Below are 56,035 nucleotides of genomic sequence, written 5' to 3'. Positions count from 1 at the left end.
GCCAGGCGGACAGGATGTCGGTGGTGACGGCCATCTCAATGCTCGTGCCGGTGCAGCCAGCTTTCCAGCCGCAGGCGGATTTCCTCGGCCAGGTCCTCGCTTTCGATCTCGGCGATGGATTCGGCCAGGAAGGCCAGCACCAGCAGCGACTGCGCCACCCGCTTCGGCACCCCGCGCGATTGCAGGTAGAAGAGCGCGGTGTCGTCGATCGCGCCCGAGGTCGAGCCATGCGAGCATTTCACGTCGTCGGCATAGATCTCCAGCTCGGGCTTGGCGAGGAACTGGCTGTCCTCGTCCAGGAGCAGCGACTGCGACAGCTGATAGCCGTCGGTCTTCTGCGCGCCGGGCTGCACCAGGATCTTGCCCTGGAACACGCCGGTGGCGCCGTTCATCAGCACCTTCTTGAACACCTGCCGGCTTTCGCAGCGCTCGGCGCCATGGGTGATGAACACAGTGTCATCGTGATGGAAATCGCCATCCCCCACCGCCGCGCAGGCGACATGGGCGACGGCATCGTCGCCGGTCAGCTCGATCACGCATTCGTTGCGGGTCAGCCGGCCGTTCGCCGTCAGCGTGAAGGACTTGAACAGCGATTCCCTGCCGAGACGGGCGAAGATATGGGTCACCGCCTGACGTTGATGGTCGCGGCCCTGGCCGCGGATGTGGTGGAAGCGGGCGCCGTCGGCGACCTCGACCTCCATCACCTTGTTGAAACGCGCCGCCGCCGGGCCGTTCTCCAAGAGCGTCAGTTCCGCCCCCGGCTCCAGCTTGATGCAATGGTGGAGGATCGCGTCGGAACCCTCTGATGTGCGCTGATAAATCAGAGAGACCGGCTTCTTCGCCCTGCCGGTCACCCGGATCAGCACGCCCTCGGTGGCGAAGGCCGAGTTCAGCGCGGCATGGGGCCGGGCCACCGGCTGCTGCCCCTGCGCCTCCAGCACGCCGTAAAGCCCGCGCGCCCAATGAGCATCGCGGCCGCCGGCCTCGGTCAGCCGCTCGATCTCCACCCCGGCCAGCCGCGGATCGTCCGAGGCGCGCGGGTCGAAGACGCCGTCGACGAAGACCAGCTTCACCCGGTCCATGTGGTCGAACAGCTGCGGCTCGGCGCCCGGGTCGAACAGCGCCGCCGGAGCCGGCTCGGCCGCGTTCAGCCCGGCCGGATCGGTGTAGCGCCAGTATTCGTCGCGCCGCCCGGGCAGACCCATGGCCGCCAGCCGGTCCAGCGCCGCCTTGCGCGCCGCGCCCAGCCAGCCCTTGTCGGCAAAGGACAGCGCCGCGATCCGCGCCGCCAGCGCATCCTGTTTCGCCTGCAGCACAGCCATCACTTCACCTCGGCCAGGATGTCGGCATAGCCGTTGTGCTCCACCTCCAGCGCCAGTTCCGGCCCGCCGGTCTTCACGATGCGGCCTGCGGCCATGATATGCACCACGTCGGGTTTGATATGGTCCAGAAGCCGTTGATAATGCGTGATGACCAGGAAGGCCCGGCCCGCGTCGCGCAGCGCGTTGACGCCTTCGGAGACCAGCTTCATCGCATCCACGTCGAGGCCGGAGTCGGTCTCGTCCAGGATGCACATCTTCGGTTCCAGCATCGCCATCTGCAGGATCTCGTTGCGCTTCTTCTCGCCGCCCGAGAAGCCGACGTTGACCGGGCGCTTCAGCATCTCGGCGTCGATCTTCAGCTTCTTGGCCTTTTCCCGGATCAGCTTCAGGAAGTCGCCGGCGCTGACCTCCTCCTCGCCGCGGGCCTTGCGCTGCGCGTTCACCGCGGTGCGCAGGAAGGTCATGTTGCCGACGCCGGGGATCTCCACCGGATACTGGAAGGCCAGGAACAGGCCGGCGGCGGCGCGTTCCTCGGGCTCCATCTCCAGGAGTTCCTGCCCGTCCAGCGTGGCGGTGCCCTCGGTGACCTCATAGCCCTCGCGCCCGGCCAGAACATAGGACAGCGTCGACTTGCCCGAGCCGTTGGGCCCCATGATCGCATGGACCTCGCCCGCCTTGACCGACAGGTCGACGCCGCGGAGGATCACCTTGTCCTCTTCCTCAAGCTTGACGTGCAGGTTGTTGATTTCCAGCATGATTTCCTCGGATGTTCAGACCGGCTGATGCAGCGCCCTGACATAGGCGCGAAGGCGGTCGGGGGTCAGGATTTGCGGTGTCAGATCGAAGCGCGCCATGCGGCCGATGAGTGCGGCGGGCGCCACCAGCTCCGCCGCCTTGTGATAGGCGGGGCGCGGCGCGTAATCGTCGAAGAAGAGCGTGACCGGGCGGGCGATGCGATAGGCCACGGTCAGGAAGCAGGCCAGCCGGAAGCGGCCGTCGACCAGCACCACCTCGGGGTGGCGGAAGCCGGGCGCGTCCCAGACCTTCAGCGCATAGTCGGGCCAGCGGCGGAAGGCGGCGTCGTCTACGGGATGGCCCCAGTCGCGGGTGGGGCCGATGTCGGCGTGCAGGAGGTGCACCCTGCCCGGCGCCGGATGGCCGGCGAGCCAGCCGCGCATCCGTGCCGCCCAGGCGGCATCGCTTTCCACCGACCAGACCTCGGCCCCGGCCTCGGCCGCCAGCAGGGTGGACCCGCCGGAGCCGTATTCCAGCACCGCGCCCGCCCCGGCCAGCGCCTCGGCATAGGCCGCGGCCTCGGCCGGCGGCAGGGTCAGTTCGGGACGCGTGAGGAGAGTCTCAGCCATCGGAGGCCCCCATCCGCAGGCGCATGGTCGCGGAATGCGCCGCCATACGGGGGCGCATGGCCGGCTCCATACGGGTCAGAACGGGAAGCTGATCCCGCGCCAGAGCAGCGACTGCGGCTCGGTCTCGGCCAGCACCCGGGCCACCCAGATCGGCGAGAAGACATGCTCGAAGACCTGCGGCCAGGCATGGACGAGGTTGTGGAAGAACAGCATCCCGCCCGCCACGCCAAGCGCCTTGGCGACCAGCAGCCCGCGGTCGCGCAGCCCCATCAGATGGGTGGCGACCACCGCGATTCCGAAGGCCGTGGCGGCCATCTTCACCATCTCCAGGTCGGGATTGGCCTGCGGGTCCGGCCGGCCGGCGAAGATGAAGGCCGCATAGCGCTCCAGCCCGAAGCTCAGGAAGCCCGCCAGCAGCGCCAGCGGAAAGCTGAGCGCGAAGCCCGCGTTGCGGGCGACCTGCCCCATCCCGGCCTTGCGCCGTCCCTGCGGCAGATAGGTGAAGGCGGTGTCGATGCCCACATAGACCGTGGACTTGGTGAAGCCCTTGCCCGCCTGGATGCGGGCGAGACGCGCCTGGAACGCGGCCTGATGTGCGGACGTGGCAGACATGGCGGCCCGGCCCCCGATGGTTTCCCGGGGTCCGAGCATAGCCCTCCGCATGGCGCCAATATGGTGGAATTGGAGCCTTTGCAGGATGAATGCGGCCAGCCTGTGCCATGAACCTCAGCCCACGCTGCCTTCCAGGCTGATGGCGACCAGGCTCTGCGCCTCCATGGCGAATTCCATCGGCAGGGCCTGCAGCACCTCCTTGCAGAAGCCGTTCACCACCAGCGCCACCGCCTCTTCCTCGTCCATCCCGCGCGAGCGGCAGTAGAACAGCTGGTCCTCGTCCACCTTCGAGGTGGTCGCCTCGTGCTCCACCCGCGAGGAGTTGTTGCGCACCTCGATATACGGCACCGTATGGGCGCCGCATTTGTCGCCGATCAGCAGGCTGTCGCATTGGGTGTAGTTGCGGCTGTCCTTGGCCTTCGGGTGCATCGACACCAGGCCGCGATAGGTGTTCTGCGCCCGGCCCGCCGAGATGCCCTTCGACACGATCCGCGATTTGGTCCGCTTGCCGAGGTGCACCATCTTCGTCCCGGTGTCGGCCTGCTGGGCGTTGTTGGCGATGGCGATGGAATAGAACTCGCCCTGGCTGTCGTCGCCGCGCAGGATGCAGGAGGGGTATTTCCAGGTGATCGCCGACCCGGTCTCGACCTGGGTCCACATCACCTTGGCCCGGTCGCCGCGGCAATCGGCGCGCTTGGTGACGAAGTTGTAGATGCCGCCCCGGCCCTCCTCGTCGCCCGGATACCAGTTCTGCACCGTGGAATATTTCACCTCGGCGTCCTCCAGCACCACGATCTCCACCACCGCCGCGTGCAGCTGGTGGGTGTCGCGCTTCGGCGCGGTGCAGCCTTCCAGATAGCTGACGTAGGACTTCTTGTCGGCGATGATCAGCGTCCGCTCGAACTGGCCGGTGTTCTCGGCGTTGATGCGGAAATAGGTGCTCAATTCCATCGGGCAGCGCACGCCCTCGGGGATGTAGACGAAGCTGCCGTCCGAGAAGACCGCCGAGTTCAGCGTGGCGAAGAAGTTGTCCGACTGCGGCACCACGGTGCCGAGGTATTTCTTCACCAGTTCGGGATAGTCGCGGATCGCCTCCGAGATCGGGCAGAAGATCACGCCGGCCTTCTTCAGCTCTTCCTTGAAGGTGGTGCCGACCGAGACGGAATCGAACACCGCGTCCACGGCGACCTTCCGCTCGCCCTCGGGCGCCTCCACCCCGGCCAGCAAAGCCTGCTCCTTCAGCGGGATGCCCAGCTTCTCGTAGGTGGCCAGCAGCTTCGGGTCCACTTCGTCCAAGGACTTCGGCTTCACCGCCATGCTCTTGGGCTTGGCGTAGTAATACTGGTCCTGATAGTCGATCTCGGGGTAATGCAGCATCGCCCAGCGGGGCTCTTCCATCTGCACCCAGCGGCGATAGGCGGCCAGCCGCCAGTCCGTCATCCATTCCGGCTCGCCGTTCTTCTGGCTGATCAGGCGGACGATGTCCTCGTTCAGCCCCTTCGGCGCATATTCGGTCTCGATGGCGGTTTCCCAGCCATACTTGTATTTCCCGGCCATGGCCTGGACGGTTTCGATCGTCTCGCGGTCCACGCCTTCGCGGATGTCCACTTCCTCGACCACGGCAGCCTTCATCGTCGTTTCCTCCGTCTCACGCCGCCCGCGACAGGGCCCGGCCATAGGCCTTGGACCACGCATCGGCGAACCGCAGCACATCTTCTTCCGTCACGCCCGGCCCGATCGAGATGCGGATGGCCTGGGCCGCCTGCGCCTCGTCGAACCCCATCGCCCGCAGCACCTTCGAAGCGCGGACCTTGCCGCTGGAGCAGGCCGAGCCCGCGGAGACCGCGAACCCCGCCAGATCCATCGCCATCACCTGCGTCTCGCCGCGCCAGCCGGGGGCGATCAGGCACAGGGTGTTGGGCAGCCGCCGGGCACCTTTCCCGACCGAAATAGTCCCCTTTGCCTGCGCCGACAATGCTGATTCTAGAATATTTCTAATCTGGGACACTTCGTCCCAGACCCCGTTCGCCAGATCCCGCGCCGCCGCCTCGGCCGCGGCGGCGAAACCGGCGATGCCGATCAGGTTCTCGGTGCCGGCGCGCCGCCCCATCTCCTGCCCGCCGCCGCGCAATTGTGCCGCCACGTCAAGGCCTTGCCGCAGCACCAGCGCGCCGATGCCCTTCGGCCCGCCCAGCTTGTGCGCCGAGACCAGCCCCATGTCGCACCCCAGCCAGTTGAAGGCCAGCGGCAGCTTGCCGAAGCCCTGGGTCAGGTCCGACACCGCCAGCCCCTGCGGCAGGTCCTGCACCACCCCGGTCTCGGAATTTGCCAATTGCAGCGCCGTGCGCCCCGGTATGGCGACGGCCACCGCCCCCGCAGGGTCCGCCTCCAGCATCGGATCGCACCAGGCCGCCACCGCCTCGTGCTCCACCGCCGCGCATTCCAGCCCGCGCCCGGCGCAGGCCAGCGCCGCCGCCTCGGTGGCGCCGGAGGTGAAGACGACATCCGCCCCCTCGGCGCCAAGGGCCGCCGCCACCTGCCCCCGCGCCTTCTCAAGCAGGGCCTTCGCGGCCCGCCCCTCGGCATGGACCGAGGACGGATTGCCGACGACATCCATCGCCGCCGCCATCGCCGCCCTTGCCTCGGGCCGCAGCGGTGCGGTGGCATTCCAGTCGAGATAAAGCCGCTCCGACACCCGGAACCCTTTCATCTGTCCATAAATATCCTGCGGGGGTCCGGGGGTGCAAAACCCCCGGCGCTGCCCGCAGGCGCCGCGTTTCAGTCCTCGTCCACCACCCGGAACAGGCTCGGTACCGCCGGGCAGGGGGTCAGGTCGTTCTTCACCACATCCGACAGCCGCACCTGGTGCAGGAAGACATAGACATTGGCCGACAGGCTTTCCCACAGCCGGTTGGTCAGGCTCTGCGCCCGCGACCCCGACACGCCCCCGGTGGCCCCTGCCCCGGAATGCATCGCGTCGACCGTCTCCTCGACCGCCTCCATCACCTCCGACACCCGGATGCTCTCCGGGCTGCGCGCCAGCTTGTAGCCGCCGCCCGGGCCGCGCACCGCCTCGACCAGCCCGGCCCGGCGCAGCTTGACGAACAGCTGCTCCAGATAGGGCAGCGATATGTCCTGCCGCTTCGAGATCGCCGCCAGCGAGACCAGGTCGTCGCCCTTCGCCATCGCAAGGTCGGCCAGCGCGACCATTGCATAGCGGCCCTTCGTGGAAAGCTTCATCTCCGCCTCACCCTCCGCCCCCGTATGGGCGCAAACCGATTGACGCCGGACATTCCGGCCATTACCTCAAACCCCGATCCCGAAGGCCGCACGCGGACTTTGGAACCATTCTAAGTTGGCCGGGCGAAACCGTCAAGAAACGCCCGATCCCGGAACACACAGGCGAACACACAGGCGAGGCCCATGCCCGAAGTCATCTTTGCCGGCCCCGACGGCCGTCTCGAAGGCCGCTACCACCCGCAGAAGGACCGCGACGCCCCCATCGCCATCGTGCTGCATCCGCATCCCGCCTATGGCGGCACGATGAACAACAAGGTCGTCTACAACCTGCACTACGCCTTCTACAACCTTGGCTTTACCGTGCTGCGCTTCAACTTCCGCGGCGTCGGAAGGTCGCAGGGCGAATATGACCAGGGGATCGGCGAATTGTCGGACGCGGCCTCGGCGCTGGACTACCTGCAAAGCATGAACCAGAACGCCAAGCATTGCTGGGTCGCCGGCTTCTCCTTCGGCGCCTGGATCGGGATGCAGCTCCTGATGCGGCGGCCCGAGATCACCGGCTTCGTCTCCGTCGCGCCTCCGGCCAACATCTACGATTTCAGCTTCCTCGCCCCCTGCCCCTCCTCCGGCCTGATCATCAACGGCACGGCGGACAAGGTGGCGCCGCCGAAGGACACCCGCACGCTGGTGTCGAAGCTGCACGAGCAGAAGGGCATCACCATCACCCATACCGAGATCGAGGGCGCGGACCACTTCTTCAAGGACGAAGAGGCCCATATGCAGCCGATGATCCAGACCGTCAGCGACTACGTGCGCCGGCGCATGGGCGAAGGGACCCGCTGATGTCCTTCATCCAGGACCTCGCCGACCAGCTGGCGAAGGATGTGCTGGACAGCCAGCAGGAGCTTGGCGACGACACTTTCTACGAACAGGTCGGCCGGGTGCTGCTGGCCGCCTCGCCCACCCTGCAGGAGGCCTACATGACCTCCATCCGCATCCGTCTGGCCGAACGCCGCGGGCGCGACTTCCTGGTGAAGGCGCTGAAGGCCAAACGCGAGGGCGCCAAGGCCCCGGATGCCCCGCGGGACCTGAGCGCCGGCCATTGAGATGAGCGCAAGCGCCCGACTCGACGCCCAGTTCGCCTTCCTGAACGAGGCCGACCGGCTGAAATCCGTCCTCCGCGCCACCACGCTCTGCGACGGGTCGCGGCGCGAGAATTCGGGCGAGCATTCCTGGCATCTGGCGCTTTATGCCCTGGTGCTGGCCGACCATGCGCCCCCGGATGTTTCGATCGACCGGGTGATCCGGATGCTGCTCCTGCACGATCTGGTCGAGATCGACGTCGGCGACGTGCCGATCCATTCGGCCAACGGCCATGCCCATGCCAGCGCCGAGACGGTGGCCGCCGAGCAACGCGCCGCCGACCGCATCTTCGGCCTGCTGCCGCCCGACCTGCGCGACGGCTTCCGCGCCCTCTGGGACGAGTTCGAGGCGGCCGAGACCCCCGACGCCCGCTTCGCCAAGAGCCTCGACCGGGTGCAGCCGGTGATGGCCAACCTCGCTTCCGGCGGCGGCACCTGGGCGACCTATGACGTGACCTTCGACCAGCTCGAGTCGCGCGTCGGCACCAAGATCGCCCGCGGCGCCCCGGCGCTGTGGGACTGGGTGAAGGAAAAGGCCCGGCCCTGGTTCGGCTGATCCCCCTCAAGCGTCTCCGGCTTTTCGTCGGCGACGAGCGGCGAAGCCGACGAGGAGCACTGCGGCAAATTCGGTATACCTTCGCATACCATCTTCCCCGGCGCCGACCTTTCCGCTAGAACCCCCCTCAGCGAATCCCGAACCCGAAAGGCGGACCCATGACCAAGATCAAGGTGGCCAACCCCATCGTCGAGATGGACGGCGACGAGATGACCCGGATCATCTGGGACTTCATCAAGAAGAAGCTGATCCTGCCCTATCTCGATGTGGACCTGCTCTACTACGATCTCGGCATCGAATCCCGCGACGCCACCAACGACCGGATCACCATCGACTCGGCCGAGAAGACGAAAGAAGTCGGCGTCGCGGTGAAATGCGCCACCATCACCCCGGACGAAGCCCGGGTGGAGGAGTTCGGCCTGAAACAGATGTGGAAGTCGCCCAACGGCACCATCCGCAACATCCTCGGCGGGGTGATCTTCCGCGAGCCGATCATCTGCCGCAACGTGCCCCGGCTGGTGCCGGGCTGGACCCAGCCCATCGTCGTCGGCCGCCACGCCTTCGGCGACCAGTATCGCGCCACCGACTTCCGCTTCCCCGGCAAGGGCAAGCTGACGATGAAATTCGTCGGCGAGGACGGCACGGTGATCGAGAAGGACGTGTTCGACGCCCCGGCCTCGGGCGTGGCGATGGGGATGTATAACCTCGACCAGTCGATCATCGACTTCGCCCGGTCCTCGTTCAACTACGGGCTGGTCAAGGGCTGGCCGGTGTATCTGTCGACCAAGAACACCATCCTCAAGGCCTATGACGGCCGCTTCAAGGACCTGTTCCAGCAGGTCTACGACGAGGAATTCGCCGATCAGTTCAAGAAGGCCGGCATCCATTACGAACACCGGCTGATCGACGACATGGTGGCCTCGGCGCTGAAATGGTCGGGCGGCTACATCTGGGCCTGCAAGAACTACGACGGCGACGTGCAGTCCGACACCGTGGCGCAGGGTTTCGGTTCGCTCGGCCTGATGACCTCGGTGCTGATGACGCCCGACGGCAAGGTGGTGGAGGCCGAGGCTGCCCACGGCACCGTCACCCGCCACTACCGCGAGCACCAGAAGGGCAAGGAGACCTCGACCAACTCCATCGCCTCGATCTACGCCTGGACCGGCGGGCTGAAGCACCGCGCCAAGCTGGACGGCAACGAGGCGCTGCTGAACTTCGCCACCACGCTGGAGCGGGTCTGCGTCCAGACGGTGGAGGACGGCTACATGACCAAGGACCTGGCGCTGCTGGTCGGGCCAGACCAGAAATGGCTGACCACCATGGGCTATCTGGAAAAGGTCGACGAATACCTGAACAAGGCGCTGGCGGGCTGACCCTGCGCCGCCGTATGGAAAAGGGGGCCGGGGGGAAACCTCCGGCCCCTTCCCTTTCCGGGCCGCTATGTCGCAGCCCCTGCCCCTTCCGCCCGCTCGTCCCGCGCGATAATCGCCGGGCCATGACCGAGCCCGACCGCCACAGCCTGACCGAGGATGCCCAGGGGCTGGTCTACGGCGCCACCATGGCCGCCTTCGGCATCACCATCCTGACCCATCTCGGCCTGGTCACCGGCCAGACCGCGGGTCTTGCGGTGCTGATCGCATACGCCACCGGATGGGGCTTCGGCCCGGTGTTCTTCGCGGTCAACCTGCCCTTCTACATCCTCGGCTGGCTGCGGATGGGCGCGCGCTTCACCGTCAAGACCTTCCTCGCCGTGGCGCTGTTGTCGCTGCTGTCCATCTGGCTGCCCGGACAGGTCTCCTTCGCCACGCTGAACCCCTGGGTGGGCGCCGTCCTCTTCGGCTTCCTCTCCGGCTCCGCCCTCCTGGCGCTGTTCCGCCACGGCGCCAGCCTCGGCGGCATCGGCATCGTCGCGCTGCTGCTGCAGGACCGGCTCGGCTGGCGGGCGGGCTGGGTGCAGCTGGCCTTCGACGCGGTGCTGTTCGCGGCCTCCTTCCTGCTGGTGCCGGCGAAGACCGTGGCGGTCAGCTTCCTCGGCGCGGTGGTGGTGAACCTGGTCATCGCCGTCAACCACCGCCGCGACCGCTACATCGCCGCCTGACGCCCGCCGCCAAGCCCCTCTGGCCACGGCCCGGAAAACCCTGTAAGGCGCGCCATCCCTTTTCCGAACCGGACACCCATGGAACTCCGCAACATTGCGATCATCGCCCACGTCGACCACGGCAAGACCACGCTGGTGGACGAACTCCTGAAACAGTCGGGCACCTACCGCGAGGGCCAGGCCGTCACCGAACGCGCCATGGACAGCAACGACATCGAGCGCGAGCGCGGCATCACCATCCTGGCCAAGGCCACCTCGGTCGAATGGAAGGGCGCGCGGATCAACATCGTCGACACCCCCGGCCACGCCGATTTCGGCGGCGAGGTCGAACGCATTCTCAACATGGTCGATGGCGTCTGCCTCTTGGTCGATGCCGCCGAAGGCCCGATGCCGCAGACGAAATTCGTGCTGGCCAAGGCGCTGGCCCTCGGCCTGCGGCCCATCGTGGTGCTGAACAAGGTCGACAAGCCGGATGCCGAGCCCGACCGCGCATTGAACGAGGTCTTCGATCTCTTCGCCAATCTCGGCGCCAGCGACGAGCAGCTGGATTTCCCGCATGTCTACGCCTCCGGCCGCTCCGGCTGGGCCGACATGGACCTCGACGGCCCGCGCAAGGACCTGTCGGCGCTGTTCGACCTGATCCTGCGCCATGTGCCGGCGCCGAAGCAGATCGCCCAGGTCGAAGAGCCGTTCCGGATGCTGGCGACCACGCTCTCCGCCGATCCCTACCTCGGCCGCATCCTCACCGGCCGGGTCGAATCCGGCCGCATCGCCACCGGCACCGCGCTGAAAGCGCTGTCGCGCGACGGCGAGCGGATCGAGCAGTTCCGGGTGACCAAGATCCTCGCCTTCCGCGGCCTCTCGCAGGCCCCGATCGACGAGGCGGTGGCGGGCGACATCGTCACCCTGGCCGGCATGACCAAGGCCACCGTGGCCGACACCCTCTGCGCGCTGGAGGTGGACACCGCGCTGCCCGCGCAGCCGATCGACCCGCCGACGATCACCGTCACCTTCGGCATCAACGACTCGCCGCTGGCGGGCCGCGACGGCACCAAGGTGCAGTCCCGCGTCATCCGCGACCGGCTGATGAAGGAGGCCGAGCAGAACGTGGCGATCAAGATCGCCGACACCCCGGGCGGCGAGGCCTTCGAGGTCTCGGGCCGCGGCGAACTCCAGATGGGCGTCCTGATCGAGAACATGCGCCGCGAGGGCTTCGAGCTGTCGATCAGCCGCCCCCGGGTGATCATGCGCGAGGAAGACGGCCAGCGGATGGAGCCGGTGGAGGAGGTCATCGTCGATGTCGACGACGAATTCTCCGGCACCGTGATCGACAAGCTGACCGGAGAGCGCAAGGGCGACCTGGTGGAGATGCGCCCCGCCGGCGTCGGCAAGACCCGGATCATCGCCCATGTCCCCTCGCGCGGGCTGATCGGCTACCACGGCCAGTTCCTGACCGACACCCGCGGCACCGGCGTGCTGAACCGCATCTTCCACGGCTGGACCCCCTACAAGGGCACCATACAGGGGCGTAGGCAGGGCGTGCTGATCTCGACCGAGGCCGGGGTTTCCGTGGCCTATGCATTGTGGAACCTGGAGGACCGCGGCCGGATGTTCATCGGCCCGCAGGAACAGGTCTACACCGGCATGATCATCGGCGAGCATTCCCGCGACAACGATCTTGAGGTCAACCCGCTGAAGGGCAAGAAGCTGACCAACGTCCGTGCCTCCGGCACCGACGAGGCGGTGCGGCTGACCCCGCATGTGAAGATGAGCCTGGAAGAGGCCATCGCCTATATCGACGACGACGAACTGGTGGAAGTGACGCCGAAGATCATCCGCCTGCGCAAGCGCGAACTCGACCCGCACGAACGCAAGCGGGCCTCGCGCAGCGAATAGGGCTCCTCCGGCGCCTTCGGCTTGTCGTCGCGGCATCCCGCGATGAGGGCCGAAGGCGCCGAAGAGCCGCCTATTCCGCCGCCACCTTCTTCGCCTTCAGCATCGGCCCCAGATAGCGCCCGGTATGGCTGGCCTCGACCCGGGCAATCTCTTCCGGCGTGCCCGCCGCCACGATCCGCCCGCCGCCGTCGCCGCCCTCCGGCCCGATGTCGATGATCCAGTCCGCGGTCTTGATCACGTCCAGATTGTGCTCGATCACCACCACGGTATTCCCCTGATCGACAAGGGAATGAAGCACTTCCAGAAGTTTCCTCACGTCCTCGAAATGCAGGCCGGTGGTCGGCTCGTCCAGGATGTAAAGCGTGCGGCCCGTCGCCCGGCGCGACAGTTCCTTCGACAGCTTCACCCTCTGCGCCTCGCCGCCCGACAGCGTGGTCGCCTGCTGGCCGACCTTGATGTAGCCCAGGCCCACCTCGCAGAGCGCATCCATCTTCTCGCGGATGCCGGGCACGGCGGAGAAGAAGTCGCGCGCATCCTCGCAGGTCATGTCAAGAACATCGGCGATGCTCTTGTTCTTGAACCTGATTTCCAGCGTCTCGCGGTTGTAGCGATGGCCCTTGCAGGTCTCGCAGGTGACATAGACGTCGGGCAGGAAGTGCATCTCGATCTTGATGACGCCATCGCCCTGGCAGGCCTCGCAGCGCCCGCCCTTGACGTTGAAGGAGAACCGCCCCGGCCCGTAGCCGCGCGCCTTGCTTTCCGGCAGGCCGGCGAACCAGTCGCGGATCGGCGTGAAGGCCCCGGTGTAAGTGGCCGGGTTCGAACGCGGAGTCCGGCCGATGGGGCGCTGGTCGATGTCGATCACCTTGTCCAGATGCTCGAAGCCCTTGATGGTCTCGCAGGGCGCCGGCGTCTCATGGGCGCCGTTCAGCCGCATGGCGGCGGTCTTGTAGAGCGTCTCGATGGTCAGCGTCGACTTGCCGCCGCCCGACACCCCGGTGACGCAGACGAATTTTCCCAGCGGGAACTCCGCCGTCACCTGCTTGAGGTTGTTCCCCGAAGCCCCCACTACCGTGAGCTTTTTTCCGCTGCCGCTGCGCCGGACCTTCGGCACCGGAATCTCGCGCCGGCCGGACAGGTATTGCCCGGTCAGGCTGGCCGGATCGGCGGCGATCTCGCCCGGGGTGCCGCGGGAGATGATCTGGCCGCCATGCACCCCGGCGCCCGGGCCGATGTCGAAGACATAATCCGCCTCGCGGATCGCATCCTCGTCATGCTCCACCACCAGCACGGTGTTGCCCTGGTCGCGCAGGTTCTTCAGCGTGGTCAGGAGCCGGTCGTTGTCGCGCTGGTGCAGGCCGATGGAGGGCTCGTCCAGCACGTAAAGCACCCCGGTCAGGCCGGAGCCGATCTGCGACGCCAGCCGGATGCGCTGGCTCTCGCCACCGGAAAGCGTGCCGGCATTGCGGCTCATCGTCAGGTAGTCGAGGCCGACATTGACAAGGAATCCAAGCCTTTCGCGGATTTCCTTCAGGATCGCGCGGGCGATCTCGTTCTGCTGGCCGGTCAGCGCGGCGGGGACGGTTCCCACCCAGTCATGCGCCTCGCGGATCGACATCCGCACCACCTGGCCGATGTGCAGCCCGCCGATCTTCACCGCCAGCGCTTCGGGCCGCAGGCGATAGCCGCCGCAGGCGTGGCAGTCGCGGTGGCCCTGGAAGCGCTCCATGTCCTCGCGGCTCCAGGCGCTGTCGGTCTCGCGGTAGCGGCGCTCCATGTTGGGGATGATGCCCTCGAAGACGCGGCGGACCTTGTAGCTGCGGCCGCCCTCGTCATAGGCGAAGTCGATCTCCTGGCCCTTCGATCCGTAAAGGAAAAGCTCGTGCACGCTTTCCGGCAGGTCGCGCCATTTGGTCTTCTTGTCGAAGCCGTAGTGCCGCGCCAGCGCGTCCATCGTCTGGGTCAGGTAGGGCGATTTCGACTTGGCCCAGGGGGCCAGCGCGCCCTGCGCGATCGACAGGCCCTGGTCGGGGACGATCAGCCGCTCGTCGAAGAAGAGCTCCACCCCCAGCCCGTCGCACTCCGGGCAGGCGCCGAAGGGGGCGTTGAAGGAAAAGAGCCGCGGCTCGATCTCGGCGATGGTGAAGCCGCTGACCGGGCAGGCGAATTTCTCGGAATAGGTGGTGCGCTCCGCCCCTTCGTCGGCGGTCTCGATCACCGCGATGCCGTCGGCCAGGTTCAGCGCGGTGCGGAAGCTGTCGGCCAGCCGGGTCTGGATGCCGTCGCGCACCACGATCCGGTCCACCACCACGTCGATGTTGTGGCGGAATTTTTTGTCGAGGGTCGGCGGCTCTTCCAGCTCATAGAAGGTGCCGTTGACCTTCACCCGCTGGAAGCCCTGCTTCCTGAGCTCAAGAAATTCCTTCTTGTATTCGCCCTTGCGGTCGCGGACGATGGGAGCCAGCAGATAGGCGCGGGTGCCTTCCGGCATCGCCATCACCGCATCCACCATGTCCTGCACCTGCATCGCGGTGATCGGTAGCCCGGTCGCCGGCGAATAGGGCGTGCCGGTGCGGGCGAAAAGCAGCCGCAGGTAGTCGTAGATCTCGGTCACCGTGCCGACGGTCGAGCGCGGGTTCTTCGAGGTGGTCTTCTGCTCGATGGAGATCGCCGGCGACAGGCCGGAGATATGGTCCACGTCCGGCTTGCCCATCATGTCGAGGAACTGCCGGGCATAGGCCGACAGCGATTCCACATAGCGGCGCTGCCCCTCGGCATAGATGGTGTCGAAGGCGAGGCTGGACTTGCCGCTGCCGGAAAGCCCGGTGATCACCACCAGCCGGTCGCGCGGGATGTCCAGGTCGACATTCTTCAGATTGTGTTCGCGCGCGCCGCGCACTTCGATGAACTTCTGTTCCGCCATGGTCCGCCCCGCGACATACGCCCTACAGATAGGGCAATTCGCTGCCGTATCCAACCGGATATTGAGAACACAGCGGGAACACGCAAGTGCTTTACATATTCCAGAATATAGATATGAATCGCCCGACAGCAACGGAGGTCTCGATGTTCAACTTCCTTCGCAGGGCGCAGGGCCAGACCCCGCCGCTGGCCGAGATCGTGGCCGGCGTCGCCGCGGGCCGGATCGCGCTGGTCGACGTGCGCGAGGCCGGGGAAATCCGCGCCACCGGCAAGGCCAGCGGCGCGCTGGCGATTCCGCTGGCGGTCCTGCCGGTGAAGGCCGACCCGCTGGCGCCGGATGCGCTGCTGGCGCCGGGGCGGCCGGTCGCGGTCTATTGCGCCTCGGGCGGGCGGTCGGGCATGGCGGCACAGGTGCTGCGGCGGATGGGCTACGAGACGGTCTGGAACATCGGCGGGCTGCGCGACTGGCAGGCCGCCGGCGGTCAGGTCGAAAGGATCTGACGGCGGCGCGCCTGCAGGCGGTGGACGGCGATGCCGAGCCCGCAGAACAGCGCGGCGAGAACCGCCATCACCCCCGGCCCGGCCCCCGCCAGCACCGCGGCCAGCACCGGCGTGCCGGTGGTGGTGCCGAGGTTGCCCAGCTGGGCGATGGCCCCGGCCGCCGCGGCGCGGTCCTCGGCGGCGGCGTTCAGCTCGGGGATCGAGGCGAAGCTGGCGCCCTGCACGATGCCGAGCGCGGCGGAGAGCCAGAGCCCGCCGGCCAGCATCGCCATTCCCTGCCCCCATCCCAGCCAGAGCAGCAGGAAGCCGGGGATGGCGGCGGCATAGCCCCATTGCACCAGCCGCACCGCCGACATCCGGCCGAGCAGGCGGACGCCGAGGGTCAGCGAGACCGCGATGGAGATCAGCGGCATCCCGGTCGCCATCAGCGCCCGCTGCGCCAGGGGCGTCTCCGGCGGCAGCAGGGTCAGGCAGGCGACGTAGAGGAAGGTGTAGAAGCAGAAGCCCATGGCGGGGGCGGCCAGCCGCGGCGAGGCATAGATGCGCAGGTGTTCGGACAGGATATTGTGGATACGCCGGGGTATGGCCGCATCATCCGCGGGCAGCACCAGCGCCAGCACCGCGGCCAGAACCGCCATCCAGACGGCATGGCCCAGGAACAGGCCGGGGATTCCGCCCCAGGCCAGCACCGGCGGGGCGACCAGCGCCAGCACCGCATAGGTGACGCCGAAGAACGAGGACCACAGCGTCATGGCGAAGGGCCGCTTCGGCTCGGGCGCGAGGCCGGCGATCATCACCGGGCCGACCACGACGATGGTCAGGTGCGACACCCCCTCCGCCACCCGGGCCAGGATCATCAGCGGCCAGCCGGGCAGCATGGCCTCCACCGCCGAGACCAGCGCGCCGAGCGCCATGGCGGAAACGATGGCGCGTTTCGGGCCGATGCGGGCGACGATCAGCCCGGCGGTGGTGCCGAAGACCAGCCCGACGATGCCGACGACCGAGACGACGAGGCCGAGCGCCATCTCGCCCTGCCCGCCGTAAAGCGCGCGCAGATCCTCGTAGATCACCGAGATCTTGCCGAATTGCGCCGCGGCGCCAAGGCCGGCGCACCAGAGCAGGACGACAAGGATCATGGGGGGCAAGGCGCGCATCCGCCAGTGCTAGCCGAGGCGGCCCTTGCGCGCCAGTCCCGTCACGCCCTCCCGTCAGATGTGCAGCGCGCGGCCATAGGCGTCCAGCACCGCCTCGTGCATCATCTCCGACATGGTGGGATGCGGGAAGACGGTTTCCATCAATTCCGCCTCGGTGGTCTCCAGCGTGCGGCCGACGATATAGCCCTGGATCATCTCGGTGACCTCGGCGCCGATCATGTGGGCGCCCAGCAGTTCCCCGGTCTTGGCGTCGAAGACGGTCTTCACCAGTCCCTCGGCCTCGCCCATGGCGATGGCCTTGCCGTTGCCGATGAAGGGGAAGCGGCCGACCTTGACCTCATGCCCGGCCTCCTTGGCCTTGGCCTCGGTCATGCCGACGCTGGCGACCTGCGGGTGGCAATAGGTGCAGCCGGCGATGGAGCCGGGCTTGATCGGATGCGGGTGGCCGCCGGCGATCAGCTCGGCCACCATGACGCCCTCGTGGCTGGCCTTGTGCGCCAGCCAGGGCGCGCCGGCGATGTCGCCGATGGCGTAAAGCCCGGGCACGCCGGTGCGGCAGAATTCGTCGGTCACCACATGGGTGCGGTCGATCTTCACCCCCAGAGCCTCCAGCCCGAGGTCCTCGACATTGCCGACGATGCCGACGGCCGAGATCACGGTGTCGAACTCCTGGGTCTCGACCTTGCCGCCCACCTCGATATGCGCGGTCACGCCCTTGCCGGGGTGTCGGTCCAGCTTCTTCACCGCCGCCTTTTCGAGGATCTTCATCCCCTGCTTGACAAAGCTCTTCTTCGCAAAGGCGGAAATCTCGGCATCCTCCACCGGCAGGATGCGGTCCATTACTTCCACCACGGTGGTCTCGGCGCCGAGGGTGTTGAAGAAGGAGGCGAATTCGATGCCGATGGCGCCGGAGCCGATCACCAGCAGCTTCTTCGGCATCCGCGACGCCACCAGCGCGTGCTTGTAGGACCAGACCAGATCGCCGTCGGCCTCCAGCCCCGGCAGTTCCCGCGCCCGGGCGCCGGTGGCGAGGATCACGTTCTTCGCCGTCAGGGTCTCGCTGCCCTTGTCGGTCTTCACCTCCACCGTGCCCGCTTTCGGCAGGGTGGCGGTGCCCATGAAGACGGTGACCTTGTTCTTCTTCATCAGATGGCCGATGCCGCCCGACAGCTGCTTGGCCACCGCGCGCGACCGCGCCACCACGGCCGGCAGATCGTAGCCGATGCCTTCCGCCTTCAGGCCGAATTCCTTGGCGCGGTGCATCAGGTGCAGGACCTCGGCACTGCGCAGCAGCGCCTTGGTCGGGATGCAGCCCCAGTTCAGGCAGATGCCGCCCAGATGCTCGCGCTCGACGATGGCGACGGATCGACCAAGCTGGGCCGCGCGGATCGCCGCCACATAACCGCCGGGGCCCGCGCCCACCACCACCACGTCGAAGCTCTGACCGGCCATTCTTCCCTCCCTCGGAAAAAGTGGTTTACCCTTAAACCATCAGGTTCAATCCAGCAACAAATCCCGCGCCGGGGGCCTATGCGCATCTTGCATGGCTATCCCCGCATCTGCTGCACCAGCGCCGGATAGCCGCCCGCGGCCAGGAACTCCGCCTCCTCGGGGCTGTTCTCGCGCCCGAGCGCGGCGTTGCGGCCGGGGAAGCGGCCGTAGCGCCGGATCATCTCCTGATGCGCGCGGGCGTGCAGCACCATCTCGGGATCGGTCATCCGCTCTTCCATCAGCTTCACCGCAAGCTCCTGGTCGGCGCGGTCCTCGGAATGCTCCAGCGGCATGTAGAAGAACTGCCGCTCCGGCTCCGGCACCTGCCGGTCCCAGCCCTCGTCCAGCGCGCGGCGGGCGGCGGCGCGGGCACGGATGTCGCTGGCGAAGGCCAGCGCGGTGCCGCGGTGGATGTTGCGCGGGAACTGGTCGGTCAGGATCAGATAGGCCAGCGTCCCCGCCGGCCCGTCGATCCAGTGCTCCAGATTGCCCTCGCGCGCCGCCGTCACCAGATCGGCGAAGCCCGCGGCGCAGGCCTCGTCCACTTCTTTGGTGCCGGAATACCAGCCCTCGGGGCCGATCTCGTCCAGCCAGAAATCCAGAACCGCCACCGGATCGGTCATCGCCATCTCCCGCTTTCAGGGCAGACTGGCAGGCAGGGACGGGCTGCGCAACCTCAGGCTTTGTCGCCGGGCGGGTTTTCTGCCGGCGCAGCGGGCTGGATCGCCAGCGCCTCGGCCGCCTCGGCCGCCGCCTCCGGCGTTTCGGGCGAGGGGCCGATCTCCGGCGCGCTTTCCAGCACGGCGACGGTGGCCAGCGACGAGGCGGTCGGCGCCACGCCGCGGAAGCCGCCGGTGACCGAGGGCGCCGCCCGTCGGCCCATCCGCCAGACGGTATAGCCGACCTGCGCAGCGTAGAGCAGGAGGATGAACAGGAAGAACCCCCGCGTCCCCACCACGCCCATCAGCCAGCCGGTGACCAGCGGCCCGAAGATCGCCCCGAAGCCGTTCAGGAAGATCAGCCCGGCCGAGGCGGCGGCCATCTGCTCTTTCGACAGGAAGTCGTTGGTATAGGCGATCAGCAGCGAATACATCGGATAGGTGACGCCGCCCAGAAGCGCCGCCACGATCAGATGCGCCCAGAACGGCAGCGCGAAGACCGTCGCCACCAGCAGCACGACCGAGGCCGCCACCGCCAGCCAGAGCATGATCTTGCGGCGGTCGATGCGGTCGGAGAACCAGCCCACCGGATATTGCAGCAACAGCCCGCCGACATAGAGCGCCGAGGTGAAGAGCGCGATCTGCTTCACGCTCAACAGGCTCAGCGTGCCCCAGACCGCCGCCATGCCGAACATCGCCGAGAACACGCCGCCCGAGATCAGCATCCCGACGCAGCCGAGCGGCGAGATCTGGAACAACTCGCGGAAGCCGAGCCGGGCGGTGGAATCGAAGGTGGGTGCGGGGCTGTCGGCCAGCAGGATCGGCAGGAAGGCCAGCGAGACCAGCACCGAGGGGATCAGGAACATGTCGTAGCCGAAGGGATCGCCCGCCGCCAGCAGCGCCTGCGACGCCACGATCCCCAGCATCTGCACGATCATGTAAAGCGACAGCGCCTGCCCCCGGGTCTCGTTGGTGGCGGTGTTGTTCAGCCAGCTTTCGGCGGTGATGTAGATGCCGGCGAAGCCGAAGCCGATGATCACCCGCATCAAGGCCCAGATCTGCCATTCCACCAGCATCGGATAAAGCACCAGAACGGCGGAGATCAGCGAGCCGAGGGCGGCGAAGACCCGCACATGGCCGACCCGCCGGATCATCCCCGGCGCCAGCCGCGACCCGATCAGGAAGCCGAGGAAATAGGCCGACATGACGACCGACAGTTCCAGCGTGCTGAAGGCCTCCAGCGTGCCGCGGATGCCGAGCAGCGAGCCCTGCACCCCGTTGCCGACCATCAGAAGCAGGACGCCGGTCAGAAGCGGCCAGGCATGGACGAAGACTTTCAGCATCTCACCCTTCCGGAATCAGCAGCGAGGCATCGCCGTAGCTGAAGAAACGATAGCCCGATTCCACCGCATGTCGGTATATCCGGTCGACCCGCGCCTTGCCCATCAGCGCCGAGACCAGCATCAGCAGCGTCGAGCGCGGCAGGTGGAAGTTGGTCATCAGCGCATCGGTCACCCGGAAGGCGAAGCCCGGGTAGATGAAGATGTCGGTCGGCCCCTCCCAGGGCTCCACCCGCCCGGTGGCGCGCGCCGCCGATTCGATCAGCCGCAGCGCCGTGGTGCCGATGGGGATCACCCGCCCCCCTGCCCGCTTCGCCGCGTCGATCTGCGCGGCGGCCTCGGCCGTCACCTGCCCCCATTCGGCGTGCATCCGGTGGGTGGTCACGTCCTCCACCTTCACCGGCAGGAAGGTGCCGGCGCCGACATGCAGCGTCACTTCGGCGAAACGCACGCCCTTCGCCGCCAGCGCCTCCAGCAGGTCGCGGTCGAAGTGCAGGCTGGCGGTGGGGGCCGCCACCGCGCCGGAATGGCGGGCGAAGACGGTCTGGTAGTCCTGCCGGTCCTGCGCATCCGCCGGGCGCTTGGCGGCGATATAGGGCGGCAGCGGCATGGCGCCGGCCTCGGCCAGCGCCGCGTCGAAGGCCTCGCCTTCGCGGTCGAACACCAGCCGCAGGTCGGCCTCGCCCTTTTCCGCCACGCTGGCCGAGAGGTGATCGGAGAAGACGATCACCTCGCCCTCCTTCACCTTGCGCAGGGGCTTCGCCAGCGCCCGCCAGCCGCCCGCGGCCGCGGGTTCCAGCAGCGTGACCTCCACCTTCGCCACCGCCTCGCCGCGCGCACGGGTGCCGAACAGCCGCGCCGGGATCACCCTGGTGTTGTTCAGCACCAGCAGATCGCCGGGCCGGAACACCTCCACCAGATCGCGCACATGCAGGTCGCGGATCGCGTCGCCCTCGGCCAGCAGCAGCCGCGCTGCCGTCCGTGGCCGGGCGGGGCGGGTGGCGATCAGCGCCTCCGGCAGGTCGAAGTCGAAATCGGACAGCTTCATCTCATTCCCGCCCTCATCCCCCCGGCGCCCTGCGCACCACCGGGGCCGGGCGGCGGAAGATCTCGCGGAACATGCCGGGCGTCAGGATCGACAGCGGGTTGACGCTGACCGAGGGATTCGCCGCCGGGCCGCTGAGCCGGTAGGAAAAGCCGAACAGCCCCTCGCCCTTCCGCGGCGCGAAGATCTGGCCGATGCCGTTGAGGATATAGACCGGAGAGATCACGCCTTGCAGGTCCAGCTTGTCCGAGGCGCTGGAATAGGCGCCCTCGAAGGAAATGCCAAGCGAGGCGCCGACCGCCGCGCCGCGGGTGATCTGCACCCCGGCCGAGGACAGCACGAATTCCACGTCGCCCTCGTCGAACATCAGCCCCTGCCCGTTCATCTGCTCCAGGAGGCCGACGACCGAGATCGCCGACAGCAGCGCCGCCAGCGCCGGGGCCTCCTGCACCGACAGCCGGGTGAAGCTGGCGTTGCCGACATATTGCCCCTCGGGCCCGCGCGGGGAAAGCGTCAGGTCCAGCGTGCCGCCGCGGCCGTTCCTGAACACCCCCGCCGCCGCCATCACCGTGCCGGCATTGCCCGAGGTGATCCGCACCGCCGTGCGCCCGCGGTCGGGCACCACCGCGCCCTCAACCCCGCCGCGGCCGTTGACCGCTGCGGTGAAGCGGCCGTCCAGCCCGCCCTTCAGCGCCTTGAAGGCGCCGCGGAAATCGGTCAGCGCGACGGAGGAGGAGACCACCAGCCGGTCCAGCGCCACCTTCATCTCGGCCCCGTCGCCCTCGCCGCCGCCGGCGGTCTTCGGCATCAGCGGCAGGTTCAGGGTGCCGCCGCCGATCTCCACCGCCGGCGCCCGGGCCTTGCCGCGGCCGACCAGATCGACCCGGGCCGCCAGCCAGTTGCCCGCCTCCAGCCGCGAGAAGCTGGCCCGTTCCAGCCCGCCGCCCGGGGCGGTGGTCAGCCGCCCCTCGGCCAAGAGCCCCGGCGCATCCAGCCGCAGCGCGGTCACTTCCGGCCGCTCGCCCAGCCGGGCCGACAGCGTCAGGCTGGCCTTGGCCTTGGCCGGCTTCGACCAGCCCAAGGGGGGCACCTTCAGCCCCGCCCCCGCCAGCGCGGAGGTCAGCTCCAGCGACAGCGGCGCGCCCTTGGGGATGTCCATCTCCACCTCGGCCACCGCCTCGCCCGACAGCCACCCTTCGGGCAGGGCGATGCCGAAGCCGCGCAGTCTTGCATCGGTCAGCCAGACCTTCGCGCTGGCCGTCGCCCGCCCCCCGGCCTCGGCGCCGAAAGGCTGGCGGAAGGTCGCGTCGAAGGGCAGTTCGTCCAGCTTGCCCCTGCCCGCCAGTTCCATTCCGGCGGGCGTCACCTTCACCGCCATCTCCGGCAGCGCCAGCGCCTTGCCCGGCACCAGCACGGTCGACCGGAAATCGCGGACGAGGCCCGTCACCGTATAGGACACGTCGCCGACGCCGATCTTCTCCTTCAGCGGGAAGTTCAGCCGCGAGGTGATCTCCGCCCGCCCCTCGCCCAGGTCCACCGGCCGCCCGGCCTTGGTCAGGAAGCGGAACGGCTCCTGATCCAGGAGCGACAGCGCCGCGGTCAGCGACGACCGGGTGACCAGCGTCACCTCCGCCTGCGCCGGGATATGGGTGATGTCCGGCACCAGCATGACCGAGCCGGCGGCGTCGATCCGGCCGCCGTCCGGCGCGGTGACATGGCCGCTTTCCAGCGCCACGGTATAGGCATTGCCGAAGATCACCGCCCGCCCGGTGCCGTCCTGCACCGGCGGCAGGGTGCGGATGAAGCGGACCTCGGCGCCGTCGAAGCTGTAGTCCAGCGCGAAACGCGGCTCCTGCCCCGGTTCCAGCCGCAGGCTGGCGTCGAAATCGCGGAACTCGGCCTGGCCGACGTTGGCGGCCAGCCATCTGCGGGTCTTCGGCACCACCGAGACCGGCCAGAGTTTCAGCAGCCGGTCGGCGTCGATCCGGTCCAGCCCCACGTCCACGCCGCCGCGCCAGCCGCCCTGCCCCGCCGCCATGTCGCCGGTCAGCCGCAACTGGCCCTCGCCCTCGCCCAGCGACAGCTGGCCGATCTCGGCCCGGAACGGCGACAGCGTGACCCGCATCGCCAGCGCGCCGGTGTCGAAGCGGACGGGTTCCTCGAACAGCCCCTCCGGGTCCACCATCACCTCGGAGAAGGCCAGCTGCCCCACCACCGCCGCCGGCATCTGCCCCGGCGCCGCCAGCCCGCCCTTGCCGTCCTGCAACTCGGCCGATCCCCGCGCGCGCAGCCGCAGCGAGGCGCTTTCCACCCGCAGGCTGCCCAGCGTGATCCGCTGTCGCGCCGGGTCGTAGCGCAGCGCGATGCCGGCGCGGTCGAAGGCCACCGGCGCCGCCTCGGGCGCGGGCCGCACCACGCCGGCCCCCAGCGACAGCGCGCCCTCGAATCCCTTCAGCCGCCCCTCCGCGTCCAGCTCGCCGATCATCCGGCCGGAGATCGGCGCCTCCAGGAGCCCCAGCACCGCCAGCGGCGGCGCCTGCGCGGCAAGGTCGGCCGCCGCCATCTGGTCCAGGTTGGCCAGCAGCCGCGCGGCCGAGGTCGCCTTCTCGGTCTCGATCGTCATCCGGGCCGAAGCCGGGGTCTCGCCGTCCAAGAGTGTCACCCCCAGTTCCGCCGCCAGCCCCTCGGGCCGGTTCTCCAGGATCAGCCGGCCGTCCCCCAGCTGCCATTCCCGCCCGGCGCGGGCGTCCTTCAGCGTCAGCGTCAGCGCCTCGGCCTCGATCAGCCGCAGCCCCTCCAGCGCGGGGGTGGAGAACATCCGGTCCAGCGCGTCCAGCACCGCGGCCAGCGACTGCGGCTGCTGCGCGCCGGAAATCCCGCCGATGGACAGGCCGATCCGCCCCTCCTCGTCGCGCACCGCCTCCAGCTGCGCCCCCAGCAGGCGGACGGAGGCCGGGCGCAGTTGCCCGCGCAGCAGCGCCCCGGGGTCCAGCGCCACCGCCAGTTCCGGCAGGGCGAGGATCGACCGCCCCTCCGGCTCGATCAGCCGCAGGTCCAGCAGGCGGAAGCGCGGGGTGAAGTCGCGGTCCAGCGCCACCTCGATATCGCCGAGCGCGACGGCCGCGCCCTCGGGCAGGTGGCTGTTGTCCTGCAAGGCCCGGTTCAGCCGCGCCTCGGCCTCGGCCACAGCCCAGACCGGCAGGCCGAGGCTGCGCCCGGTCAGCGCCATGCCGCAAATCCCGAGGGCCAGCGCGATCACCAGCAGCGCCAGCACCAGCCGCAGGCCCAGCCGGGGCCGGTGGCGCCGGCGCAGCCGCGGCAGCCGGCGGCGCGGCGATGCCGCGGCCTCCGGTTCGCTCCGGTCTTCCATGCCCTCAGCCAGATCGGCCATGTGCCTCAATTCCGTGCCCGTCTTGCCGCAGGCGCCTGCCCCTTGCCTTCAACTCTGCCGGAAGGCAACAAGAACACCAAGCCCGGCCTTCCGCCTTGGCAAGGAGACGCCCATGATCAGCGCTGGCGAGACCGCCCCCGACTTCACCCTGCCCCGCGACGGCGGCGGCAGCGTCACCCTCTCCGCCCTTCGCCCCGGCAAGGCGGTGCTCTACTTCTACCCCAAGGACGACACCCCCGGCTGCACGCTGGAGGCGCAGGACTTCTCGGCCCTTGCGGCCGGGTTCGCCGCCGCAGGCACCACCGTCATCGGCATTTCCAAGGATTCGGTGAAGGCGCATGACAAGTTCTGCGCCAAGCACGGACTGCAGGTCATCCTCGCCTCCGACGAGACCGGGCGGACCTGCGAGGATTACGGGGTCTGGGGCGAGAAGAGCCTTTACGGCAGGCTGTTCCTCGGCATCACCCGCGCCACCTTCCTGATCGACGGCGAGGGCCGGGTGGCCCGGGTCTGGCCGAAGGTGAAGGTCAAGGGCCATGCCGAAGAGGTGCTGGCCGCGGCCCGGGCGCTGTGATGGGGGCGACCCTGGCCGAGATGGCGGTGGAGGTGCTGACCACCGCCGACGGGCGCGCGAAGACCGCGCTCGGCCGCCGCCACGCCGCCGCCTGGTTCGCCGCCCGCGCCGAAGGCACTCCGCTGCCCATCGGCCGGGCCGAGCCGCCGCTGCGTCCCGCAAGGCCCGCGCGCCCGGAACTCCTGCCCCCGCGCGAGGTGCCGCGCCGCCGCCCGGGCAGCCCGCAGGGCCGCATCGCGCTTCTCCACGCGCTGGCGCATATCGAGCTGAACGCGGTGGACCTGCACTGGGACATCATCGCCCGCTTCGCCGACCAGTCGATGCCCGCCGGCTTCTATGACGACTGGGTAAAGGCCGCCGACGAGGAGGCCAAGCATTTCAACCTGATCTGCGACGTGCTGGAGCGGAGGGGCAGCCATTACGGCGCGCTGCCCGCCCATGCCGGCATGTGGCGCGCCGCCGAGGACACCGTGGACGACCTGAAGGGCCGCCTCGCCGTTGTGCCGATGGTGCTGGAGGCGCGCGGCCTCGACGTGACCCCGGGCATGATCGACATCTTCCGCAAGGCGGGCGAGGAAGATGCCATCGCCGCGCTGGAGGTGATCTATGCCGAGGAGGTCGGCCATGTCGCCTATGGCTCTAAATGGTTCAACTGGCTCTGCGGCCGCGACGGCGAGGACCCGAAGGAGGTGTTCCACGCCCTGGTCCGCCGCTACTTCCACGGCGCGCTGAAACCGCCCTTCAACGAGGAGAAACGCGCCGAGGCCGGCCTGCCGCCGGATTTCTACTGGCCGCTGGCCGGGGACGGGGATGAGTAGCGGATCGGCGTCACTGCGGGCCGGTCCGCGGTCTGACCGGGCGGGATCAGGCGAGGCATTGCCTCGCCCCCGCCCGTGCGCGGCGGCTGCACCCGGAGACGGCAGTCACTCTAAACCCCGGGAGGCCAGCGCCCGACCCGGCGGGCGAGAAGCGCCCGCCGAGGGCGGGTCGGGCGCTGGCCGGGACTTATGGTCCCGGCCGGTCCATGCTGAACCGTTGCGCGGTGGCGAAGGCGATGGCCTTCGCTAGACGGCCGGGCGCTTGCGCAGGGATAACAGCGGAGCCAGCCCCCGCCGAGGGCCGTCCCCGCCCGATCGGCGGGTTTCTGCCGATCTTTCCGCCCCCGCAGGCCGGTTTCGCACCCTTCCGGTCAAAATCGTTGCGGCGGTGTAACACGCCCGCTAATCAATCCGCACACCAGAGCGGCCCCCGGGCGCCGCCCCTTTCCACACCAAAGAACGGACGCGCCCGCCAGTGCTGACCCGCCTCGCCTTCCGGATCAATACCCAGCTGGAACGCTATTTCCCCGAACAGCGGCTGTTCCTCAAATCCGACCACGGCACCCGCTTCGTCCGCCTGCGCCCCGCAACCCAGGCCATCGCGCTGGTGGTCGGCACGCTCGGCCTGGCCTGGACCATCGTCGCCACCGCCATCATCATGATGGAGACCATCGGCGCCGGATCGGCCCGCGAGCAGACCCAACGCCAGCGCGTGCTGTTCGAGGAACGCCTCGCTTTCATCTCCACCGACCGCGACACCCGTGCCGAGGAAGCCGTCCGCGCGCAGGAACGCTTCAACATCGCGCTGGCGCAGGTCAGCGAGATGCAGGAGAAGCTGCTGGCCTCCGAGGACAGCCGGCGCGAGCTGGAGACCGGGATCGAGGTGATCCAGAACACCCTGCGCCGCACCATCCAGGAACGCGACGAGGCCCGGGCCGAGGCCGAGCGGATGACGCTGGCGCTGAACCAGCAGGGCGGCGGCGCCACCGAGATGGGCCGCATCCGCGACACCGCCGCCACGCTGGACTACCTGACCGGCGCGCTCGGCCAGACCGCCCGCGCCCGCGACGCCGATGCCGTCGAGACCGCCGCCGTGCGCGAGGAGCTGGCCTCGCTGGCGCTGGAGAAGGCCGCGCTGGAGGCCCGCAACGACGCCATCTTCGCCAAGCTGGAAGAGGCGGTGACGGTCTCGATGGAGCCGCTGGACAAGATGTTCCGCGCCGCCGGGCTGGACCCCGACGACCTGATCTCCTCGGTCCGCAAGGGCTATTCCGGCCAGGGCGGGCCGCTGTCGCCGATCACCGCCTCCACCTCGGGCAGCACGGTGCTCAGCACCGACGAATTGCGCGCCAATGCGATCCTGAAGGAACTGGAGGAGATGAACCTCTACCGCATGGCCGCCTTCCGGGTGCCGCTGGGGATGCCGGTCAAGTCCTCGGTGCGCTGGACCAGCGGATTCGGCGGCCGCAACGACCCGCTTGGCCGCGGCTACCGCAAGCACGAGGGGCAGGATCTGGCCGGCGACTACGGCACGCCGATCTACGCCACCGCTGACGGCGTCGTGATCCACGCCGGCTGGGAAAACGGCTATGGTCGCCTGATCAAGATCCAGCATGCCTTCGGGATCGAGACCCGCTACGCCCATCTCTCCCAGATCCGGGTCGAGGTCGGCCAAAGGGTCTCGCGCGGGGACCGGATCGGTGATATGGGCAATTCAGGCCGGTCCACCGGCACCCACCTCCACTACGAAGTCCGGATCGGCGGCTCTGCCGTCAATCCGGTGAAGTTCATAAAGGCAGCCAGCGATGTTTTCTAAGAGCCGCATCAACGAGCCCGGGCCCAGCAAGGCCGACGGCGAGAAACCCAAGGCCCCGGAGGCACCCGTGACGAAACCCTCGATGGACTTCACCCCCACGGCGCCCAAGGGCAAGGCCGTGACCTCGGTCCTGTCCTCGGACCTGACCGTGGTCGGCAACCTGCGCACCACCGGCGACATCCAGGTCGAGGGCACGGTGGAGGGCGACATCCGCGCCCATCTGCTGACGGTCGGCGAAAGCGCCACCATCCGCGGCGAGATCGTCGCCGACGACATCGTGGTCAACGGCCGGGTGATCGGCCGGGTCCGCGGGCTGAAGGTCCGCCTGACCGCCACCGCGCGGGTGGAAGGCGACATCATCCACAAGACCATCGCCATCGAGTCGGGCGCGCATTTCGAGGGCTCGGTGCAGCGGCAGGAAGACCCGCTGGCCTCGGGCCGCGTCACCACCGCGACCCTGCCGCCGATGCGCAACGCCGCGCCGGAACCGGCGGAGAAGCCGGCCGAGGTCTGATCCCTCCCCCGCCGCAGGATCGCAAGGCGCGCCGAGGGGCGCGCCTTTTGCTTTTCGTCATCGCCGCTGAACCGGGCGGGAAAAGGCGAGGCGCTGCCTCGCCCCCGCCCGCTCGCGACGTTGCACCCGGAGACGGTGGTGTCCCAAATCCCCGAGAGGCCAGCGCCCGCCCGGGCGGGCGAGAAGCGCCCGCCGAGGGGCGGGCGGGCGCTGGCCGGGCTATTGAGGCCCGGCCGGACAAGGGGAAGCGTGGCGCTGTGGCGAAGGCCTTCGCCAGACGACCTGCGGGAAGAGCGTCTGCAGGGCCGGTTCACCCCGCCCTCGCCCTCCTACTCCAGCGCCCGCCGATACAGGTGCCAGCTCGCGTGCCCGAACAGCGGCAGCGCCACGAACAGCCCCAGGAACCCGGTCGCCATGCCGAGGAACAGCGACACCGCGATCAGCGCGCCCCAGGCCAGCATCACCCGGGGATTGGCCGCCACCAGCGCCCAGCTGGTGATCATCGCGGTGATGAAATCCACCTCGCGGTCCATCAGCATGGGCAGGCTCACCACCGCCAGCGCATAGAGCACCCCGGCGAAGACCGCCCCCACCGCGGTGCCGAAAGCCAGCATCGTCAGCCCCTCCGGCGTCAGGAAGACCTCAAGGCTTCTGGTGACATTGGTCAGCGTGGCGGTGCCGAGGAAAAGCGCGAAGATCATGTGGGCGAGGAAGTTCCAGAACAGGAAGAACACCACGACGATCGCCGCCATGGTCGGGATCTGCCGGTCCTTCTGCCGGAAGATCGCGCCGAGGACGCCGCCCCAGTCCAGCGCCTCGCCCGCCTCCAGCCGGCGCGAGACCTCGTAGAAGCCGCAGGCGATGAAGGGACCGAGGATCGGGAAGCCGCAGCCGGCGAAGATCGTCCACCAGATCTGCCCCTCGGTCAGCGAGGCCCAGGCGATCAGCCAGCCGCCCGCGACATAGACCCCGGCGAAGAACAGGCCGAAGACCGGCGCGCGCAGGAAGTCCCGCCAGCCCGCCGCCAGCGCCGCGCGCAGGTCGCCGAAGTCCAGTTCCAGTATCTCCGGCATCGGGCGCGCGCCCGCGGTGTCCTGATGCATCCTGCCCCTCCCTCTTGCGGGGAAAGGCTATGCGCGGGATGCAGCTTTTCCAAACAGGTATTTTCGCGGCAGGTTAACCGGCCTCGTCCTTCGCCTCCGGCTCCTCCTCGGCGAGGAGAGTCGAAGACCCCGACGAGCCCCCGCCTCCTCAGCCCTCGGCGTCGGCCCGGCTCTTGCCGGCCATGTCCAGCGCCAGCGTCGCCGCCATGAAGGCATCCAGGTCGCCGTCCAGCACCCCTTGGGTGTCGCTGGTCTCGTAGCTGGTGCGCAGGTCCTTCACCATCTGGTAGGGCTGCAGGACATAGGACCGGATCTGGTTGCCCCAGCCGGCATCGCCCTTGGCGTCATGCGCCTCGTTCACCGCAGCCGAGCGGCGGTCCAGTTCCATCTGGTAGAGCCGCGCCTTCAGCGCGTTCATGGCGATCTCGCGGTTCTGGTGCTGCGACTTCAGGCTGGAGGTCACCACGATCCCGGTCGGGAAGTGGGTGATCCGCACCGCCGAGTCGGTCTTGTTGACGTGCTGGCCGCCGGCGCCCGACGACCGGAAGGTGTCGATGCGGATGTCCTTGTCCAGCACCTCGATCTCGATGTTGTCGTCCACCACCGGATAGACCCAGACGCTGGCGAAGGAGGTCTGCCGCTTGTCGCCCGAGCCGAAGGGGGAAATCCTGACCAGCCGGTGCACGCCGCTTTCGGTCTTCAGCCAGCCATAGGCATTGTGGCCGGAAATCTTGTAGGCCACCGACTTGATCCCCGCCTCTTCGCCCGGCGTTTCCGACAGCATCTCGACGGTGAAGCCGCGGCGTTCGGCCCAGCGGGTATACATCCGCGCCAGCATCTCGGCCCAGTCCTGCGACTCGGTCCCGCCCGCCCCGGCGTTGATCTCCAGGAAGGTGTCGTTGCCGTCGGCCTCGCCGTTCAAGAGCGCCTCCAGCTCCTTCTGCGCCGCCACCTCGGCCAGCGCCTTCAGCGCCGTCTCGGCCTCGGCGACCACCTCTTCCTCGCCCTCGGCCTCGCCCAGTTCGATCAGGCCGATGTTGTCGTTCAGCCCGGCCTCGATCAGCTTGTAGCCGTTCACCGCATCCATCAGCGACTGCCGCTCACGCATCAGCTTCTGCGCCTTGGCGGGGTCGTTCCACAGATCGGGCTGCTCGATCAGCGCGTTGAACTCTTCCAGCCGGTGCGGCGCGGTCTCCCAGTCCATCCGCTGCGCCAGCAGCACCAGCGACTTGCGGATCGCCTCAACATGAGCTTGCGTCTCTGCGCGCATGATGCCCGTCTTTCCCTAGGTTCCGGCGGCCTGATAACGCCCCTGCCGCGCCCCGGCAAGGGTGCGGGCCGCGCCGGCCGCCCATTGGTTCAATAGAGCCCGCCCGAGGAGACGGTGCCGAAATCGGCCTTCTTCGGGATCACCTTGGTCTCGCCCGTCGCGGTGGTGACGGTGCTGCCGCCGCTCTCGGTCTCGCCATAGGCATAGAGCGGCAGATTCTGGCCCATCTCGAAGCCGCCGTCGACCAGCGCGCCCAGGCCGAAGATCGGGTCCTCGCCCTCGCGGAAATATTCCGCCACCACGTTCTCGCCGCTGGCGTCGTCGGGCAGGCGGGCGCCGGTGAAGCGGTCGATCTTCACGAAATAGCCCCCCGGCGGCACCTTGAACTTGGCCCCGCCGTATTTCTTGATCGCTTCCTTCATGAAGCTCTCGAACACCGGGCCGCAGAAGCCGCCGCCCGAGACGTTGCCGAGCGATTTCGGGTTGTCGTAACCGATGTAGCAGCCGGCGACGATGGTGCTGGTATAGCCGATGAACCACACGTCCTTGGCGTCGTTCGTCGTCCCGGTCTTGCCCGCCACCGGCACCGGCAGGTTGATGCCGCGCGCGGTGCCGCGCTGCACCACGCCCTCCATCATGCTGGTCAGCTGATAGGCGGTGATCGCGTCCATCACCCGCTCGCGGTCCGAGGTGATCTCCAGCCCCGCGCCCTTCGGCAGGCCGGGATCGGTGCAATCGGTGCAGACCCGCTTGTCGTGGCGATAGACGGTGCGGCCGTAGCGGTCCTGCACCCGGTCGACCAGCGTCGGCTCCAGCCGCTCGCCGCCGTTGGCGAACATCGCATAGGCGGCGACCATCTGGTAGAGCGTGGTCTCCTGCGCGCCGAGCGCATTGGCGAGATAGGGGTTCATCCGGTCGTAGACGCCGAAGCGTTCGGCATAGCCCGCCACCGTCTGCATCCCGATCTCCTCGGCGATGCGGATGGTCATCAGGTTGCGGCTCTGCTCGATCCCCGTCCGCAGCGGCGCCGGGCCGTAATACTTGTTCGAGGCGTTCTTCGGCGTCCACAGCCCCTGCGGCGTGTTCACCTCGATCGGCGCGTCGACGACGATGGTGGCGGGGGTGAAGCCGCTGTCCAGCGCGGCGGCATAGACGAAGGGCTTGAAGCTGGAGCCGGGCTGGCGCTTGGCCAGAGTGGCGCGGTTGAACACCGAATCCTGATAGCTGAAGCCGCCCTGCATCGCCAGCACCCGGCCGGTGGTCACGTCCATCGCCATGAAGGCGCCCTGCACCTCCGGCACCTGCCGCAGGGTCCAGCGGATGAAGCCGCCGTCCTTGTCGTCGGTCATCCGGCGGACATGGACCACATCGCCCGGCTTGAAATTGTCGTGGAAATTGCCGCGCATCCACTCGATGTCGGCGCGCGGCACCACCTGCGGCTCGGCCTCGGTCGCCTCGACGCCCTCGATGCCGATCCGCAATTCGCCGTCGCCCACTTCCAGCACCACCGCCGGGAACCAGCCCTCGATGTCGCGCGGCACCTCGACGGCGGCCAGCGCCGCGCGCCATTCGGCCTCGCTGTCCAGCACCGAGGCGTCCAGCACCTCGCCGGTGCCGCGCCAGCGGCCGAGGCTGCGGTCGTATTTCTCCAGCGCGATGCGCAGCGAGGTCTCGGCCTGGCGCTGCAACTCGGGGTCGATGGTGGCGCGGATGGTCAGGCCGCCGTTGTAGAACTCCTCCTCGCCGAAGTTCTTCGACAGCTGGCGGGCGATCTCTTCGGTGAAATAGGTGCGGTCGGGCAGCGCCTCGCGGTAGGAGGGGTAATCCCCCGCCATCACCGTCTTCAGGGGCTGCGCCTTTTCCGCCTCGTAGGTGGCCTGGTCGATGTAGCCGTTCTGGCGCATCTCGCCGAGGACATAGTTCCGCCGCTCGACCGCGCGGTCGTATTCCTGCACCGGCCGCAGGCCCTTGCCGGGGGATTTCGGCAGCGCCGCCAGATAGGCGGCCTCGCCCGGGGTCAGCTGGTCCAGGGTCTTGTTGAAATAGGTCTGCGCCGCCGCCGCCACCCCGAAGCTGCGGTAGCCGAGGTCGATCTGGTTCATGTAGATTTCAAGGATGCGGTCCTTGGACAGCGTCGCCTCCAGCCTTGTGGCCAGGATAATCTCCTTGATCTTGCGCTCGATCCCCTTGGCGCCCTTGCGGGTGCCGTCCAGCAGCATGTTCTTCGCCACCTGCTGGGTGATGGTCGAGGCGCCGCGGATGTCCTCGCCCTTGCTCTTCACCGCATCGACCAGCGCCGCGATCATGCCGCGGGCGTCGTAGCCCTCGTGGCTGTAGAAGTTCTGGTCCTCGGCCGAGATGAAGGCCTGCTTCACCAGGTCGGGGATGTCCTCGGCCGGGACGAACAGCCGCCGCTCGCGGGCGAATTCGTCCAGCACCTTGCCCTCGCCGGTGTAGATGCGGCTGATCGTCGGCGGGGTGTATTGCGCCAGGCTTTCGTGGCTGGGCAGGTCGCTGGAATACATCCAGAAGATCGCGCCGACGGTCAGGGCGCCGAAGAAGGCGCCCAGCGTGATCATCGTGAAGATGGCTCCGAAGAAAGAGCCGATGAAACGTATCACGCCTGTCTCCCGTGCCCGTCTGCCTTGGATGTCGCGCCTCCCTATAGCAGACGCGCGGCCCCGTCAAAACCTTGGCCGGCCGGCCCGGCGGCTAGCCGCCCTTCACCGCCCGGATCGCCCTGTCTTCCTCTGCCCAGGCCGCCAGCCCGGCGACCAGGGCGGCCGCCATCCTCGCCCGCCACTCCGGGTCCTCCAGCCGCTTCAGGTCGCGGGCCGAGGACAGGAACCCCAGTTCGACCAGCGCCGAGGGGATGTCGGGCGATTTCAACACCGAGAATCCGCCCTGCTGGTGCGGGTGGCGGTGCATCCGCAGCTCCGCCCCCTTGATCGCGCCGACCAGATGGCCGGCCAGCCGGTCCACCCGCGGCTGCGTCTCGGTCCGCGCCATGTCCATCAGCACCGTCACCACCACGTCGTCCTGCGCGCTCAGGTCCAGCCCCGCCAGCAGGTCGTCGCGGTCGTGCCGCTCGGCCAGCGCCTGCGCCGCCTCGTCGGTGGCCTCCTCGGCCAGGGTGTAGACCGTGGCCCCCTGCGCCTCGCCCTCGGCCAGCGCATCGGCGTGCAGCGACAGGAACACCGTCGCGCCGGCCGCCCGGGCGATGGAGATGCGGGTCTCCAGCGGCACGAAGACATCCTCGTTGCGGGTCATCACCACCTTGAAGCGGCCGTCGCGCAGCAGCGCCTCCTTCAGTTCGCGGGCGAAGGTCAGCATCAGCTTCGCCTCGGTCTGGCCCTCGCGTTCGGCCCCCGGGTCGATGCCGCCGTGACCGGGGTCCAGCACCACCACCACCGGCCCGCTGCCCTGCACCGGCGACGGCGGCAGGTCGGCGGCTTTCGGCGCCGCCCATTCCGCCGGCTCGGGCCGCGCGGCCTCGGCGGCGAAGGCCGCAGCCGTCGCCGGTTCCAGCGCCAGCCGGACCACCGCGCCGGGATCGCCGGTCTGCATTTCGGACCGCGCCACCGTCCAGGGCCCGTCCAGCTCCACCACCAGCCGCGACCAGCCCGGGCGGAACACCCCGGCCCGCAGGGCGCGCACCGGCGTGGGCAGCGCCAGAGTCTCGACGCCCTTCCAGTCCACCTCGCGCATGTCGAGGATCAGCCGCGGCGGATCGTCCAGCAGCCGCACCCGCCAGGGCACCGGCTGGCTGATCGCCAGCGCGATCTCCACCCCGCCGGCATCGCCCTGCAGGTGGCTCTGCCCCGCATCCAGCCGCGCCAGCGCCGACAGATCCTGCGCCGCCGCCCCGAAGGCCAGCGCCCAGACCATCGCCAGAACTGCAAGAAGCGCCCGCATCGCCTGCCCTTTTCTTGCCCCATTATCCCCGGCGGGCGGGCGGAAGTAAATTCACCTTGCCGCCGCCGGGCCCATCACAAAGCGGCGACCGCCCCGCGCCGCGGCGATCCCCGGCTTGCGCTGCTCCCGCCCTGCCCCTTAAGGTTCGGCCGTTCCACGACCCGCGGTTCGGGTCAACCTGCAAAGGAAGCCCCATGCGCCTGCCCCTCGCCCTCGCCGCCACGCTGACCGCCCTCCCCGCCCTCGCCGGCGGCCTGGGAGAGATGACCGAGGCCGAGCGCGCCGCCTTCCGCGAGGAGGTCCGCGCCTATCTGCTGGAAAACCCCGAGGTGATCGTCGAGGCGATGACCGAGCTGCAGGTGCGCGAGGACATGGCCGCCGCCGACCGCGACCTGCAGCTGATGGAGGCGAACCGCGACGCCATCTACCACAGCCCCGACGACTGGGTGGGCGGCAACCCCGACGGCGACATCACCGTGGTCGAGTTCATGGACTACCGCTGCGGCTATTGCCGCAAGGCCTATGAGGAGGTGGAGGAACTGGTCGGCAGCGACGGCAACATCCGCTTCGTGCTGAAGGAATTCCCCATCCTCGGCGAGGAATCGCTCTTGTCGTCGCAATTCGCCATCTCGGTGCGGATGCTCTACGGCGACGCGGCCTACAAGAAGGCCCATGACGCGCTGGTCACCCTGCGCGGCGAGGCCAATGCCGAGACGCTGGGGCGGCTGGCGACCGAGCTGGGGCACGACCCGGCGGCGGTGACGGCGAAGATGGGCTCGGAAGAGGTCCAGGCGGTGATCGTCGCCAACCACGACCTGGCGACGGCGCTGGAGATCAACGGCACCCCCACCTTCGTGATCGACCGCACCATGGTGCGCGGCTACGTGCCGCTGGACGGGATGCGCCAGATCGTCGAGGGCCAGCGTCAGGACGGCTGACGCCGAAAATCGCGCGATTTTCGGGGCGATTTCCGCGCGGAAATCGCCCTACTCCGCCGCCTGCGCCTCCAGCGCGGCCAGTTCCTCGGCGCGCTTCTCGACCAGTTCGACGATATGGTCAATCATCTTCTCGTTGGTCATGGTGTGGTCCTGCCGGCCGGCCATGTAGACCATGCCCTTGCCGGCGCCGCCGCCGGTGAAGCCGATGTCGGTCATCAGCGCCTCGCCGGGGCCGTTCACGACGCAGCCGATGATCGACAGGCTCATCGGTGTCTTGATGTGCTCCAGCCGCTTCTCCAGCGCCTCCACGGTGCGGATCACGTCGAAGCCCTGCCGCGCGCAGCTGGGGCAGGAGATGATCTGCACGCCGCGGGTGCGCAACCCGAGGCTCTTCAGGATCTCGTAGCCGACCTTGACCTCCTCCACCGGGTCGGCCGACAGCGACACCCGGATGGTATCGCCGATGCCGAACCACAGCAGGCTGCCGAGGCCGATGGCCGATTTCACCGTGCCGGAGGTCAGCCCGCCCGCCTCGGTGATACCGAGGTGGATCGGCGCGTCGGTCGCCGCCGCCAGCTGCTGGTAGGCCGCCGCCGAAAGGAACACGTCCGAGGCCTTGCAGCTGATCTTGAACTCGTGGAAATCGTTGTCCTGCAACAGCTTGATATGGTCGAGGCCGCTTTCCACCATCGCATCCGGGCAGGGCTCGCCGTATTTCTCCAGCAGATGCCGCTCCAGCGACCCCGCGTTCACCCCGATACGGATCGAGCAGCCGTGGTCCTTCGCCGCCCGCACCACCTCGGCCACCCGCTTCGCGTCGCCGATGTTGCCGGGGTTGATCCGCAGGCAGGCCGCCCCCGCCTCCGCCGCCTCGATGGCGCGGCGATAGTGGAAATGGATGTCCGCCACGATCGGCACCGGGCTTTCGCGCACGATCTCGCGCAGGGCGCGGGTCGAGGCCTCGTCCGGGGTGGAGACCCGCACGATGTCCGCCCCCGCCTCGGCGGCGCGGATCACCTGGTCCAGCGTCGCCTTCACGTCCGAAGTGTCGGTGTTGGTCATGGTCTGCACCGTGATCGGCGCATCGCCGCCCACCGGCACGCGGCCCACCATGATCCGGCGGCTCTTCCGCCGCTCGATGTTGCGCCAGGGACGGATCGGGTTCAGCGACATGGGGATGCCTCAAGCCATTCGCGGCGAACATAGGCAAAAGCCCACCGGGCGGCAACCGCCCGGGCCCGCCCCGGCCTTCACGAAGGGGTCACTCCACCGCCACCTCGACAGTGGCCGAGGCATCGGCGGTCATCACCTTGGCCAGGGCCTCGTCGGCGCCGGGATCGGCGAGGGTGTATTTCGCCGTCAGCGCCTCGGCGGTCAGGGCGATGTTCTTGGCCACGTTCGCCCCCGGCGCTGCGGGACCATAGGTCGCGCCGTCCACCAGGAAATAGACCGAACCGGAGTTGCCGGTGCGCAGCACCGCCGCCTCTTCCAGCGCCGGAACCGCATAGCGTTCGCCGGCGTCCAGGTTCTTCTCGAACAGCACGGTGCCGTCGGCGGCGCTGACCCGCACCCAGGCCGGGCGCACCGCCAGGATTTCCACCCCGGGACGGGCATCGGCCATCACCTTGACCGTCTCGGCCTCAGCCGGATCGGCCAGGGCGACTCCGGCCGGACCGGCCACCGGGCCGCCGGCCCGCGGGTCGATGGCGGCGATGGGGCCGTCGCGCGACACCAGCACCGGCACGTCCAACTCCTGCGGCCGATAGAGCCGGTCCATCAGGTCGGGCGCGGCCTGGTTTTCCGCCACCGCGGTCTCGGGCTCCTTGACCACGGCCTGCGGGTCGGCGGGCTGCGCGCCGTCCAGCGGGTCGATCTGCGCCACCACCGAGGGCGCCTCGTCCACCGGGGCCAGTTGCACCCGCTGCACCTCGCGCAGCACCGACCAGCCGCCGTAGCCGATGGCGACGATCAGCGCCAGCAGCACCGCGACCGAGCCGACGGCGCCGGGTTCGACCCGGCTGAACACGCTTTCGCCGCGGGGGATGAAGGTGGCGTTGGGATTGGCCAGCGGATCGGCGAATTCCACCCGGGCGCGGGCCTGCGCCAGCCGCTGCGGCGCCGCCGAGGCCGACAGCCCGTGCGCCACGGCGAAATTCGCCTCGCGGCAGAAGCGGGCGAAGGAGTCATCCGGGTCCATGCCCAGATAACGGGCGTAGGAGCGCACGTAGCCGGCCACGAAACCGGGGGTCTCGAAGGCCGAGACATCGGCATTCTCGATGGCGGCGATATAGGTGGCCTTGATCTTGAGTTCGCGCTGCACGTCCAGAAGCGACTTGCCCAGCGTGGCCCTTTCGCCGCGCATCAGGTCGCCCAGGCGAAGGTCGAAATCGTCGAAGCCCTTCGGCTTCTCCTCCTCCGCTGCCTGAGGTTTGGACCTCCAGCCGATCATCCGCGATCTGTCCCCTTGGATTGGCCTGTTGAACCGAGTCGCTTCCCCTGCGACTCACCGGGCCTCGTATTGCGGGAACGCTAGCACAGGGCAAGCGCCTTTGCACATGCGAGATGGCGCCTCAGGCGGAAAGCTCGGCACGATTCAGCGCACATTGCCGCCACAGCGAATCCATCGCCTTCACCAGCCGGTCGATCTCTTTCGGGTCATGCACCGGCGAGGGGGTGAAGCGCAGCCGCTCGGTCCCCCGGGGCACGGTGGGGAAGTTGATCGGCTGGACATAGACGCCATGCTCTTCCAGCAGCATGTCGGACAGCATCTTGCAATGGATGGGGTTGCCGACATGGACGGGCACAATATGCGTGCCCTCGTCGATGATCGGCAGGCCCACGGCCTTCAGCCGCATCTTCAGGATGCGGGCGTTTTCCTGCTGCTTGTCGCGCAAAGCCTGGCCTTCGGCCGTCTTCAGGAAGCGCACCGAAGCCGCCGCGCCGGCCGCCACCGCGGGCGGCAGCGAGGTGGTGAAGATGAAGCCGGGCGCGTAGCTGCGGATCGCGTCCACCATCTTCGCAGTTGCAGCAATATAGCCGCCGAAAACCCCGAAGGCCTTGGCCAGGGTGGCGTTGATGATGTCCACCCGGTGCATCTGCCCGTCGCGTTCCGCCACGCCGGCGCCGCGGGGGCCATACATGCCGACGGCATGGACCTCGTCCAGATAGGTCAGCGCGCCGAACTCCTGCGCCAGGTCGCAGATCGCCCCGATCGGGGCCACGTCGCCGTCCATCGAATAGATCGACTCGAAGGCGATCAGCTTCGGCGCCGCGGGGTCGTCCGCCGCCAGCAGCGCCCGCAGGTGAGCCAGGTCGTTGTGGCGGAAGATCCGCTTCTCGCCGCCGCCGCGGCGCACGCCCTCGATCATCGAGGCATGGTTCAGCGCGTCGGAATAGATGATCAGCCCGGGGAAGATGGTGCGCAGCGTCGACAGCGTGGCATCGTTGGCGATATAGGCCGAAGTGAAGACCAGCGCCGCCTCTTTCCGGTGCAGGTCGGCCAGTTCAGCCTCCAGCCGCTTGTGGTAGACGGTGGTGCCGGAGATGTTGCGGGTGCCGCCCGAGCCGGCGCCGGTGGCGTCCAGCGCCTCGTGCATCGCCGCCAGCACCACGGGATGCTGGCCCATGCCCAGATAGTCGTTGCCGCACCAGACGGTGATCGGCCTCGTGCTCCCGTCCGGCCGGGTCCAGACCGCATGGGGGAAATGCCCCTTCTGCCGCTCGATGTCGATGAAGGTCCGGTAACGCCCCTCGTCATGCAGCTTCTGCAGCGCTTGGGTCAGCTGGGCATCGTAGTCCATCGAATTCTCCTGGCTTCCGCTCGGTCCTGTGCCTAGCGCAGCGGGGGCGTCCCCACATTGACTTGCGTCAAACCGGGGGGAAAGCGCAAGGGGACGATTTGTCGCCCCCCGGATGCAGGTTTTCCCGCCCGCCCCCGATCAGGTCTTCGGCCCCACCGCCAGCACCAGCACGCAGGGCGCGGCCCCCTTCTTCGCGGCGTCGCAGGCTTTCTTCGCCTCGGTCTCGGCGGTGTCGGGATGGTCGAAATCCGCCAGCGCCACCGCCGAGGGAACCGGCTTGCCGTCGCGGATCAGCCCGTCGTCGGGCGAGACCGCCAGCGCGGCGAAGCCGTCGGTCTTTCCGGCGGGCACGAAGATCGCCAGCGCCTCGGTGTTCGTCATCACCAGCCGCAGGGTGGACAGCTCTTCCTCGGTCAGGAAGTCGTGCAGGTAGAGCGTGACTTCGGACGCGCCGAGTTCGGCCTTCTCGAACGGCACGGCCTCGGCGCCGGCCATTCCGGCCAGGGCCAGACCCGCAAAGATTGCGGCAAAGCGTTTCATGCCAACCTCCGTCGCAGATATATCCCGGTCCTAGCCGATCCCGCGGGCTCTGGACAGTCCCCTTCTGCCTGCTACCCTGCCCGCAAAGCTGACATTTCGGAGAGCACGATGACCCTGGACGCCACCCTTGCCCGCATCGACGGAGACCTTCCGCTGGCGCTGGACCGGCTGATGGAGCTCTTGCGCATCCCCTCGATCTCCACCGATCCGGCCTGGAAGGCCGATTGCGCCCGCGCCGCCGACTGGCTGGTGGCGGAGCTGAATTCGCTGGGATTCGCCGCCGAAAGCCGCGCCACCCCCGGCCATCCGATGGTGGTGGCGCATGGCGGCACCGGCGACCGGCACCTGCTGTTCTACGGCCATTACGACGTGCAGCCGGTCGATCCGCTGAACCTCTGGCACCGCGATCCCTTCGACCCGGTGATCGAGTCCACCGCCAGGGGCGATGTCATCCGCGGCCGCGGCTCGTCGGACGACAAGGGCCAGCTGATGACCTTCATCGAGGCCTGCCGGGCCTGGATCGCCGAGCACGGCGCCCTGCCCTGCCGCATCACCGTCTTCCTGGAGGGCGAGGAGGAATCCGGCTCCCCCTCCCTCATCCCCTTCATGCGCGACAACGCCGCCGAGCTGACCGCCGACCTGGCGCTGATCTGCGACACCTCGATGGTCTCGCCCGGGGTGCCCTCCATCGCCGGGCAGCTGCGCGGGATGCTGAAGGACGAATTCACCCTGCACGGGCCGCGGATCGACCTGCACTCCGGTCATTACGGCGGCCCGGCGCTGAACCCCTTGCGCGAGATCGCAAGGATCGTCGCCAGCTTCCACGACGACAGCGGCCGCGTGGCGGTGGAAGGCTTCTACGAGGGCGTGCATGAGGTGCCGCCCGAGTTGAAGCGCCAGTGGGAGGCCAGCGGCTTCGACGAGAAGGATTATCTGGAGTCGGTCGGCTTCACCCGCTCGCATGGCGAGGCCGGCTATTCCACCCTGGAACAGCAATGGGCGCGGCCGACGCTGGAGATCAACGGCCTCTGGGGCGGCTATCAGGGCGCCGGGTCGAAGACGGTGATCCCGGCCGAGGCGCATTGCAAGATCACCTGCCGGCTGGTCGGCGACATGGACCCCGACGACCTGCGCCGCAAGCTGCGCGCCCATGTCGAGGCGCGTCTGCCCGCGGACGCCCGCGTCACCTGGGATGGCGACCTGGAAGGCTCCCCCGCCGCGGTGATGAACACCGACCGGCCGGAGTTCGAGGCCGCCCGGCAGGCGCTGTCGGACGAATGGAACCGCGAGGCGGTGATCGTCGGCATGGGCGGCTCGATCCCCATCGCGGGGTTCTTCAAGACCGTCCTCGGCATGGACGCGATGCTGATCGGCTTCGCCAACGACGACGACGCCATCCACTCGCCGAACGAGAAATACGACGTGAAAAGCTTCCACAAGGGCATCCGAAGCTGGGCCCGGGTGTTGGCGAAGATCGCATGACGCTGGAAATCCGCGACGCCCTGCCCGGGGACGAGGCCGCCTGGCGCGGCCTCTGGGACGGCTATCTCGACTTCTACCGCGTGACGCTGGACCCCGGGATCACCGCCCATACCTGGGGCCGGATGATGGACCCGGGCGGCACGCTGAAGGCGCGGCTGGCCTGCCTGGACGGGCGGGTGGTCGGCTTCGCCATGCACCTGCACCACCCCTCCTCCTGGGTGATCGGCGAGGATTGCTATCTGGAAGACCTCTTCGTCGCGCCGGAGGCCCGCGGCCGCGGGCTCGCCCGCGCGCTGATCGACGACCTGGTGGCGCTGGCCCGGGCCAAGGGCTGGCACCGTCTCTACTGGCACACCCGGGAAGACAACGCCCGCGCCCGCAAGCTCTACGACAGCTATGTGCAGACGGACGGCCACATCCGCTACCGGATGGCGCTGTAGCGGAAGCTCACCCCGCTCGCCGCGCCAGCTTTGCCGCCAGCAGAAGCCAGGGCGCGCCGTGCAGGGCAAGGTCCAGCAGGTCCATCGGCGACGGCACCTCGCCGGCCGCCAGCGCCTTCAGCCTTTCCCACAGATGCGGCTCGGGCACGAAGGGCGCCAGCCCCAGCCCGAGGGCCAGGATCAGGCAAAGGCTCAACGGTATCCGGTCCAGAAACGCCATGCCGCCCCCTTCTGCCGCAGCATGGCGCGGTCCGGGCCGCCGCGAAAGGCCGGAATGCCGCCTGCGGAGGGCATGGGGATTTGCGAAGAGGAGGAAGTGGCGCGGTGGACGGGGCTCGAACCCGCGACCCCCGGCGTGACAGGCCGGTACTCTAACCGACTGAGCTACCACCGCGCGTGAGGGGCGGGATAGTCTGTCCCGCCGGGGCCGTCAAGCCGGAAAAGCACGCCGGCGAGAGGTCGGGCGAAGATGAACTTCCGCCGCCAAGCCCATGATTTCTTTGGCCGCGGAGAGGCGGACCATCAGAAGCAGGGTTTGCGATACGAAGGGAGAACGGTGGCGCGGTGGACGGGGCTCGAACCCGCGACCCCCGGCGTGACAGGCCGGTACTCTAACCGACTGAGCTACCACCGCGCTGACCGTGGGCGCCTGATACAGACCCCCCGCGCCGCCGTCAATGGGGCCGCGGGGGAAAAATCACCGTTCCGGCGCGGGGATATGTTCGCGGTCGTCGCCCGGCGGCAGGCGGAAGCGGCCATGCGCCCAGTCCCCGGCCCGCCAGGCCTCTTTCGCCGCCTCGATCCTGTCGCGGCTGGAGGCCACGAAGTTCCACCAGATGAACCGCGGCCCGCCCATGGTGGCGCCGCCGAGCGCCATCACCCGGGCGCCCTTGTCCCCGGCCCGCACCGACACCCGGTCGCCCGGCCGGAACACCAGCATCCGCCCGGCCTCGAACACCTGTCCGGCGCAGGAGACCTCGCCCTCCAGCACATAGATGCCGCGGTCCTCGTGGTCCTCGGGCAGCGGCAGCGCCGCGCCGGGGGCCAGCAGGGCGTCGGCGTAGAACACCTCGGACGGCATCTCCAGCGGCACCGTCTCGCCCCAGGCCCGGCCGAGGATCAGCCGCACCCTTTTGCCCTCGCCCTCCAGCTCCGGCAGCGCGGTGCGGGGGACGTGGATGAAGCCGGCGGCATCCTCCTCGCGGTCCTCGGGCAGCGCCAGCCAGGTCTGCAGCCCGAACATCGACAGCGGCGCCTTGCGGGCCTCGCCGTCCGTCCGTTCGGAATGGGTGATCCCCTGCCCCGCCAGCATCCAGTTCACCGCCCCCGGCTCGATCCACTGGTCGGTGCCGAGGGAATCGCGGTGATGCAGCCGGCCCTTCATCAGATAGGTCACGGTGCCGAGGCCGATATGCGGATGCGGCCGCACGTCGATGCCCTCGCCGGTCAGGAACTCGGCCGGGCCCATCTGGTCGAAGAAGATGAAGGGACCGACCATCTGACGCTGCGCCGAGGGCAAGGCGCGGCGGACCTCGAAGCCGCCCAGGTCGCGGGCGCGCGGCACGATCACGGTCTCGATGGCGTCCACCTGGTCGCCGACGGGGATGGAAGGGTCGAGGATGGGGTTCCAGCTCATGGCGGTCTCCTGTCTGCGGCTTCCCCCAATCTAGACCGAACCGGCCCCCGGGAAAGACCGATCCGCGGGCAGGGATGGTGCGGATCTGCACAGGTCAGCCTTGATCGGTCCGGGATGTGCGGGGCGGACGGGAAACTGGTGGGTGGTGAGGGACTCGAACCCCCGACATTCTCGGTGTAAGCGAGACGCTCTACCAACTGAGCTAACCACCCGCAGCCCGCCCCGATTAGCCGGGCCGGAGGCGCGATGCAAGCGGGACGGCTCAGCCCGCCGGCGGGTCTTCGCGCCCGGCGGCGCCGAGGCCGAGCCCCATGCCCATCCCCATGCCGCCGCCGCCCGCGCCGCCGCCTCCGCCACCGCCGCCCCGGCCGGAACTGCCGCCTTCCCGGCCCCTTCCGCCCGACCCGGGCCGGGTCGGGCCCTGCGTCGGCAGGATGACATCGGCGGGCACCGGGTCGAGGTCCAGCGCCTCCCGGATGAAGTCGCGCAAGCTGGCGACCAGCGCCGCGGTCTCCACCGGCCGGCCCGCGGCCAGGTCGCGGGCGGCGGCGGCGGCGAGGCGGACCTGCTCCTCGGTGCCCAAGAGGATGATGTCGGACAGCGCCGCCTCCACCGCGTCGCGGATCTGGCGGGCGCGGTCGAAATGGGCCGGCGCCTTCGCCTCGGCCCGGGCGAAGTCGCGCTTGTGGCGCGGGTCCACCGACAGCGTGCCGGTGAAGGACCCGCCGAGCACCTTGTAGGCGGCGATCAGCAGCTTCAGCCGCTCGTTGATCTGCCGGTTCAGCCGCTCGCGCCGCTGCTGCAGGGTCAGCATCAGCACCAGCCTTATGCCGATGCCCACCAGCGCGAAAAGCGCCAGGCCGACCAGCGTGGTCAGCACGGATTGCCAGCTGGAGAAGTCGAAGTTGCGCATGGGCGGGCCTTTGCCTGGGTGCCCTCAGGATAGCCGCCGCGCGGCGGATGGGAAGCCCGCTCTGCCTCCCGGAAATGACGAAAGCGCCCCGTTTCGGGGGCGCTTCGCGAAAGGATGGTGGGCGATAACGGATTTGAACCGCTGACATCTTCGATGTGAACGAAGCGCTCTACCGCTGAGCTAATCGCCCGATGGCGGGGCTTTTAGCCCTCCTCCTCCTCCTCCGCAAGGGGCTCTTTTTCCTCTTTCTTCTTGTGCGCGCCGCGGCGGACCTTCAGCGTCATCAGCGAGGCGCCGTCCTTTTCGGCGGTGCGGGCGACGCGGGTGCGGCCGAGGCCCGGCAGGTTCAGGTCCTCGCCCTTCGCCAGCGAGTCGCCGAGGACGGCAAGCGTGGCCTCGACCATCTCCTTGACGCCCTTCTTCTTGCCGCCGGTGGCTTCGGCCACCCGCGAGACCAGGTCCTTGATCTTCAGCACCGGGCCCTTGACCCTGGCCACCGGGGCGGCGGCCGGCGCGGGATCGGGGGCAGCGGCTGCGGGCGCGGCGGCGGCGGACTTGGCGGCGGGCGCGCTTTTGGTGGTCTTCTTCGTCGTGGCCATGGTTAATCCTTCAAACCCCTGTATTGCCGCCACACTAGCCACGGGATGGAAACAATTCCACTGGATTCAAGGGGGAATGCCGCGGCCTGCGGCGCAAAGCGAAAGGGGCGCCCTTGCGGACGCCCCCTGCCTGTCCTGCCCGGAGGCAGGGATCAATGCGCGACCTGCGCCGGGGCCTCGCCTTCGGCCTTGCGGGCGGCGGCGGCGGCTTCCTCGGCGGCCTCGTCCCAGTCCACCGGCTCGGGCTGCCGGGTCAGGGCCTGGGCCAGCACCTCGCGGACATGGGAGACCGGGATGATCTTCAGCCCTTCCTTCACGTTGGCCGGGATCTCGGCCAGGTCCTTCTCGTTCTCTTCCGGGATGAACACGGTCTTGATTCCGCCGCGCAGCGCGGCCAAGAGCTTCTCCTTCAGCCCGCCGATGGCCATGGCGTTGCCCCGCAGCGAGACCTCGCCGGTCATGGCGATGTCCTTCCTCACCGGGATGCCGGTCAGCACCGAGACGATGGCGGTCACCATCGCCAGGCCGGCGGAGGGCCCGTCCTTCGGCGTCGCCCCGTCGGGGACGTGGACGTGGATGTCCATCGTCTCGAACTTCGGCGGCTTCACCCCGATCTGCGGGCTGACCGAGCGGACGTAGCTGGAGGCGGCGTCGATGGATTCCTTCATCACGTCGCCCAGCTTGCCGGTGGTCTTCATCCGCCCCTTGCCGGGCAGTTTCAGCGCCTCGATCTGCAACAGATCGCCGCCCACCGAAGTCCAGGCCAGACCCGTCACCACGCCGACCTGATCCTCCTTCTCGGCCAGGCCATAGCGGTGCCGGCGCACGCCGAGGTAATCCTCGACCTTCGCCGCATCGACGGCCACCGACCTGGTGGTCTTCTTCAGGATGTCGGTCACCGCCTTGCGGGCCAGCTTGGCGATCTCGCGCTCCAGGTTCCGCACCCCCGCCTCGCGGGTGTAGTAGCGGATGACATGGTTCAGCGCGTCGTCGCTGACGCTGAACTCGCCCTTCTTCAGGCCGTTCGCCGCGATCTGCTTGGGCAGCAGGTGCTGCCGCGCGATCTCGCGCTTCTCGTCCTCGGTGTAGCCGGCCAGCGGGATGATCTCCATCCGGTCCATCAGCGGCCCCGGCATGTTGTAGGAGTTCGCCGTGGTGATGAACATCACGTTCGAGAGGTCGTATTCCACCTCCAGATAGTGGTCGACGAAGGTGGAGTTCTGTTCGGGGTCCAGCACCTCCAGCAGGGCCGAGGCCGGGTCGCCCCGGAAATCCTGCCCCATCTTGTCGATCTCATCCAGCAGGATCAGCGGGTTGGTGGTCTTGGCCTTCTTCAGGGACTGGATGATCTTGCCGGGCATCGAGCCGATATAGGTCCGCCGGTGGCCGCGGATCTCCGATTCGTCGCGCACGCCGCCCAGCGAGATGCGGATGAACTCGCGCCCCGTGGCCTTGGCGACGCTGCGCCCCAGCGAGGTCTTGCCCACGCCGGGCGGGCCGACGAGGCACAGGATCGGGCCTTTCAGCTTGGCCGAACGCGCCTGCACCGCCAGGTATTCGACGATGCGCTCCTTCACCTTCTCCAGCCCGAAGTGGTCGGCGTCCAGCACCTTCTGCGCCGCGCCGAGGTCCTTCTTCACCCGCGACCTGGTGCCCCAGGGCACGCCGAGCAGCCAGTCGAGGTAGTTGCGGACCACCGTCGCCTCGGCCGACATCGGCGACATCGACTTCAGCTTCTTCAGCTCGCCCTCGGCCTTCTCGCGCGCCTCCTTGGAGAGCTGGGTCTTCTTGATCCGCTCCTCCAGTTCGGCGATCTCGCCCTGGCCGTCCTCGCCGTCGCCGAGTTCCTTCTGAATGGCCTTCATCTGCTCGTTCAGGTAATACTCGCGCTGCGTCTTCTCCATCTGGGTCTTGACGCGGGACTTGATCTTCTTCTCGACCTGCAGGACCGACAATTCGCCCTGCATCTGGCCGTAGACCTTCTCCAGCCGCTCGGCCACGATCAGGGTTTCCAGCAGATCCTGCTTCTGGCCGACCTCCACCCCCAGATGCCCGGCCACCAGATCGGCCAGCCGCGCCGGCTCGCGCGTCTCGGAGACCGAGGCGACGGCTTCCTCGGGGATGTTCTTCTTGATCTTGGCGTAGCGCTCGAACTCCTCGCCCACGGCACGGACCAGCGCATCGGCCGAGGCCTGGTCGCCGATGGTCTCGGTCAGCATCTCGGCCCGCGCCTCGAAGAAGGCGGGGTTGTCGATGAATTCGGTGATCTTCACCCGGGCCTTGCCCTCGACCAGCACCTTCACCGTGCCGTCGGGCAGCTTGAGGAGTTGCAGCACATTGGCCAGCACGCCGACGCGGTAGATGCCGTCGGTCCTGGGGTCGTCCACCGTCGGGTCGATCTGGCTGGAGAGCAGGATCTGCTTGTCGTCCTGCATCACCTCTTCCAGCGCGCGCACCGATTTCTCGCGGCCCACGAAAAGGGGCACGATCATGTGCGGGAAGACCACGATGTCGCGCAGCGGCAGCACCGGGTAGCTGGGGGAAAGGGTGTCGGTCATGCGTTCGTCCTTGTCTTGCGGCAGTTGCAGGGGCCCCGACCATCGGCAACCCCGGCCGCTCCGCGTCTCGGAAGTGTTAATTGTGTGTCCCGGAGCCGGGATTCAAGCATCTCGTCCGGCGCCCGCGGCGGCGCCCGTCCTGGGGCGGCAATGTGAACCCGCACGGGATGGCGTGCAAGGGCGGAACGCAGAGAGTTGTGGATAAGGGGGTGATGGCGGGGCGGGAAGGGGTTTCGCGTATACGGAAATCTTCGCCGGGGACGGGTTCCAGGATATAAGCCACCTTGTTCACTTCGACCCGCCAGCAAGAGGGAACAAAGCATCATGAAGAAATTTGATCCCGAACACGCCGCCAGGCACGGTTACACCCGCGAGGATTGGGAAGCGGTCGACAGCCCCAAACTGACCGACGAGGAACTGGCGCAGGCCCGGCCCTTCGCCGAGGTTTTTCCGACGCTGGCCGAGAAGATACGCAAGGCCACACAGAGGTGATCCCCTGTGCTGGCCCGGGCGGGAAAAGGCGAGGCATTGCCTCGCCCCCGTCCGTGCGGGACGGTTGCACCCGGAAACGGTGACAGCCCTAAACCCCGGGAGGCCAGCGCCCGACCCGGCGGGCGAGAAGCGCCCGCCGAGGGCGGGGCGGGCGCTGGCCGGGCCATTGAAGGCCCGGCCGGTCCAGATGGAACCGTTGCGCTGTGGCGAAGGCACGCGCCTTCGCCAAGAAAACCGGCGAAGGGGAAGCCTCAAAGGGGCTCGATGTCCCCTTCCGCGCGGGTTGCATGAAATTCCGCCACGAAGCCGGCCAGCCTCCCCTCCGCAATCGCCTCCCGCAGCCCCTGCATCAGCTGCTGGTAATAATGCAGGTTGTGCCAGGTCAGCAGCATCGAGGCGATGATCTCCTGCGCGCGGAAGACGTGGTGCAGATAGGCGCGGGAATAGCTGCGGCAGGCCGGGCAGGTGCAGGTCTCGTCCAGCGGCCGCGGGTCGTCCTGATGGCGGGCGTTCTTGATGTTGACCTGCCCGCGCGGGGTCCAGGCCTGGCCCGTCCGCCCTGACCGCGAGGGCAGAACGCAGTCCATCATGTCCACGCCGCGTTCCACCGCGCCGACGATGTCGTCGGGCTTGCCCACCCCCATCAGATAGCGCGGCCGGTCGTCCGGCAGTTGCCCCGGCGCGTAGTCCAGCACGCCCAGCATCGCCGCCTGCCCCTCTCCCACCGCCAGCCCGCCGATGGCATAGCCGTCGAAGCCGATCGCCTTCAGCGCCTCGGCCGACTCGCCCCGCAGGTCCTCGGTCACGCCGCCCTGCTGGATGCCGAACAGCGCATGGCCCGGCCGGTCGCCGAAGGCGTCGCGCGACCTTTGCGCCCACCGCATCGACAGCCGCATCGACTTCGCCACCCTGGCCTCGTCCGCCGGCAGCGCCGGGCATTCGTCGAAGCACATCACGATGTCGGAGCCGAGAAGCCGCTGGATCTCCATGCTGCTCTCCGGCGACAGGAAATGCCGCGACCCGTCGACATGGCTGCGGAAGGTCACGCCTTCCTCGGTCATCTTGCGCAGGTCCGACAGGCTCATCACCTGGAACCCCCCTGAATCGGTCAGGATCGGCCGGTCCCAGTTCATGAAGCGGTGCAGGCCGCCCAGGCGCGCCACCCGCTCCGCCCCCGGGCGCAGCATCAGGTGGTAGGTGTTGCCCAGCAGGATGTCGGCCCCGGTGGCGCGCACCGAGTCCGGCAGCATCGCCTTCACCGTGCCGGCGGTGCCCACCGGCATGAAGGCCGGGGTACGGATTTCGCCCCGCGTGGTCTGGATCGCCCCCGTCCGCGCCTTGCCGTCCCGTGCCGTGATCCGGAAATCGAAACCCTGTGCCATCCTGCCCATCCGCCGAATACCGCCGCCCCTTTGCGCGAAAACGCGCGGAAAGCCAAGCGGCAGCCGCCTTCCCCGCGAAATCCGCTTGACCTGCCGCCGGCTTTGCCCGCAGAGTGAATGAACATTCATTCTGCGAACTTCCCATGAACATGCCCGAACCGCCGGCCGCACCGGCAAGCCCCGACCGCAGCGCGGAAATCCTGGTCCGCATCCGCTCGACCTTCGCCGAGAAGGGATTCGACGGCGCCTCGATGCAGGACCTCGCCCGCGCGGCGGGGATGAGTGTCGGCAACTTCTACCGCTACTTCCCGTCCAAGGACGCCATCGTCGCCGCCATGTGCGCCCATGACATGGCCGAGATGGAGGCGGATTTCGCCGATGTCCGGCTGGCCGAGGACCCGCTGCCGCTGATCCGCCGCAAGATCCGCGAGAAGATCGAGGACAGCGACGACCACGGCCGGTTGTGGGCCGAGATCACCGCCGTCGCCCAGAGAAAGCCCGAGATCGCGCAAATCTCCTGCGGGGTCGAGGAGGTGGTGACGCGCAACCTGGTGCAGGTGTTCGCCCGGCTGGCCGGCCTGCCGGAAGAAGAGGCGCAGGCCCGCTTCGGCGTGCAGGTGCGCTTCGTCATCCTCTTGGTGAAATCCGCCGCCATGCGCCACGCCTCGCAGCCCGACCCCGAGGTCGAGGCGCTGGTGATGCGCACCATCGACGACACGCTGAACGCCATCACCTCTGCCGCAAGGGAATGACCATGCGCCCGCTTCCGCTTCTCGCCGCGCTCGCCCTCTGCCTCGCCCCCCTGCCGCTGCCGGCCGAGGATGCGGCGCCGGCGGCCGAGGTGCTGCCCGCGATCTCCGTCGCCCCGGCCGCGCTGCACCCGCTGGAGGACCGCATCATCGCCTCGGGCCTGGTCGGCCCGGTCGAGGAGGTGCAGGTCGCGCCGCTGATCGAGGGCCAGCCGATCGAGGCGCTTCTGGCCGATGTCGGCGACACGGTGGCCGAGGGGCAGGTGCTGGCGGTGCTGTCGAAATCGACGCTGGAGCTGCAACGGGCGCAGGTGAACGCCGCCCATGCCGCGGCGGCGGCCACGGTGGCGCAGGCCGAGGCGCAGCTGGTCGAGGCCGAAGCCGCGGCGGCCGAGGCCGCGCGGGTGGCCGACCGCACGGCGAAGCTGCGCGAGCAGGGATCGGCCAGCCAGGCGGCCTCGGACACCGCCAATGCCAATGCGGTGGCGGCGACGGCGCGGGTGACGGTGGCGCGGCAGTCGCTGGAAGCGGCGCGGGCGCAGCTGGCCCTGCAGGACGCGCAGCGGGCCAACGTGGAACTGCAGCTGACTAGGACCGAGGTGAAGGCGCCGGTGGCCGGCCTGATCACCGCCCGCAACGCCACCCTGGGCGCCATCGCCACCGCCGCCGGAAAGCCGATGTTCGTGATGGAACGCGACGGCGCCTTGGAACTGCGCGCCGATCTGGCCGAGGCCGACCTGCCGCGGCTGAAGCTGGGCGACCGCGCCCGGCTGACCGCGGCCGGGCTGGCCGAGCCGCTGGAGGGCACCGTCCGGCTGATCGAGCCCGCCATCGACCCGGCCACAAGGCTCGGCCGCGCCCGCATCTCGGTGGACCGGCCCGGCGTGCTGCTGTCCGGCATGTTCGTCGAGGCCGAGATCACCCTTGCCGCCCGCGAGGGGCTGGCGGTCCCGGTCACCGCCGTCGGCATGGAGGCCGGGCAGAGCACGGTGATGCGGGTTAAGGACGGCGTGGTGGAACGGGTGGTCGTCACCACCGGCATCCGCGACGGCGGGCTTGTCGAGATCGTCTCCGGCCTGCACCCCGGCGACATGGTGGTGGTGAAGGCCGCCTCCTTCGTGCGCCCCGGCGACCGGATCACCCCGGTGCCGCTGGCGGCCAACTGAGGGGACGGCGATGAACTTCTCCGCCTGGTCGATCCGCAACCCCGTCGCGCCGCTGCTGGCCTTCTTCCTTCTGATGATCATGGGCTGGCAGAGCTTCAACAGCCTGCCGATCACCCGCTTCCCCAACATCGACTTCCCGCTGGTCTCGGTCACCGTGGCGCAATCCGGCGCCGCGCCCGCGGAACTGGAAAGCCAGGTGACCAAGGAGGTCGAGGATGCGGTGGCGGGCCTCACGGGCGTGAAGAACGTCACCTCCACCGTCACCGACGGCCTGTCCACCACGCTGGTCGAATTCCGCATGGAAGTGGCGACCGAACAGGCGGTGCAGGACGTGAAGGACGCGGTGGACGGCATCCGCGGCGACCTGCCGGGCGATGTGGAAACCCCCATCGTGTCGAAGATCGACGTCGAGGGCCAGGCGATCATGACCTTCGCCGTCAACGCCCCCGGCATGACCATCGAGGAACTGTCCTGGTTCGTCGACGACACCGTGACCCGCGCCCTGCAGGGCCGCCCCGGCGTCGGCCGCATCACCCGCGTCGGCGGGGCGGATCGGGAAATCCGGGTGGAACTGGACCCGGTGAAGCTGGCCGCCTGGGGCGTCACCGCCCAGCAGGTCTCGGCCCAGATCGCCCAGACCAACGTCAACCTCGGCTCCGGCCAGATGGAACTCGGCTCCGGCAAGCAGGTGATCCGCACCCTGGGCGACAAGGGCTCGGTCGAGGAACTGGCGGCCACCACCATCGCCCTGCCCTCGGGCCGGCAGGTCCGGCTCTCCGATCTCGGCCAGGTGGTGGACAGCTATCAGGAGCTGAAAAGCTTCACCATGGTCGACGGCCGCCCCGCGGTGTCCTTCCTGGTCTTCCGGGCCAAGGGTGCATCGGAGGTCTCGGTGGCCGAGATCACCCACGCGCAGCTGGACCGCGTGCGCGCCGATCATCCAGAAGTTCAGATCGAGATGATCGACGATCAGGTCTACTACACCCACGGCAACTACGAATCCGCCATCCATACGCTGATCGAGGGCGCGATCCTTGCCGTTCTCGTGGTGCTGGCCTTCCTGCGCAACTGGCGCGCCACCCTGATCGCCGCCGTCGCCCTGCCCCTGTCCGCGGTGCCGACCTTCTGGCTGATGGAGATGCTGGGCTTCTCCCTGAACCTCGTCAGCTTCCTCGCCCTGACGCTGGCCACCGGCATCCTGGTCGACGATGCCATCGTCGAGATCGAGAACATCGCCCGCCACATCCGCATGGGCAAGACCCCCTACCGCGCCGCCATCGAGGCCGCGGACGAGATCGGCCTTGCCGTCATCGCCACCACCTCCACCATCGTCGCGGTCTTCGTGCCGGTCAGCTTCATGCCCGGCATTCCCGGCCAGTATTTCCGCCAGTTCGGCCTGACCGTCGCCATCGCCGTGCTGTTCTCGCTGCTGGTCGCGCGGCTGATCACCCCGATGATGGCGGCCTACCTGATGCGGGCCAAGGATGCCGCCGGCCATGACGGCCATCGGGACGGCCGCTTCATGCGCGGCTATCTCTGGACGGTGAAGAAGACCACCCGGGTCTGGCGGGTGCCGGGGATGCGCTGGCTGCGGATTCCGAACTATTACTTCACCGTCGTCGCCGCCATCGGCGTCGTCATCGTCTCGGTCATGCTGATGCTGCAGGTCCCCGGCGGCCTGTTCCCGCCCGAGGACGAAAGCCGCATCGCCATCTCGGTGGAACTGCCCGCCGGCGCCTCGCTGGACGACACCGCCGCGACGACCGAGGCGATGCGGCAGGCCATGGCGGGGATCGAGGGCATCGACCGGGTGATCGTGGTCGGCGGCACCTCCCCCTTGGGCGACCGCGACATCCGCCGCGCCTCGGTCACCGTGGTGCTGGACCGGCTGGACAACGGGCTGATGCGCAAGCTGTCGGACATCGGCCAGGCGCTGCCGGGGATCGGCCCGCTGCTGCCGGAGGCGCCGCTGGCGGGGCGCATCCGCCCGCAGCTCGAGATCGAGGACGAGATTTTCGCCCGCCTCGCCGCCGTCCCCGACATCCGCTCGTTCAAGCTGGGCGGGCCGGGGCCGGGCGGCCGCGAATTCTCCTACAACATCCTGTCGAACGACGAGGAGGACCTCGGCCGCGCGGTGCAGATGATCGAGATGGCGGTGCGGGACGAGCCGATGCTGCAGAACGTCTCGACCGAAAGCGCCCTGCCCCGGCCCGAGATCCACATCACGCCGCTGGTGGAAGAGGCGGCGCGGATGGGCGTCACCTCCGCCGCCATCGCCGCCACCGTGCGGGTGGCGACCATCGGCGACGTGGATGCAGCCCTCGGCAAGCTGTCCATCGACAACCGGCTGGTGCCGATCCGGGTGCAGCTGAACCAGGCCGCGCGGGGCGACATCGCCCGCATCTCGGCCCTGAAGGTGCCGACCGCCACCGGCGCGGCGGTGCCGCTGTCGGCGGTGGCGCGGGTGGAACTGGCCGAGGGGCCCTCGGTGGTCAAGCGGCTGAACCGCCAGCGCGTCGCCACGCTGGGCGCCGACCTCGCCCCCGGAATCGTCGTCGGCCAGGCAGCGGAGCGTTTCGCGCAGATCGTCGAGGGGCTGGACCTGCCGCCCTCGGTCCAGGTCGCGCTGGCCGGCGATGCCGAGATCGAGGCCGAGCTGAACCAGAGCTTCGGCAATGCGATGATCCTTGGCGTGCTGCTGATGATGATGGTGCTGATCCTGCTGTTCCATTCGGTGCTGCAGCCGATCACCATCATCTTCTCGCTGCTGCTGTCGGTCGGCGGCGTCGCGGCGGCGCTGATCCTGACCCGCAACGCGCTGTCGATGCCGGTGATGATCGGGATGCTGATGCTGATGGGGATCGTGGCGAAGAACGCCATCCTGCTGATCGACTTCGCCATCGAGATGCGCGCGCGCGGGATGAACCGCTTCGCCGCCGTGGTCGAGGCCGGGCACAAACGGGCGCAGCCGATCGTGATGACCTCGATCGCCATGTCGGCGGGGATGCTGCCCTCGGCGCTCGGGGTGGGCGAAGGCGGCGCCTTCCGCGCGCCGATGGCGACGGCGGTGATCGGCGGCATCATCGTCTCCACGGTGCTGTCGCTGGTGGTGGTGCCGTCCTTCTACCTGATCATGGACGACCTCTCCCGCCTGCTGGCCTGGGTCTTCGGCCGCATCACCGGCCCGAAGGAGGAGGAGCCCGAGGAACCCGCCGCCCATGTTCTGGCCGACCGGATCGACCGCAGCGAGGAAGGGCTGGCGCAGGTGGCGGCCCGGGTCGCCGCGCTGGAAACCGGCGGCAAGCCGCGGCCGGTGCTGGTGGCGGAGTAGGACCACGGTCACGGCCCGGGTCGGGCGGGAGAAGGCGAGGCACTGCCTCGCCTCCGCCCGTGCGCAGCATGTCAACCGGAAACATGTCGGCACGAGACCGGATGAGGCCAGCGCCCGACCCGGCGGGCGAGAAGCGCCCGCCGAGGGCGGGGCGGGCGCTGGCCGGGCCTTGAGGGCCCGGCCGGTCTATGCGGAACCGTTGCACTGTGGCGAAGGCACCCGCCTTCGCCAATGCATCGGCGGAGTGGTGGAGTAACCCCCTACGCGCGGTCCATGTAGGGCGGGGTTCACCCCGCCGATCCGTCCCCGCCGCCCCTACCCCTCCGGCGGCAACTCCGACAACTCGTCCAGCAGCGCGACCAGCGCCGCCACCCGCTCGGGCCCGAATTCGGCGTCGATCCTTGCATAGGCGGCGTTGGCGGCCGGCGTCACCGCCTCGATCAGCCGCTGCCCGGAGGGCGTGATGGTCAGGATCACCCGCCGCCCGTCCGCCCGGTCCCGCCCGCGGAGGATCAGCCCGCGCTGGTCCAGCGCCCGGATCATCCGGGTCAGGCTGGGCGCCAGGATGTTCGCCCGCGCCGCCAGTTCCGAGGCGTCCAGGCTCCCCGCCTCCGCCAGCACCCGGATCACCCGCCATTGCTGCTCGTTGATGCCATGGGCGTCCAGCAGCGGCCGGAACCGCGCCATCACCGCCTCGCGCGCCCGCAACAGCGCCATCGGCAGGGCGCTGCGGGTGGAACGGGGGGCTGTCGGCTCGCTGGACATAAGTCCAGTCCTGCACCGCAGGACCGGCCTTGGCAAGCCGGTTGACCTTTCCCCGCCGCCGCGGCTTTCTGGCCGGCAAGCATGGAGGCCGCGATGCCGCATCTGACCATCGAATATTCCGCCAATCTGGAAGCTGCGGGCGACCTGCCCGGCCTCTGTCTGGCGCTGCGCAGGGCGCTGCTCGACACCGGCCTCTTCGAGGAGGGCGCCGTCCGCGTCCGCGCCCTGCCCTGCCCGCATTACGCGGTGGCCGACCTCTTGCCGCAGAACGCCTTCGCCGCGCTGGTCCTGCGCATCGGTGCCGGCCGCGGGCCGGAGGACAAGGCCCGTGTCGGCCGCGCGGTGATGGCGGCGGCCGAGGCGCATTTCGCCGCCCTGCTGGCCGAGCCGCATTTCGCTCTGTCGCTGGACATCGTGGAGAACGACCCCGCGCTCAGCTGGAAGACCAACGCCATCCACCCGAGGCTGCGCGCAAGAGGCTGACCTCGCACGATTTTTCGA

At 68.9% G+C, this 56,035-nt stretch carries 49 protein-coding genes and 4 tRNA genes (1 of these 53 cut by a window edge); 19 read left to right on the top strand and 34 right to left on the bottom strand.

Annotation, left to right across the window (positions count from 1 at the left end; genetic code table 11):
• The 8 genes from G5B31_RS19180 to G5B31_RS19145 all read right to left on the bottom strand — a co-directional run.
• Positions 1-34, bottom strand: partial view of a YIP1 family protein gene (locus G5B31_RS19180; protein ID WP_165019820.1) — the 5' end (the start) only. The gene continues 446 nt to the left of window position 1, outside the view; 34 of the gene's 480 nt are visible here — the first part of the coding sequence; it begins with the start codon at positions 32-34; its stop codon lies beyond the left edge, outside the window.
• Position 35: 1 nt separating this feature from the next.
• Positions 36-1,322: a Fe-S cluster assembly protein SufD gene (gene sufD / locus G5B31_RS19175; protein ID WP_165019819.1), complete on the bottom strand. Its 1,287-nt coding sequence runs from the start codon at positions 1,320-1,322 to the stop codon at positions 36-38.
• The gene (gene sufC / locus G5B31_RS19170; RefSeq protein WP_165019818.1) at positions 1,322-2,077 is read right to left on the bottom strand and encodes a Fe-S cluster assembly ATPase SufC; all 756 of its coding nucleotides are present in this window, start codon (positions 2,075-2,077) and stop codon (positions 1,322-1,324) included. The genes sufD and sufC overlap by 1 nt, the downstream gene beginning before the upstream one ends.
• Positions 2,078-2,092: 15 nt before the next feature.
• Positions 2,093-2,686 (bottom strand): hypothetical protein, encoded by a 594-nt coding sequence (locus G5B31_RS19165; protein WP_165019817.1) that lies wholly within the window; start codon positions 2,684-2,686, stop codon positions 2,093-2,095.
• Between the two features lie 75 nt (positions 2,687-2,761).
• Complete coding sequence (locus G5B31_RS19160) at positions 2,762-3,298, bottom strand: hypothetical protein (protein WP_165019816.1); 537 nt, start codon at positions 3,296-3,298, stop codon at positions 2,762-2,764.
• Between the two features lie 114 nt (positions 3,299-3,412).
• Entirely contained in the window at positions 3,413-4,930 is a 1,518-nt protein-coding gene (gene sufB / locus G5B31_RS19155) for a Fe-S cluster assembly protein SufB (RefSeq protein ID WP_165019815.1), read from the bottom strand.
• Between the two features lie 16 nt (positions 4,931-4,946).
• Positions 4,947-5,993 (bottom strand): aminotransferase class V-fold PLP-dependent enzyme, encoded by a 1,047-nt coding sequence (locus G5B31_RS19150; RefSeq protein WP_346763936.1) that lies wholly within the window; start codon positions 5,991-5,993, stop codon positions 4,947-4,949.
• A gap of 83 nt (positions 5,994-6,076) precedes the next feature.
• On the bottom strand, positions 6,077-6,538 hold the full coding sequence (locus tag G5B31_RS19145) for an Rrf2 family transcriptional regulator (protein WP_165019813.1): 462 nt from the start codon (positions 6,536-6,538) through the stop codon (positions 6,077-6,079).
• Positions 6,539-6,721: 183 nt separating this feature from the next.
• Between G5B31_RS19145 and G5B31_RS19140 the strand changes: the two genes are divergently transcribed.
• The 6 genes from G5B31_RS19140 to typA all read left to right on the top strand — a co-directional run bounded on the left by G5B31_RS19140 (position 6,722) and on the right by typA (position 12,230).
• Complete coding sequence (locus G5B31_RS19140) at positions 6,722-7,381, top strand: alpha/beta hydrolase (protein WP_165019812.1); 660 nt, start codon at positions 6,722-6,724, stop codon at positions 7,379-7,381.
• Positions 7,381-7,644 carry a hypothetical protein gene (locus tag G5B31_RS19135; protein ID WP_165019811.1) on the top strand — a complete coding sequence of 88 codons (264 nt, stop codon included), beginning with the start codon at positions 7,381-7,383 and terminating at the stop codon, positions 7,642-7,644. Before G5B31_RS19140 ends, G5B31_RS19135 begins: the two co-directional genes overlap by 1 nt.
• A 1-nt stretch (position 7,645) precedes the next feature.
• Entirely contained in the window at positions 7,646-8,236 is a 591-nt protein-coding gene (locus tag G5B31_RS19130) for an HD family hydrolase (RefSeq protein WP_165019810.1), read from the top strand.
• Positions 8,237-8,394: 158 nt separating this feature from the next.
• Complete coding sequence (locus tag G5B31_RS19125; protein ID WP_165019809.1) at positions 8,395-9,609, top strand: NADP-dependent isocitrate dehydrogenase; 1,215 nt, start codon at positions 8,395-8,397, stop codon at positions 9,607-9,609.
• A gap of 122 nt (positions 9,610-9,731) precedes the next feature.
• Positions 9,732-10,334 carry a YitT family protein gene (locus G5B31_RS19120; protein ID WP_165019808.1) on the top strand — a complete coding sequence of 201 codons (603 nt, stop codon included), beginning with the start codon at positions 9,732-9,734 and terminating at the stop codon, positions 10,332-10,334.
• 78 nt (positions 10,335-10,412) lie between these two features.
• Entirely contained in the window at positions 10,413-12,230 is a 1,818-nt protein-coding gene (gene typA / locus G5B31_RS19115) for a translational GTPase TypA (RefSeq protein ID WP_165019807.1), read from the top strand.
• Positions 12,231-12,300: 70 nt separating this feature from the next.
• Here typA and uvrA read toward each other — a convergent pair whose 3' ends face one another.
• Positions 12,301-15,153 carry an excinuclease ABC subunit UvrA gene (uvrA, locus tag G5B31_RS19110; RefSeq protein WP_165019806.1) on the bottom strand — a complete coding sequence of 951 codons (2,853 nt, stop codon included), beginning with the start codon at positions 15,151-15,153 and terminating at the stop codon, positions 12,301-12,303.
• Between the two features lie 143 nt (positions 15,154-15,296).
• Between uvrA and G5B31_RS19105 the strand changes: the two genes are divergently transcribed.
• Complete coding sequence (locus G5B31_RS19105) at positions 15,297-15,653, top strand: rhodanese-like domain-containing protein (protein WP_165019805.1); 357 nt, start codon at positions 15,297-15,299, stop codon at positions 15,651-15,653.
• Here G5B31_RS19105 and G5B31_RS19100 read toward each other — a convergent pair.
• From G5B31_RS19100 to G5B31_RS19075, 6 genes are all read right to left on the bottom strand, one after another.
• Entirely contained in the window at positions 15,635-16,789 is a 1,155-nt protein-coding gene (locus G5B31_RS19100; RefSeq protein WP_240904495.1) for an MFS transporter, read from the bottom strand. The two genes, G5B31_RS19105 and G5B31_RS19100, sit on opposite strands and share 19 nt — an antisense overlap.
• Before the next feature lie 72 nt (positions 16,790-16,861).
• Positions 16,862-18,259 carry a dihydrolipoyl dehydrogenase gene (gene lpdA, locus G5B31_RS19095; RefSeq protein WP_165019803.1) on the bottom strand — a complete coding sequence of 466 codons (1,398 nt, stop codon included), beginning with the start codon at positions 18,257-18,259 and terminating at the stop codon, positions 16,862-16,864.
• 95 nt (positions 18,260-18,354) lie between these two features.
• Positions 18,355-18,921: a DUF924 family protein gene (locus G5B31_RS19090; RefSeq protein WP_165019802.1), complete on the bottom strand. Its 567-nt coding sequence runs from the start codon at positions 18,919-18,921 to the stop codon at positions 18,355-18,357.
• Positions 18,922-18,974: 53 nt separating this feature from the next.
• Entirely contained in the window at positions 18,975-20,300 is a 1,326-nt protein-coding gene (locus G5B31_RS19085) for an MFS transporter (RefSeq protein WP_165019801.1), read from the bottom strand.
• A 1-nt stretch (position 20,301) separates the two neighbouring features.
• Positions 20,302-21,345: a tRNA preQ1(34) S-adenosylmethionine ribosyltransferase-isomerase QueA gene (gene queA, locus G5B31_RS19080; RefSeq protein ID WP_165019800.1), complete on the bottom strand. Its 1,044-nt coding sequence runs from the start codon at positions 21,343-21,345 to the stop codon at positions 20,302-20,304.
• Positions 21,346-21,358: 13 nt separating this feature from the next.
• Positions 21,359-24,733: a hypothetical protein gene (locus G5B31_RS19075; RefSeq protein WP_165019799.1), complete on the bottom strand. Its 3,375-nt coding sequence runs from the start codon at positions 24,731-24,733 to the stop codon at positions 21,359-21,361.
• 112 nt (positions 24,734-24,845) lie between these two features.
• Here G5B31_RS19075 and G5B31_RS19070 point away from each other — a divergent pair, with 112 nt between their 5' ends.
• The 4 genes from G5B31_RS19070 (at position 24,846) to G5B31_RS19055 (ending at position 28,455) form a co-directional block, all read left to right on the top strand.
• Positions 24,846-25,307, top strand: coding sequence for a peroxiredoxin (locus G5B31_RS19070; protein WP_165019798.1), 462 nt, complete (start codon positions 24,846-24,848; stop codon positions 25,305-25,307).
• The gene (locus tag G5B31_RS19065) at positions 25,307-26,125 is read left to right on the top strand and encodes a ferritin-like domain-containing protein (RefSeq protein WP_165019797.1); all 819 of its coding nucleotides are present in this window, start codon (positions 25,307-25,309) and stop codon (positions 26,123-26,125) included. Before G5B31_RS19070 ends, G5B31_RS19065 begins: the two co-directional genes overlap by 1 nt.
• Before the next feature lie 475 nt (positions 26,126-26,600).
• The gene (locus tag G5B31_RS19060) at positions 26,601-27,941 is read left to right on the top strand and encodes a DUF5930 domain-containing protein (RefSeq protein ID WP_165019796.1); all 1,341 of its coding nucleotides are present in this window, start codon (positions 26,601-26,603) and stop codon (positions 27,939-27,941) included.
• Complete coding sequence (locus tag G5B31_RS19055) at positions 27,931-28,455, top strand: polymer-forming cytoskeletal protein (RefSeq protein ID WP_165019795.1); 525 nt, start codon at positions 27,931-27,933, stop codon at positions 28,453-28,455. Before G5B31_RS19060 ends, G5B31_RS19055 begins: the two co-directional genes overlap by 11 nt.
• A gap of 329 nt (positions 28,456-28,784) precedes the next feature.
• On the opposite strand, the gene G5B31_RS19050 is transcribed toward G5B31_RS19055, so the two are convergent.
• The 4 genes from G5B31_RS19050 to G5B31_RS19035 form a co-directional block, all read right to left on the bottom strand.
• Positions 28,785-29,558, bottom strand: coding sequence for a DUF2189 domain-containing protein (locus tag G5B31_RS19050; RefSeq protein WP_165019794.1), 774 nt, complete (start codon positions 29,556-29,558; stop codon positions 28,785-28,787).
• Between the two features lie 148 nt (positions 29,559-29,706).
• Positions 29,707-30,828, bottom strand: a complete 1,122-nt coding sequence (gene prfB, locus G5B31_RS19045; RefSeq protein WP_165019793.1) for a peptide chain release factor 2 — start codon at positions 30,826-30,828, stop codon at positions 29,707-29,709.
• 89 nt (positions 30,829-30,917) lie between these two features.
• Positions 30,918-33,449 carry a PBP1A family penicillin-binding protein gene (locus tag G5B31_RS19040; protein ID WP_165019792.1) on the bottom strand — a complete coding sequence of 844 codons (2,532 nt, stop codon included), beginning with the start codon at positions 33,447-33,449 and terminating at the stop codon, positions 30,918-30,920.
• A gap of 91 nt (positions 33,450-33,540) precedes the next feature.
• Positions 33,541-34,743, bottom strand: coding sequence for an N-acetylmuramoyl-L-alanine amidase (locus tag G5B31_RS19035; protein ID WP_165019791.1), 1,203 nt, complete (start codon positions 34,741-34,743; stop codon positions 33,541-33,543).
• Positions 34,744-34,937: 194 nt separating this feature from the next.
• Between G5B31_RS19035 and G5B31_RS19030 the strand changes: the two genes are divergently transcribed.
• Positions 34,938-35,681 carry a DsbA family protein gene (locus G5B31_RS19030; RefSeq protein WP_165019790.1) on the top strand — a complete coding sequence of 248 codons (744 nt, stop codon included), beginning with the start codon at positions 34,938-34,940 and terminating at the stop codon, positions 35,679-35,681.
• 48 nt (positions 35,682-35,729) lie between these two features.
• On the opposite strand, the gene ispG is transcribed toward G5B31_RS19030, so the two are convergent.
• From ispG to G5B31_RS19010, 4 genes are all read right to left on the bottom strand, one after another.
• A complete protein-coding gene (gene ispG, locus G5B31_RS19025) occupies positions 35,730-36,854 on the bottom strand; it encodes a flavodoxin-dependent (E)-4-hydroxy-3-methylbut-2-enyl-diphosphate synthase (RefSeq protein ID WP_165019789.1) in 1,125 nt (374 codons plus the stop codon).
• A gap of 88 nt (positions 36,855-36,942) precedes the next feature.
• Complete coding sequence (locus G5B31_RS19020; protein WP_165019788.1) at positions 36,943-38,130, bottom strand: helix-turn-helix domain-containing protein; 1,188 nt, start codon at positions 38,128-38,130, stop codon at positions 36,943-36,945.
• A gap of 121 nt (positions 38,131-38,251) precedes the next feature.
• Positions 38,252-39,481 (bottom strand): 5-aminolevulinate synthase, encoded by a 1,230-nt coding sequence (gene hemA / locus G5B31_RS19015; protein WP_165019787.1) that lies wholly within the window; start codon positions 39,479-39,481, stop codon positions 38,252-38,254.
• A gap of 138 nt (positions 39,482-39,619) precedes the next feature.
• Entirely contained in the window at positions 39,620-40,021 is a 402-nt protein-coding gene (locus tag G5B31_RS19010) for a hypothetical protein (protein ID WP_165019786.1), read from the bottom strand.
• Positions 40,022-40,129: 108 nt separating this feature from the next.
• Between G5B31_RS19010 and G5B31_RS19005 the strand changes: the two genes are divergently transcribed.
• Together G5B31_RS19005 and G5B31_RS19000 are read left to right on the top strand one after the other, a co-directional pair.
• Entirely contained in the window at positions 40,130-41,503 is a 1,374-nt protein-coding gene (locus G5B31_RS19005; RefSeq protein ID WP_165019785.1) for a dipeptidase, read from the top strand.
• Entirely contained in the window at positions 41,500-41,943 is a 444-nt protein-coding gene (locus tag G5B31_RS19000; RefSeq protein ID WP_165019784.1) for a GNAT family N-acetyltransferase, read from the top strand. The genes G5B31_RS19005 and G5B31_RS19000 overlap by 4 nt, the downstream gene beginning before the upstream one ends.
• 7 nt (positions 41,944-41,950) lie before the next feature.
• Here the strand turns inward: G5B31_RS19000 and G5B31_RS18995 are convergent, their stop codons facing one another.
• The 9 genes from G5B31_RS18995 to lon form a co-directional block, all read right to left on the bottom strand.
• Positions 41,951-42,163 (bottom strand): RND transporter, encoded by a 213-nt coding sequence (locus G5B31_RS18995; RefSeq protein WP_165019783.1) that lies wholly within the window; start codon positions 42,161-42,163, stop codon positions 41,951-41,953.
• A gap of 97 nt (positions 42,164-42,260) precedes the next feature.
• Positions 42,261-42,337, bottom strand: a tRNA-Asp gene (locus tag G5B31_RS18990).
• A 163-nt stretch (positions 42,338-42,500) separates the two neighbouring features.
• Positions 42,501-42,577 (bottom strand) — tRNA-Asp (locus G5B31_RS18985).
• 63 nt (positions 42,578-42,640) lie between these two features.
• The gene (locus G5B31_RS18980) at positions 42,641-43,579 is read right to left on the bottom strand and encodes a pirin family protein (RefSeq protein ID WP_165019782.1); all 939 of its coding nucleotides are present in this window, start codon (positions 43,577-43,579) and stop codon (positions 42,641-42,643) included.
• 136 nt (positions 43,580-43,715) lie between these two features.
• Positions 43,716-43,791 (bottom strand) — tRNA-Val (locus G5B31_RS18975).
• Positions 43,792-43,841: 50 nt separating this feature from the next.
• Positions 43,842-44,492: a hypothetical protein gene (locus tag G5B31_RS18970; protein ID WP_165019781.1), complete on the bottom strand. Its 651-nt coding sequence runs from the start codon at positions 44,490-44,492 to the stop codon at positions 43,842-43,844.
• A gap of 115 nt (positions 44,493-44,607) precedes the next feature.
• Positions 44,608-44,682: transfer RNA gene (locus G5B31_RS18965), tRNA-Val, on the bottom strand.
• Between the two features lie 13 nt (positions 44,683-44,695).
• On the bottom strand, positions 44,696-45,091 hold the full coding sequence (locus G5B31_RS18960; RefSeq protein ID WP_165019780.1) for an HU family DNA-binding protein: 396 nt from the start codon (positions 45,089-45,091) through the stop codon (positions 44,696-44,698).
• Between the two features lie 152 nt (positions 45,092-45,243).
• Positions 45,244-47,649, bottom strand: coding sequence for an endopeptidase La (gene lon / locus G5B31_RS18955; protein ID WP_165019779.1), 2,406 nt, complete (start codon positions 47,647-47,649; stop codon positions 45,244-45,246).
• Between the two features lie 324 nt (positions 47,650-47,973).
• Between lon and G5B31_RS18950 the strand changes: the two genes are divergently transcribed.
• Positions 47,974-48,141 carry a hypothetical protein gene (locus G5B31_RS18950; protein WP_165019778.1) on the top strand — a complete coding sequence of 56 codons (168 nt, stop codon included), beginning with the start codon at positions 47,974-47,976 and terminating at the stop codon, positions 48,139-48,141.
• A gap of 251 nt (positions 48,142-48,392) precedes the next feature.
• On the opposite strand, the gene tgt is transcribed toward G5B31_RS18950, so the two are convergent.
• On the bottom strand, positions 48,393-49,523 hold the full coding sequence (gene tgt, locus G5B31_RS18945; RefSeq protein ID WP_165019777.1) for a tRNA guanosine(34) transglycosylase Tgt: 1,131 nt from the start codon (positions 49,521-49,523) through the stop codon (positions 48,393-48,395).
• A gap of 143 nt (positions 49,524-49,666) precedes the next feature.
• Here tgt and G5B31_RS18940 point away from each other — a divergent pair, with 143 nt between their 5' ends.
• The 3 genes from G5B31_RS18940 to G5B31_RS18930 are packed head-to-tail and all read left to right on the top strand — an operon-like array spanning position 49,667 to position 54,769.
• Positions 49,667-50,275: a TetR/AcrR family transcriptional regulator gene (locus G5B31_RS18940; RefSeq protein WP_240904494.1), complete on the top strand. Its 609-nt coding sequence runs from the start codon at positions 49,667-49,669 to the stop codon at positions 50,273-50,275.
• Between the two features lie 2 nt (positions 50,276-50,277).
• Complete coding sequence (locus G5B31_RS18935) at positions 50,278-51,438, top strand: efflux RND transporter periplasmic adaptor subunit (protein WP_165019776.1); 1,161 nt, start codon at positions 50,278-50,280, stop codon at positions 51,436-51,438.
• Positions 51,439-51,448: 10 nt separating this feature from the next.
• A complete protein-coding gene (locus G5B31_RS18930) occupies positions 51,449-54,769 on the top strand; it encodes an efflux RND transporter permease subunit (protein ID WP_165019775.1) in 3,321 nt (1,106 codons plus the stop codon).
• 315 nt (positions 54,770-55,084) lie between these two features.
• Here G5B31_RS18930 and hpaR read toward each other — a convergent pair whose 3' ends face one another.
• Positions 55,085-55,534 (bottom strand): homoprotocatechuate degradation operon regulator HpaR, encoded by a 450-nt coding sequence (gene hpaR, locus G5B31_RS18925; protein WP_165019774.1) that lies wholly within the window; start codon positions 55,532-55,534, stop codon positions 55,085-55,087.
• Between the two features lie 93 nt (positions 55,535-55,627).
• Between hpaR and G5B31_RS18920 the strand changes: the two genes are divergently transcribed.
• The gene (locus G5B31_RS18920) at positions 55,628-56,017 is read left to right on the top strand and encodes a 5-carboxymethyl-2-hydroxymuconate isomerase (protein ID WP_165019773.1); all 390 of its coding nucleotides are present in this window, start codon (positions 55,628-55,630) and stop codon (positions 56,015-56,017) included.
• Positions 56,018-56,035: the final 18 nt, after the last annotated feature.

Source organism: Rhodobacter sp. SGA-6-6, assembly GCF_011043545.1.
Taxonomy (GTDB): Bacteria; Pseudomonadota; Alphaproteobacteria; order Rhodobacterales; family Rhodobacteraceae; genus Pseudogemmobacter.
Note: the sequence above shows the minus strand (reverse complement) of the source record. Positions and strands in the feature narration are given on the sequence as shown.

What these genes read in the sequence shown, in the direction of transcription:
- sufD (WP_165019819.1), bottom strand. Translation starts at nt 1,322, where the DNA reads ATGGCTGTGCTGCAGGCGAAACAGGATGCGCTGGCGGCGCGGATCGCG.
- sufC (WP_165019818.1), bottom strand. Translation starts at nt 2,077, where the DNA reads ATGCTGGAAATCAACAACCTGCACGTCAAGCTTGAGGAAGAGGACAAG.
- G5B31_RS19165 (WP_165019817.1), bottom strand. Translation starts at nt 2,686, where the DNA reads ATGGCTGAGACTCTCCTCACGCGTCCCGAACTGACCCTGCCGCCGGCC.
- G5B31_RS19160 (WP_165019816.1), bottom strand. Translation starts at nt 3,298, where the DNA reads ATGTCTGCCACGTCCGCACATCAGGCCGCGTTCCAGGCGCGTCTCGCC.
- sufB (WP_165019815.1), bottom strand. Translation starts at nt 4,930, where the DNA reads ATGAAGGCTGCCGTGGTCGAGGAAGTGGACATCCGCGAAGGCGTGGAC.
- G5B31_RS19145 (WP_165019813.1), bottom strand. Translation starts at nt 6,538, where the DNA reads ATGAAGCTTTCCACGAAGGGCCGCTATGCAATGGTCGCGCTGGCCGAC.
- G5B31_RS19140 (WP_165019812.1), top strand. Translation starts at nt 6,722, where the DNA reads ATGCCCGAAGTCATCTTTGCCGGCCCCGACGGCCGTCTCGAAGGCCGC.
- G5B31_RS19135 (WP_165019811.1), top strand. Translation starts at nt 7,381, where the DNA reads ATGTCCTTCATCCAGGACCTCGCCGACCAGCTGGCGAAGGATGTGCTG.
- G5B31_RS19130 (WP_165019810.1), top strand. Translation starts at nt 7,646, where the DNA reads ATGAGCGCAAGCGCCCGACTCGACGCCCAGTTCGCCTTCCTGAACGAG.
- G5B31_RS19125 (WP_165019809.1), top strand. Translation starts at nt 8,395, where the DNA reads ATGACCAAGATCAAGGTGGCCAACCCCATCGTCGAGATGGACGGCGAC.
- G5B31_RS19120 (WP_165019808.1), top strand. Translation starts at nt 9,732, where the DNA reads ATGACCGAGCCCGACCGCCACAGCCTGACCGAGGATGCCCAGGGGCTG.
- typA (WP_165019807.1), top strand. Translation starts at nt 10,413, where the DNA reads ATGGAACTCCGCAACATTGCGATCATCGCCCACGTCGACCACGGCAAG.
- uvrA (WP_165019806.1), bottom strand. Translation starts at nt 15,153, where the DNA reads ATGGCGGAACAGAAGTTCATCGAAGTGCGCGGCGCGCGCGAACACAAT.
- G5B31_RS19105 (WP_165019805.1), top strand. Translation starts at nt 15,297, where the DNA reads ATGTTCAACTTCCTTCGCAGGGCGCAGGGCCAGACCCCGCCGCTGGCC.
- G5B31_RS19100 (WP_240904495.1), bottom strand. Translation starts at nt 16,789, where the DNA reads ATGATCCTTGTCGTCCTGCTCTGGTGCGCCGGCCTTGGCGCCGCGGCG.
- lpdA (WP_165019803.1), bottom strand. Translation starts at nt 18,259, where the DNA reads ATGGCCGGTCAGAGCTTCGACGTGGTGGTGGTGGGCGCGGGCCCCGGC.
- G5B31_RS19090 (WP_165019802.1), bottom strand. Translation starts at nt 18,921, where the DNA reads ATGACCGATCCGGTGGCGGTTCTGGATTTCTGGCTGGACGAGATCGGC.
- G5B31_RS19085 (WP_165019801.1), bottom strand. Translation starts at nt 20,300, where the DNA reads ATGCTGAAAGTCTTCGTCCATGCCTGGCCGCTTCTGACCGGCGTCCTG.
- queA (WP_165019800.1), bottom strand. Translation starts at nt 21,345, where the DNA reads ATGAAGCTGTCCGATTTCGACTTCGACCTGCCGGAGGCGCTGATCGCC.
- G5B31_RS19075 (WP_165019799.1), bottom strand. Translation starts at nt 24,733, where the DNA reads ATGGCCGATCTGGCTGAGGGCATGGAAGACCGGAGCGAACCGGAGGCC.
- G5B31_RS19070 (WP_165019798.1), top strand. Translation starts at nt 24,846, where the DNA reads ATGATCAGCGCTGGCGAGACCGCCCCCGACTTCACCCTGCCCCGCGAC.
- G5B31_RS19065 (WP_165019797.1), top strand. Translation starts at nt 25,307, where the DNA reads ATGGGGGCGACCCTGGCCGAGATGGCGGTGGAGGTGCTGACCACCGCC.
- G5B31_RS19055 (WP_165019795.1), top strand. Translation starts at nt 27,931, where the DNA reads ATGTTTTCTAAGAGCCGCATCAACGAGCCCGGGCCCAGCAAGGCCGAC.
- G5B31_RS19050 (WP_165019794.1), bottom strand. Translation starts at nt 29,558, where the DNA reads ATGCATCAGGACACCGCGGGCGCGCGCCCGATGCCGGAGATACTGGAA.
- prfB (WP_165019793.1), bottom strand. Translation starts at nt 30,828, where the DNA reads ATGCGCGCAGAGACGCAAGCTCATGTTGAGGCGATCCGCAAGTCGCTG.
- G5B31_RS19035 (WP_165019791.1), bottom strand. Translation starts at nt 34,743, where the DNA reads ATGCGGGCGCTTCTTGCAGTTCTGGCGATGGTCTGGGCGCTGGCCTTC.
- G5B31_RS19030 (WP_165019790.1), top strand. Translation starts at nt 34,938, where the DNA reads ATGCGCCTGCCCCTCGCCCTCGCCGCCACGCTGACCGCCCTCCCCGCC.
- ispG (WP_165019789.1), bottom strand. Translation starts at nt 36,854, where the DNA reads ATGTCGCTGAACCCGATCCGTCCCTGGCGCAACATCGAGCGGCGGAAG.
- G5B31_RS19020 (WP_165019788.1), bottom strand. Translation starts at nt 38,130, where the DNA reads ATGATCGGCTGGAGGTCCAAACCTCAGGCAGCGGAGGAGGAGAAGCCG.
- hemA (WP_165019787.1), bottom strand. Translation starts at nt 39,481, where the DNA reads ATGGACTACGATGCCCAGCTGACCCAAGCGCTGCAGAAGCTGCATGAC.
- G5B31_RS19010 (WP_165019786.1), bottom strand. Translation starts at nt 40,021, where the DNA reads ATGAAACGCTTTGCCGCAATCTTTGCGGGTCTGGCCCTGGCCGGAATG.
- G5B31_RS19005 (WP_165019785.1), top strand. Translation starts at nt 40,130, where the DNA reads ATGACCCTGGACGCCACCCTTGCCCGCATCGACGGAGACCTTCCGCTG.
- G5B31_RS19000 (WP_165019784.1), top strand. Translation starts at nt 41,500, where the DNA reads ATGACGCTGGAAATCCGCGACGCCCTGCCCGGGGACGAGGCCGCCTGG.
- G5B31_RS18995 (WP_165019783.1), bottom strand. Translation starts at nt 42,163, where the DNA reads ATGGCGTTTCTGGACCGGATACCGTTGAGCCTTTGCCTGATCCTGGCC.
- G5B31_RS18980 (WP_165019782.1), bottom strand. Translation starts at nt 43,579, where the DNA reads ATGAGCTGGAACCCCATCCTCGACCCTTCCATCCCCGTCGGCGACCAG.
- G5B31_RS18970 (WP_165019781.1), bottom strand. Translation starts at nt 44,492, where the DNA reads ATGCGCAACTTCGACTTCTCCAGCTGGCAATCCGTGCTGACCACGCTG.
- G5B31_RS18960 (WP_165019780.1), bottom strand. Translation starts at nt 45,091, where the DNA reads ATGGCCACGACGAAGAAGACCACCAAAAGCGCGCCCGCCGCCAAGTCC.
- lon (WP_165019779.1), bottom strand. Translation starts at nt 47,649, where the DNA reads ATGACCGACACCCTTTCCCCCAGCTACCCGGTGCTGCCGCTGCGCGAC.
- G5B31_RS18950 (WP_165019778.1), top strand. Translation starts at nt 47,974, where the DNA reads ATGAAGAAATTTGATCCCGAACACGCCGCCAGGCACGGTTACACCCGC.
- tgt (WP_165019777.1), bottom strand. Translation starts at nt 49,523, where the DNA reads ATGGCACAGGGTTTCGATTTCCGGATCACGGCACGGGACGGCAAGGCG.
- G5B31_RS18940 (WP_240904494.1), top strand. Translation starts at nt 49,667, where the DNA reads ATGAACATGCCCGAACCGCCGGCCGCACCGGCAAGCCCCGACCGCAGC.
- G5B31_RS18935 (WP_165019776.1), top strand. Translation starts at nt 50,278, where the DNA reads ATGCGCCCGCTTCCGCTTCTCGCCGCGCTCGCCCTCTGCCTCGCCCCC.
- G5B31_RS18930 (WP_165019775.1), top strand. Translation starts at nt 51,449, where the DNA reads ATGAACTTCTCCGCCTGGTCGATCCGCAACCCCGTCGCGCCGCTGCTG.
- hpaR (WP_165019774.1), bottom strand. Translation starts at nt 55,534, where the DNA reads ATGTCCAGCGAGCCGACAGCCCCCCGTTCCACCCGCAGCGCCCTGCCG.
- G5B31_RS18920 (WP_165019773.1), top strand. Translation starts at nt 55,628, where the DNA reads ATGCCGCATCTGACCATCGAATATTCCGCCAATCTGGAAGCTGCGGGC.